The 56,306-nt window shown below is 68.3% G+C and carries 53 protein-coding genes (2 of these 53 only partly in view); 26 read left to right on the forward strand and 27 right to left on the reverse strand.

Annotated elements, in window-relative coordinates:
- The 4 genes from carB to QTI17_RS05955 form a co-directional block, all read left to right on the forward strand.
- On the forward strand, positions 1–2,734 hold the 3' portion of the coding sequence (gene carB / locus QTI17_RS05940; RefSeq protein ID WP_286531724.1) for a carbamoyl-phosphate synthase large subunit. 488 nt of this gene lie to the left of the window's left edge; 2,734 of the gene's 3,222 nt are visible here — the last part of the coding sequence; its start codon lies off the left edge, out of view; it ends in the stop codon at positions 2,732–2,734.
- A gap of 59 nt (positions 2,735–2,793) precedes the next feature.
- A complete protein-coding gene (gene kdoO, locus QTI17_RS05945; RefSeq protein WP_286531725.1) occupies positions 2,794–3,663 on the forward strand; it encodes a Kdo hydroxylase KdoO in 870 nt (289 codons plus the stop codon).
- 64 nt (positions 3,664–3,727) lie between these two features.
- The gene (gene greA / locus QTI17_RS05950) at positions 3,728–4,204 is read left to right on the forward strand and encodes a transcription elongation factor GreA (protein WP_286531726.1); all 477 of its coding nucleotides are present in this window, start codon (positions 3,728–3,730) and stop codon (positions 4,202–4,204) included.
- Positions 4,205–4,224: 20 nt separating this feature from the next.
- Positions 4,225–4,638, forward strand: coding sequence for a DUF4149 domain-containing protein (locus QTI17_RS05955; protein WP_286531727.1), 414 nt, complete (start codon positions 4,225–4,227; stop codon positions 4,636–4,638).
- On the opposite strand, the gene QTI17_RS05960 is transcribed toward QTI17_RS05955, so the two are convergent.
- Positions 4,639–5,409 (reverse strand): glycosyltransferase, encoded by a 771-nt coding sequence (locus tag QTI17_RS05960; protein WP_286531728.1) that lies wholly within the window; start codon positions 5,407–5,409, stop codon positions 4,639–4,641.
- A gap of 2 nt (positions 5,410–5,411) precedes the next feature.
- A complete protein-coding gene (locus QTI17_RS05965; RefSeq protein WP_286531729.1) occupies positions 5,412–5,891 on the reverse strand; it encodes a YhbY family RNA-binding protein in 480 nt (159 codons plus the stop codon).
- 20 nt (positions 5,892–5,911) lie between these two features.
- On the opposite strand from QTI17_RS05965, the gene QTI17_RS05970 reads away from it, so the two are divergent.
- The 5 genes from QTI17_RS05970 (at position 5,912) to QTI17_RS05990 (ending at position 11,407) form a co-directional block, all read left to right on the forward strand.
- Entirely contained in the window at positions 5,912–6,580 is a 669-nt protein-coding gene (locus QTI17_RS05970; RefSeq protein ID WP_286531730.1) for an RlmE family RNA methyltransferase, read from the forward strand.
- A 150-nt stretch (positions 6,581–6,730) separates the two neighbouring features.
- Entirely contained in the window at positions 6,731–8,650 is a 1,920-nt protein-coding gene (gene ftsH / locus QTI17_RS05975; RefSeq protein ID WP_286522341.1) for an ATP-dependent zinc metalloprotease FtsH, read from the forward strand.
- Positions 8,651–8,711: 61 nt separating this feature from the next.
- Positions 8,712–9,572 (forward strand): dihydropteroate synthase, encoded by an 861-nt coding sequence (folP, locus tag QTI17_RS05980; RefSeq protein WP_286531732.1) that lies wholly within the window; start codon positions 8,712–8,714, stop codon positions 9,570–9,572.
- Positions 9,569–10,903 (forward strand): phosphoglucosamine mutase, encoded by a 1,335-nt coding sequence (gene glmM, locus QTI17_RS05985; protein ID WP_286531733.1) that lies wholly within the window; start codon positions 9,569–9,571, stop codon positions 10,901–10,903. The genes folP and glmM overlap by 4 nt, the downstream gene beginning before the upstream one ends.
- A 9-nt stretch (positions 10,904–10,912) precedes the next feature.
- Positions 10,913–11,407 carry a GNAT family N-acetyltransferase gene (locus QTI17_RS05990; protein WP_286531734.1) on the forward strand — a complete coding sequence of 165 codons (495 nt, stop codon included), beginning with the start codon at positions 10,913–10,915 and terminating at the stop codon, positions 11,405–11,407.
- Between the two features lie 52 nt (positions 11,408–11,459).
- Here QTI17_RS05990 and QTI17_RS05995 read toward each other — a convergent pair whose 3' ends face one another.
- From QTI17_RS05995 to QTI17_RS06015, 5 genes are read right to left on the reverse strand one after another with little or no spacing between them, the layout of a single operon-like run.
- Positions 11,460–12,734, reverse strand: a complete 1,275-nt coding sequence (locus QTI17_RS05995) for an acyl-CoA dehydrogenase family protein (protein WP_286531735.1) — start codon at positions 12,732–12,734, stop codon at positions 11,460–11,462.
- Between the two features lie 46 nt (positions 12,735–12,780).
- A complete protein-coding gene (locus tag QTI17_RS06000) occupies positions 12,781–13,869 on the reverse strand; it encodes a phosphotransferase (protein WP_286531736.1) in 1,089 nt (362 codons plus the stop codon).
- A gap of 13 nt (positions 13,870–13,882) precedes the next feature.
- Positions 13,883–14,605: a Crp/Fnr family transcriptional regulator gene (locus tag QTI17_RS06005; RefSeq protein WP_286367633.1), complete on the reverse strand. Its 723-nt coding sequence runs from the start codon at positions 14,603–14,605 to the stop codon at positions 13,883–13,885.
- 55 nt (positions 14,606–14,660) lie between these two features.
- A complete protein-coding gene (locus QTI17_RS06010; RefSeq protein ID WP_286531738.1) occupies positions 14,661–15,440 on the reverse strand; it encodes an oxepin-CoA hydrolase, alternative type in 780 nt (259 codons plus the stop codon).
- A gap of 10 nt (positions 15,441–15,450) precedes the next feature.
- A complete protein-coding gene (locus QTI17_RS06015) occupies positions 15,451–17,028 on the reverse strand; it encodes a 3-hydroxyacyl-CoA dehydrogenase (protein WP_503011023.1) in 1,578 nt (525 codons plus the stop codon).
- An 89-nt stretch (positions 17,029–17,117) separates the two neighbouring features.
- On the opposite strand from QTI17_RS06015, the gene QTI17_RS06020 reads away from it, so the two are divergent.
- Positions 17,118–19,262 (forward strand): hypothetical protein, encoded by a 2,145-nt coding sequence (locus QTI17_RS06020; RefSeq protein ID WP_286531740.1) that lies wholly within the window; start codon positions 17,118–17,120, stop codon positions 19,260–19,262.
- Here QTI17_RS06020 and QTI17_RS06025 read toward each other — a convergent pair.
- From QTI17_RS06025 to lexA, 4 genes are all read right to left on the reverse strand, one after another.
- Positions 19,252–20,424, reverse strand: coding sequence for an MFS transporter (locus QTI17_RS06025; protein WP_286531741.1), 1,173 nt, complete (start codon positions 20,422–20,424; stop codon positions 19,252–19,254). The two genes, QTI17_RS06020 and QTI17_RS06025, sit on opposite strands and share 11 nt — an antisense overlap.
- On the reverse strand, positions 20,421–21,428 hold the full coding sequence (locus QTI17_RS06030; protein WP_286531742.1) for a D-2-hydroxyacid dehydrogenase family protein: 1,008 nt from the start codon (positions 21,426–21,428) through the stop codon (positions 20,421–20,423). Before QTI17_RS06030 ends, QTI17_RS06025 begins: the two co-directional genes overlap by 4 nt.
- 83 nt (positions 21,429–21,511) lie before the next feature.
- On the reverse strand, positions 21,512–21,859 hold the full coding sequence (locus QTI17_RS06035; RefSeq protein ID WP_286531743.1) for a hypothetical protein: 348 nt from the start codon (positions 21,857–21,859) through the stop codon (positions 21,512–21,514).
- 149 nt (positions 21,860–22,008) lie between these two features.
- Positions 22,009–22,683: a transcriptional repressor LexA gene (gene lexA, locus QTI17_RS06040; protein WP_286504326.1), complete on the reverse strand. Its 675-nt coding sequence runs from the start codon at positions 22,681–22,683 to the stop codon at positions 22,009–22,011.
- 74 nt (positions 22,684–22,757) lie between these two features.
- Here lexA and QTI17_RS06045 point away from each other — a divergent pair, with 74 nt between their 5' ends.
- From QTI17_RS06045 to QTI17_RS06055, 3 genes are read left to right on the forward strand one after another with little or no spacing between them, the layout of a single operon-like run.
- The gene (locus QTI17_RS06045) at positions 22,758–23,747 is read left to right on the forward strand and encodes an asparaginase (RefSeq protein WP_286531744.1); all 990 of its coding nucleotides are present in this window, start codon (positions 22,758–22,760) and stop codon (positions 23,745–23,747) included.
- A 4-nt stretch (positions 23,748–23,751) separates the two neighbouring features.
- Entirely contained in the window at positions 23,752–24,168 is a 417-nt protein-coding gene (locus tag QTI17_RS06050; protein WP_286531745.1) for a hypothetical protein, read from the forward strand.
- 31 nt (positions 24,169–24,199) lie between these two features.
- Entirely contained in the window at positions 24,200–24,673 is a 474-nt protein-coding gene (locus QTI17_RS06055) for a DUF6152 family protein (protein WP_286531746.1), read from the forward strand.
- Here the strand turns inward: QTI17_RS06055 and adk are convergent, their stop codons facing one another.
- The 6 genes from adk to QTI17_RS06085 all read right to left on the reverse strand — a co-directional run bounded on the left by adk (position 24,674) and on the right by QTI17_RS06085 (position 28,430).
- Positions 24,674–25,330 (reverse strand): adenylate kinase, encoded by a 657-nt coding sequence (adk, locus tag QTI17_RS06060; protein WP_286522326.1) that lies wholly within the window; start codon positions 25,328–25,330, stop codon positions 24,674–24,676.
- A gap of 126 nt (positions 25,331–25,456) precedes the next feature.
- Positions 25,457–26,224: a 3-deoxy-manno-octulosonate cytidylyltransferase gene (gene kdsB, locus QTI17_RS06065; RefSeq protein WP_286531747.1), complete on the reverse strand. Its 768-nt coding sequence runs from the start codon at positions 26,222–26,224 to the stop codon at positions 25,457–25,459.
- Positions 26,225–26,231: 7 nt separating this feature from the next.
- Entirely contained in the window at positions 26,232–26,414 is a 183-nt protein-coding gene (locus QTI17_RS06070; protein WP_286504333.1) for a Trm112 family protein, read from the reverse strand.
- Positions 26,395–27,369: a tetraacyldisaccharide 4'-kinase gene (gene lpxK / locus QTI17_RS06075; RefSeq protein WP_286531748.1), complete on the reverse strand. Its 975-nt coding sequence runs from the start codon at positions 27,367–27,369 to the stop codon at positions 26,395–26,397. The genes QTI17_RS06070 and lpxK overlap by 20 nt, the downstream gene beginning before the upstream one ends.
- The gene (locus QTI17_RS06080) at positions 27,370–27,795 is read right to left on the reverse strand and encodes an ExbD/TolR family protein (protein WP_286523168.1); all 426 of its coding nucleotides are present in this window, start codon (positions 27,793–27,795) and stop codon (positions 27,370–27,372) included. It lies immediately after the preceding gene.
- A gap of 2 nt (positions 27,796–27,797) precedes the next feature.
- Entirely contained in the window at positions 27,798–28,430 is a 633-nt protein-coding gene (locus QTI17_RS06085; RefSeq protein ID WP_286531749.1) for a MotA/TolQ/ExbB proton channel family protein, read from the reverse strand.
- Positions 28,431–28,742: 312 nt separating this feature from the next.
- Here QTI17_RS06085 and xseA point away from each other — a divergent pair, with 312 nt between their 5' ends.
- Both xseA and QTI17_RS06095 read left to right on the forward strand, forming a co-directional pair.
- Positions 28,743–30,020, forward strand: coding sequence for an exodeoxyribonuclease VII large subunit (gene xseA, locus QTI17_RS06090; RefSeq protein ID WP_286531750.1), 1,278 nt, complete (start codon positions 28,743–28,745; stop codon positions 30,018–30,020).
- A 98-nt stretch (positions 30,021–30,118) separates the two neighbouring features.
- Positions 30,119–30,700: a superoxide dismutase gene (locus tag QTI17_RS06095; protein WP_286522320.1), complete on the forward strand. Its 582-nt coding sequence runs from the start codon at positions 30,119–30,121 to the stop codon at positions 30,698–30,700.
- A 67-nt stretch (positions 30,701–30,767) separates the two neighbouring features.
- On the opposite strand, the gene QTI17_RS06100 is transcribed toward QTI17_RS06095, so the two are convergent.
- Both QTI17_RS06100 and QTI17_RS06105 read right to left on the reverse strand, forming a co-directional pair.
- Entirely contained in the window at positions 30,768–31,220 is a 453-nt protein-coding gene (locus tag QTI17_RS06100; protein ID WP_286532155.1) for a DUF192 domain-containing protein, read from the reverse strand.
- Positions 31,221–31,399: 179 nt separating this feature from the next.
- Positions 31,400–31,816 carry a cell envelope biogenesis protein TolA gene (locus QTI17_RS06105; RefSeq protein WP_286531751.1) on the reverse strand — a complete coding sequence of 139 codons (417 nt, stop codon included), beginning with the start codon at positions 31,814–31,816 and terminating at the stop codon, positions 31,400–31,402.
- A gap of 101 nt (positions 31,817–31,917) precedes the next feature.
- Between QTI17_RS06105 and icd the strand changes: the two genes are divergently transcribed.
- The 11 genes from icd to QTI17_RS06160 all read left to right on the forward strand — a co-directional run bounded on the left by icd (position 31,918) and on the right by QTI17_RS06160 (position 47,603).
- Positions 31,918–33,177 carry an NADP-dependent isocitrate dehydrogenase gene (gene icd / locus QTI17_RS06110; RefSeq protein ID WP_286522317.1) on the forward strand — a complete coding sequence of 420 codons (1,260 nt, stop codon included), beginning with the start codon at positions 31,918–31,920 and terminating at the stop codon, positions 33,175–33,177.
- A 241-nt stretch (positions 33,178–33,418) separates the two neighbouring features.
- Positions 33,419–33,778: an ATP-dependent Clp protease adapter ClpS gene (gene clpS, locus QTI17_RS06115; RefSeq protein ID WP_286504342.1), complete on the forward strand. Its 360-nt coding sequence runs from the start codon at positions 33,419–33,421 to the stop codon at positions 33,776–33,778.
- A gap of 67 nt (positions 33,779–33,845) precedes the next feature.
- Complete coding sequence (gene clpA / locus QTI17_RS06120; RefSeq protein ID WP_286504343.1) at positions 33,846–36,167, forward strand: ATP-dependent Clp protease ATP-binding subunit ClpA; 2,322 nt, start codon at positions 33,846–33,848, stop codon at positions 36,165–36,167.
- Between the two features lie 91 nt (positions 36,168–36,258).
- Positions 36,259–37,716: a cardiolipin synthase gene (gene cls, locus QTI17_RS06125; protein WP_286531752.1), complete on the forward strand. Its 1,458-nt coding sequence runs from the start codon at positions 36,259–36,261 to the stop codon at positions 37,714–37,716.
- 2 nt (positions 37,717–37,718) lie between these two features.
- Entirely contained in the window at positions 37,719–39,161 is a 1,443-nt protein-coding gene (gene sbcB / locus QTI17_RS06130) for an exodeoxyribonuclease I (RefSeq protein ID WP_286531754.1), read from the forward strand.
- A 12-nt stretch (positions 39,162–39,173) separates the two neighbouring features.
- Entirely contained in the window at positions 39,174–39,689 is a 516-nt protein-coding gene (locus QTI17_RS06135; RefSeq protein WP_503011024.1) for a GNAT family N-acetyltransferase, read from the forward strand.
- Between the two features lie 58 nt (positions 39,690–39,747).
- A complete protein-coding gene (locus tag QTI17_RS06140; protein ID WP_286531756.1) occupies positions 39,748–41,199 on the forward strand; it encodes an efflux transporter outer membrane subunit in 1,452 nt (483 codons plus the stop codon).
- Positions 41,200–41,204: 5 nt separating this feature from the next.
- Positions 41,205–42,389, forward strand: a complete 1,185-nt coding sequence (locus QTI17_RS06145) for an efflux RND transporter periplasmic adaptor subunit (protein WP_286531757.1) — start codon at positions 41,205–41,207, stop codon at positions 42,387–42,389.
- Positions 42,386–45,550: an efflux RND transporter permease subunit gene (locus QTI17_RS06150; protein WP_286531759.1), complete on the forward strand. Its 3,165-nt coding sequence runs from the start codon at positions 42,386–42,388 to the stop codon at positions 45,548–45,550. Before QTI17_RS06145 ends, QTI17_RS06150 begins: the two co-directional genes overlap by 4 nt.
- Positions 45,547–46,233: a heavy metal response regulator transcription factor gene (locus QTI17_RS06155; RefSeq protein ID WP_286531760.1), complete on the forward strand. Its 687-nt coding sequence runs from the start codon at positions 45,547–45,549 to the stop codon at positions 46,231–46,233. The genes QTI17_RS06150 and QTI17_RS06155 overlap by 4 nt, the downstream gene beginning before the upstream one ends.
- Positions 46,230–47,603, forward strand: a complete 1,374-nt coding sequence (locus tag QTI17_RS06160) for a heavy metal sensor histidine kinase (protein ID WP_286531761.1) — start codon at positions 46,230–46,232, stop codon at positions 47,601–47,603. The genes QTI17_RS06155 and QTI17_RS06160 overlap by 4 nt, the downstream gene beginning before the upstream one ends.
- Positions 47,604–47,609: 6 nt before the next feature.
- On the opposite strand, the gene QTI17_RS06165 is transcribed toward QTI17_RS06160, so the two are convergent.
- The 8 genes in view from QTI17_RS06165 to QTI17_RS06200 are tightly spaced (at most 56 nt apart) and all read right to left on the reverse strand, a layout consistent with a single transcriptional unit that may run on beyond the window.
- Positions 47,610–48,890 (reverse strand): amidohydrolase family protein, encoded by a 1,281-nt coding sequence (locus tag QTI17_RS06165; protein ID WP_286531762.1) that lies wholly within the window; start codon positions 48,888–48,890, stop codon positions 47,610–47,612.
- Positions 48,890–49,813, reverse strand: a complete 924-nt coding sequence (locus QTI17_RS06170; RefSeq protein WP_286531763.1) for an ABC transporter permease — start codon at positions 49,811–49,813, stop codon at positions 48,890–48,892. Before QTI17_RS06170 ends, QTI17_RS06165 begins: the two co-directional genes overlap by 1 nt.
- The gene (locus QTI17_RS06175) at positions 49,810–50,871 is read right to left on the reverse strand and encodes an ABC transporter permease (protein WP_286531764.1); all 1,062 of its coding nucleotides are present in this window, start codon (positions 50,869–50,871) and stop codon (positions 49,810–49,812) included. The genes QTI17_RS06170 and QTI17_RS06175 overlap by 4 nt, the downstream gene beginning before the upstream one ends.
- A complete protein-coding gene (locus QTI17_RS06180) occupies positions 50,868–52,409 on the reverse strand; it encodes an ABC transporter ATP-binding protein (RefSeq protein WP_286531765.1) in 1,542 nt (513 codons plus the stop codon). Before QTI17_RS06180 ends, QTI17_RS06175 begins: the two co-directional genes overlap by 4 nt.
- Positions 52,406–53,407: a BMP family protein gene (locus QTI17_RS06185; protein ID WP_286531766.1), complete on the reverse strand. Its 1,002-nt coding sequence runs from the start codon at positions 53,405–53,407 to the stop codon at positions 52,406–52,408. Before QTI17_RS06185 ends, QTI17_RS06180 begins: the two co-directional genes overlap by 4 nt.
- A 27-nt stretch (positions 53,408–53,434) precedes the next feature.
- Positions 53,435–54,064 carry a uracil phosphoribosyltransferase gene (upp, locus tag QTI17_RS06190; RefSeq protein WP_286367663.1) on the reverse strand — a complete coding sequence of 210 codons (630 nt, stop codon included), beginning with the start codon at positions 54,062–54,064 and terminating at the stop codon, positions 53,435–53,437.
- Positions 54,065–54,120: 56 nt separating this feature from the next.
- Positions 54,121–55,524, reverse strand: coding sequence for a DUF1688 family protein (locus tag QTI17_RS06195; protein ID WP_286531767.1), 1,404 nt, complete (start codon positions 55,522–55,524; stop codon positions 54,121–54,123).
- Positions 55,521–56,306, reverse strand: partial view of a GTP cyclohydrolase II gene (locus tag QTI17_RS06200; RefSeq protein ID WP_286531768.1) — the 3' portion only. Its footprint extends 573 nt past the window's final position; only the last 786 of its 1,359 coding nucleotides appear in the window; the start codon falls outside the window, past its right edge; its stop codon occupies positions 55,521–55,523. The genes QTI17_RS06195 and QTI17_RS06200 overlap by 4 nt, the downstream gene beginning before the upstream one ends.

Here is a 56,306-nt window from a genome sequence, read left to right on the forward strand (position 1 = left end):
CTTCCCGACCGTGATCCGCCCCAGCTTCACGCTCGGCGGCACCGGCGGCGGCATCGCCTACAACCCGGAAGAGTTCGAGATCATCTGCAAGCGCGGCCTCGAAGCCTCGCCCACCAACGAGCTGCTGATCGAAGAGTCGCTGCTCGGCTGGAAAGAGTACGAGATGGAAGTCGTGCGCGACAAGGCCGACAACTGCATCATCGTCTGCTCGATCGAGAACCTCGACCCGATGGGCGTGCACACCGGCGACTCGATCACCGTGGCGCCGGCCCAGACTCTGTCCGACAAGGAATACCAGATTCTCCGCAACGCCTCGCTGGCGGTGCTGCGCGAGATCGGCGTCGACACCGGCGGCTCGAACGTGCAGTTCTCGATCAACCCGAAGGACGGCCGGATGGTCGTCATCGAGATGAACCCCCGCGTCTCGCGTTCGTCCGCGCTGGCCTCCAAGGCGACCGGCTTCCCGATCGCCAAGGTCGCGGCCAAGCTGGCCGTCGGCTACACGCTCGACGAGCTGCGCAACGAAATCACGGGCGGCGCCACGCCGGCCAGCTTCGAGCCCAGCATCGATTACGTCGTCACCAAGATCCCGCGCTTCGCCTTCGAGAAATTCCCGCAGGCCGATTCGCGCCTGACGACCCAGATGAAGTCGGTCGGCGAGGTGATGGCGATGGGCCGCACCTTCCAGGAATCCTTCCAGAAGGCCCTGCGCGGACTCGAAGTCGGCGTCGACGGCCTGAACGAGAAGACGCAAGACCGCGAAGTGCTCGAGAAGGAACTCGGCGAGCCCGGCCCCGACCGCATCTGGTACGTCGGCGACGCCTTCGCGATGGGCCTGAGCGTCGACGAGGTGTTCGCGCTCACCAAGATCGATCCCTGGTTCCTGGTGCAGATCGAGGAGATCGTGAAGATCGAGCTCGAACTCGAAACCAAGTCGCTGGCCGACATCGACAAGGCGACCCTGCTCGCGCTCAAGAAGAAGGGCTTCTCCGACCGCCGCCTGGCGCGCCAGCTGAAGACCACCGACACCGCGGTCCGCGAGAAACGCCGCGCGCTCGGCGTGCGCCCGGTCTACAAGCGGGTCGACACCTGCGCGGCCGAGTTCGCGACCAACACCGCCTACATGTACTCGACCTACGAGGACGAGTGCGAGGCCGCGCCTACCGACAAGAAGAAGATCATGGTGCTCGGCGGCGGCCCGAACCGCATCGGCCAGGGCATCGAGTTCGACTACTGCTGCGTGCATGCCGCGCTGGCGATGCGCGAGGACGGCTACGAGACCATCATGGTCAACTGCAATCCCGAGACCGTCTCGACCGACTACGACACCAGCGACCGGCTCTACTTCGAGCCGCTGACGCTCGAGGACGTGCTGGAGATCGTCGACAAGGAAAAGCCGACCGGCGTGATCGTGCAGTACGGCGGGCAGACCCCGCTCAAACTCGCGCTCGACTTGGAAGCCAACGGCGTGCCGATCATCGGCACCAGCCCCGACATGATCGACGCCGCCGAAGACCGCGAGCGCTTCCAGAAGCTGCTGCACGAGCTCGGCCTGCGCCAGCCGCCGAACGCCACCGCGCGCACCGAGCCGGAAGCGCTCGAGAAGGCCGCGGCGCTGGGCTACCCGCTGGTGGTGCGCCCGAGCTACGTGCTCGGCGGCCGCGCGATGGAGATCGTCCACGAGCAGCGCGACCTCGAGCGCTACATGCGCGAGGCGGTCAAGGTCAGCAACGATTCGCCGGTGCTGCTCGACCGCTTCCTCAACGACGCGGTCGAATGCGACGTCGACTGCCTGCGCGACGCCGAAGGCACGACCCTGATCGGCGGCGTGATGGAGCACATCGAGCAGGCCGGCGTCCACTCGGGCGATTCCGCCTGTTCGCTGCCGCCCTACAGCCTGAAGGCCGAGACCGTGGCCGAGCTCAAGCGCCAGAGCGCCGCGATGGCCAAGGCGCTGAACGTGGTCGGGCTCATGAACGTCCAGTTCGCGATCCAGGAAAAGGACGGCCAGGACGTGATCTACGTCCTCGAGGTCAATCCGCGCGCTTCGCGCACCGTGCCCTACGTGAGCAAGGCGACCGGCATCCAGCTGGCCAAGGTCGCGGCGCGCTGCATGGCCGGCCAGTCGCTGAAGTCGCAGGGCGTCACCAAGGAAGTCACGCCGCCGTACTTCAGCGTCAAGGAGGCCGTGTTCCCGTTCGTCAAGTTCCCGGGTGTCGACACCATCCTCGGCCCCGAGATGAAGTCCACCGGCGAAGTGATGGGCGTGGGCAAGACCTTCGGCGAGGCCTTCGTGAAGTCGCAGATCGGCGCCGGCACCATCCTGCCCAAGTCGGGCAAGGTGTTCGTGTCGGTCAAGAACAACGACAAGGCACGTGCCGTCGAGGTCGCACGCGGCCTGGCCAAGCTGGGCTTCGAGCTGATCGCGACCAAGGGCACGGCGGCGGCGATCAACGCCGCGGGCATCGCCTGCGCGGTGGTCAACAAGGTGACCGAAGGCCGCCCGCACATCGTCGACATGATCAAGAACAACGAGATTGCGCTGGTCATCAACACGGTCGAAGAGCGCCGCAACGCGATCGCCGATTCGCGCCAGATCCGCACCTCGGCGCTGCTGGCCCGCGTGACCACCTTCACCACGATCTTCGGCGCCGAAGCGGCGGTCGAAGGGATGCAGCACATGGACGAGCTGGGCGTCATTTCGATCCAGGAAATGCACGCGCAGCTGGCCTGATCGAGCGCAAGGTCTTGCCGGTGGGATGGCCGCAGAATAAGGTCGAAGGAGACTTTTGCATGGAGAACCAACTCGTCGAGCTCGCGCTGAGCGACTGGAACGCGGCCACGCCGAACGAGGCGTGGATCGCGGCGCTCGAGGCCGGCAAGGTGCTGTACTTTCCGCAGCTCGGTTTCCGGTTGCAACCCGAAGAGCAGGCGCTGCTGTTGCCCGCCGTGCTGTCGCCCGACGTGCGCAACATCAGCCTGGACGCGAACGGCCGGATCAAGGGCGTGGCCGGCGACGAGGCGCGGCAACAGGCGGTGGCCGCCATGGTCGGGCGCTTCCGGACCCAGGCGCAGACCTTGATCCACGGCCTGCTGCCGCACTACGTGCCGGCCCTGCGCCTGGCGCCGACCAGCTACCGGCCGGCGCAGGTCGAGACGCGCGTGCAGTCGTGGCGCGCCGACGATCGCCGCCTGCACGTGGATTCGTTTCCGTCGCGCCCCAACTACGGCGAGCGCATCCTGCGTGTCTTCACCAACGTCAATCCGCAGGGGGCGCCGCGGGTCTGGCGAGTCGGCGAGCCGTTCGAGGCGGTCGCCGCGCGCTTCCTGCCGCGTGCCAAGCCCTATTCGCGCTGGCAGGCAAAGCTGCTGCGCGCGCTGCGAGTGACCAAGTCGCTGCGCAGCGAGTACGACCACCTGATGCTGCAGCTGCACGACGGCATGAAGTCCGACCTGGACTACCAGGAAAAGTGCGAGCAGCAGACCGTGCCGTTTCCGGCCGGATCGGTGTGGGTCTGTTTTTCGGACCAGACCTCGCATGCCGTGATGTCGGGCCAGTACATGCTCGAGCAGACCCTGCATCTGCCCGCCGCAAGGCAATACAATCCTGATTCCAGCCCGCTCGCGATCCTGAGCCGGCTGACCGGACGCACGCTCGTCTGAACTTTTTTCTCCCATCGACCGCCGAACGGCAGCGTTCGGCGGTTTCGCTTTCTGGAGCAACGAAATGGCCACCATCCCGATCACGAAACGCGGCGCCGAGAAGCTGCGCGAAGAACTGCAACGGCTCAAGACGGTCGACCGTCCGTGGGTCATCAACTCGATCGCCGAGGCCCGGGCCCAGGGCGACCTGAGCGAAAACGCCGAATACGAGGCCGCCAAGGACCGCCAGGGCTTCATCGAGGGCCGGATCCAGGACATCGAGGGCAAGCTGTCGGCGGCCCAGGTCATCGATCCGACCGCGCTCGATGCTGGCGGCAAGGTGGTCTTCGGCTCGACGGTCGAACTCGAGGACGAGAAGACCGGCGAGGCGCTCAAGTACCAGATCGTCGGCGAGGACGAGGCCGACCTCAAGCTCGGGCTGATCAACGTCTCCAGCCCGATCGCGCGGGCGCTGATCGGCAAGGAAGAGGGCGACACCGCCGAGGTGCAGGCCCCTGGCGGCATCAAGCGCTACGAGATCGTCGCCGTCAGCTACCTCTGAGCGGCGTCGGCCGCCCGCGCATGAAAGACCGCATCGCCCTGCTGGTCGCCGCCTTCTGGTGGGGCAGCCTGTCGACCATCGGCTTCCTGGTGGTGCCGATGCTGTTCGCCCGCCTCGGCAGTCCGGCCGTGGCCGGCAACATGGCGGGCCAGCTGTTCGCGGCCCAGACCTGGGTCGCCCTGGCCTGCGGCCTGGTGCTGCTGGTGCATTTCCGGGCCCAGGCCGGCGAACGGATGGATGCCGCCGCGCGGACCATCACCGGCTGGGTGATCACCGGCTTGCTGCTGGCCTTGCTGCAGCAGTACGCGGTCGCCCCGCGGATCCTGGCGCGCGAGAACCTCAAACTCTGGCACACGCTGGGCAGCGCCATGTACCTGGGTCAATGGCTCTGCGCAGCTGTCGTGCTCTGGCGCATGGGGCGCAGGGCGGCCTGATCAGGCCTTCCAGAAGCTGGTGATCCAGCGCGCCGGCCGGATGAACCGGAAGCGACGGTTGCGCCGTCCGGCCAGCGCGTCGGGCGGATTGCATTCGCCGTGAAACACCATGATCCGGGCGCCTTCGGGCACGAAGGGTTCGCGCCAGTAGTTGGTCGGCCAGGTCGGGATCCCGTGGTACTTGAAGCTCGGGCACCACGCTTCGGGCCAGTAGGCGAGCTTGCCTTGGCGGTGCATGAAGTCCGACAGGTAGGCCTGCTCGTTGCGATATTCGGTCTGCACCGCATCCATGTTCTGGCGGAAGTTCGCCAGCACGTCGGGATGTGCACCCAGCTCGAAGCGGTACACCGAGGAGTTCCCGGTGATGCGCCGGCGCCGCCAGGGGCGCTCGTAGTCGTGGATGATCAGGAACTCGCCGGGCTGCTCGAAGAAGGCATCCAGGCTGCCGACCACGACGACGTCGAGGTCGACGAACAGGGCGGTGCCGCGCAGCCCGTACAGGTCGGCCTCGAAGGTGGTCAGCTTCTTCCAGGCCCGGTCGGGCTGGCCCGGTGCCAGTTCGAGGTCGAGCGGCGGGATCGGAAAGCACTGCACCTCGCTGCGGATGCCCTTGGCATCGTCGGTCAGGCAGACGAAGCTGAAGTCGCCCGTCAGGTGGCGCCGCACCATCGCATAGAGGCGGTTGACGTAGTCGGGCCCGTACTTGGTGCCCCATTTCATGCACAGGACGTGCCGTTGGCGCGGGGGCTTGCCCGCAGTCTCGCTCGGCATCCTCAGTCTGCCTGGTTCCGCTTCTTGGCCGACAGCGGCCGCTTGGCCTTGGCGCGCTTGATCGTGCCGCCGGGGGTCAGGCGCTGGTTGCCGAGCACCCGCAGGGTCTTGATCTCGGGCCGCTGGCCGGCGCGCTTGCTGTATTTGATGATCTTGACGTCGCGCGGGCCGGGCATCCGGTCTTCGTCGATCGTGCGTTCCTTTTCGGGGATCGGCCGCCACAGCACCAGCAGCTTGCCGATGTGCTGGATCGGCGCGGCGTCCAGCTGGTCGGACAGGGTCTGGAGCATGGCTTCGCGCGCCGCGCGGTCGTCGGAGAAGACGCGCACCTTGATCAGGCCATGGGCCTTGAGCGCGGCGTCGGCTTCCTTCAGGACGGCGGGGGTGAGCCCGTCGCCGCCGATCATGACGATCGGGTCCAGATGGTGCGCTTCGGAGCGGTGCACCTTGCGCTGCGCAGGGGTAAGTTGAATGGCGGGCATCCCCGTATTATCGAGTGTCAATGAATCCCAAACCGAAAACGAAGAAGCTGAACAAGGCCTGGCTGCACGATCACCTCAACGATCCCTACGTGAAACTGGCCAACCGGGAGGGCTACCGGGCCCGCGCCGCGTACAAGCTCAAGGAGATCGACGAGACGCTGGGCCTGATCAAACCCGGCCAGCTGGTGGTCGATCTGGGCTCGACGCCGGGCGCCTGGAGCCAGTACGTCCGGCGCCGGATGTCCCCTGCGGGCGCGGCCTCGGGCGAGCTGGCCGGCACCATCATCGCGCTCGACATCCTGCCCATGGAGCCGATCGAGGGCGTGACCTTCCTGCAGGGCGACTTCCGGGAGGACGAGGTGCTGGCCCGGCTGGCGATCGCCATGGACGGCCGGCTGGCCGACGTGGTGGTGTCCGACATGGCGCCCAACCTGTCGGGCATCGCCTCGGCCGACACTGCCCGCATCGCCCACCTGATCGAGCTCGCCATCGAGTTCGCCCGCGAGCACATGAAGCCCGAGGGCGCGCTGGTCGCCAAGCTGTTCCACGGCAGCGGCTACGCCGAGCTGACCCGCCTGTTCAAGGACAACTTCCGGACCGTGAAACCCATGAAACCCAAGGCTTCGCGGGACAAATCCTCGGAAACCTTCATGGTCGGCATCGGACTCAAGCGGCCGGATACCAATTGATACGTGCCAAAAACCGCTTGTGCCCTATGGCTGCTCTAGGGAATTTACGGGTTTTCGCAGGTTGAAAAGCCTAAAATGGGCACCAATTGCCGCAGACAGTGCGCTTTTTCTGTTCCCTAATTTTTTGCGCGCCCCCGACTGGAGTTTCGTTTGAACAATCAGTGGTTTTCCAAAGTTGCCGTTTGGCTCGTCATCGCGATGGTGCTGTTCACTGTGTTCAAGCAGTTCGACACCCGCGGCGCAGCCGGCGCAGGCAACATCGGCTACAGCGACTTCCTCGAGGAAGTTCGCGGCAACCGCATCAAGAGCGCCACCATCCAGGAAGGCCAGGGAGGCAGCGAGATCGTCGCCATCACCAATGACGACCGGAAGATCCGCACCACCGCCACCTACCTCGACCGCGGCCTGGTCGGCGACCTGATCGCCAACAACGTCAAGTTCGACGTCAAGCCGCGCGAAGAGGGCTCGCTGCTCATGACCCTGCTGGTCAGCTGGGGCCCGATGCTGCTGCTGATCGGCGTCTGGGTCTACTTCATGCGACAGATGCAGGGCGGCGGCAAGGGCGGCGCCTTCAGCTTCGGCAAGAGCAAGGCCCGCATGCTCGACGAGAACACCAACCAGGTCACCTTCGCCGACGTCGCGGGCTGCGACGAGGCCAAGGAAGAAGTCAAGGAAGTGGTCGACTTCCTGAAGGACCCGGCCCGCTTCCAGAAGCTCGGCGGCCGCATTCCGCGCGGCCTGCTGCTGGTCGGCCCTCCGGGCACCGGCAAGACCCTGCTGGCCAAGAGCATCGCCGGCGAGGCCAAGGTTCCGTTCTTCTCGATCTCGGGTTCCGACTTCGTCGAGATGTTCGTCGGCGTGGGCGCGGCCCGCGTGCGCGACATGTTCGAGAACGCCAAGAAGAACGCGCCCTGCATCATCTTCATCGACGAAATCGACGCCGTCGGCCGCCAGCGCGGTGCCGGCCTGGGTGGCGGCAACGACGAGCGCGAACAGACCCTGAACCAGATGCTGGTCGAGATGGACGGCTTCGAGACCAACCTCGGCGTGATCGTGGTGGCGGCGACCAACCGTCCCGACATCCTCGATGCCGCCTTGCTGCGTCCGGGCCGTTTCGACCGCCAGGTCTATGTCACGCTGCCGGACATCCGCGGCCGCGAACAGATCCTCAACGTCCACATGCGCAAGGTGCCGCTGGGCCAGGACGTCAACCCGAGCATCATCGCCCGCGGCACGCCCGGCATGTCGGGCGCCGACCTGGCCAACCTGTGCAACGAGGCCGCATTGATGGCCGCTCGCCGCAATGCGCGCGTGGTCGAGATGCAGGACTTCGAGAAGGCCAAGGACAAGATCTTCATGGGCCCCGAGCGCAAGAGCATGGTGATGCCCGAGGAAGAGCGCCGCAACACGGCCTACCACGAGTCCGGCCACGCGCTGATCGGCAAGCTGCTGCCCAAGTGCGACCCGGTCCACAAGGTCACGATCATTCCGCGCGGCCGCGCGCTCGGCGTGACCATGAGCCTGCCGGCGCAAGACCGCTACAGCTACGACCGCGAGTACATGCTGAACCAGATCAGCATGCTGTTCGGCGGCCGTATCGCCGAAGAAGTGTTCATGCACCAGATGACCACCGGCGCCAGCAACGACTTCGAGCGTGCGACCCAGATCGCCCGCGACATGGTGATGCGCTACGGCATGACCGAATCGCTGGGACCGATGGTCTACGCCGAGAACGAGGGCGAGGTGTTCCTGGGCCGTTCGGTCACCAAGACCACCAACATGAGCGAGTCGACCATGCAGAAGGTCGACGCCGAGGTTCGCCGCATCATCGACGAGCAGTACGCCCTGGCGCGCCGCCTGATCGAGGAGAACAGCGACAAGATGCATGCCATGGCCAAGGCCCTGCTCGAATGGGAAACCATCGACACCGAGCAGCTCGACGACATCATGGCCGGCCGCGCGCCGCGCCCGCCCAAGGACTGGACGCCGCGCATCCCGCCGTCGAACAGCGGCGGCGGCAGCGGCGGCACCCCGGCGGTCAATCCCGACCCGGCACCGACCGCCGCCTGAGCATGACGCTTTCGCAGATCACGGGGCCTCGGGCCCCGTTTTTCTTTGGGTCCTTGCGCGCATGACGACGGTCTGGCGCACGACGCGCTTCGCCATCGACCTGGCGCGTCCCCAGGTCATGGGCATCGTCAACGTCACGCCCGACTCGTTTTCCGATGGCGGCGCGCACGCATCGAGCGAAGCCGCGCTGCGGCATTGCGTCCAGCTGATCGAGGAGGGCGCCGACATTCTCGACATCGGCGGCGAATCCACTCGCCCCGGCAGCCCGGCGGTGCCGCTGGAGGTCGAACTCGCGCGGGTGCTTCCGGTGGTGCGGGAGGCCGTGACACTGCAGGTGCCGGTGTCCGTCGACACCTACAAGCCCGAGGTGATGCGCGCCGTGCTGGACCTGGGCGCCGACATCGTGAACGACATCTGGGCGCTGCGACAGCCTGGGGCGATGCAGGCGGTGGCGGCGCATCCGTCTTGCGGGATTTGCCTGATGCACATGCACCGCGATCCCCAGACGATGCAGGCGGCGCCGATGGACGGCGACGTGGTGCCCGTGGTGCGCGGCTTTCTCGAGCGGCAGGCGCGGGCGCTGGCCGGGCTGGGGGTCGAGGCGTCGCGCATCGTGCTCGACCCGGGCATCGGCTTCGGCAAGACCGTGGCGCAGAACTTCTCGCTGCTGGCGCGTCAGCGCGAACTGCTCGCGGCGGGCTGGCCGCTGCTTGCCGGCTGGTCGCGCAAGTCCTCGATCGGCAGCGTCACCGGCATCGCGGAGGCCGGCGAGCGCACGGTCCCGAGCGTGGCCGCGGCCGTGCTGGCGGTCGATCGCGGCGCGGCGATCGTGCGCGTGCATGATGTGCGCGAGACCGTGGCCGCACTCGCCGTGTGGCGGGCGATGGCCGAGCAAGAACAAGAACAGGAAACGAACCCATGACAAGACAATACTTCGGCACCGACGGCATTCGCGGCACGGTCGGCCAGCCCCCGATCACCCCCGACTTCGTGTTGCGGCTCGCCCATGCGGTCGGCCGGGTGCTCAAGAAGACCGAGTCGCGGCCGACCGTGCTGATCGGCAAGGACACCCGCATCTCGGGCTACATGCTCGAATCCGCGCTCGAATCCGGCTTCAATTCGGCCGGTGTCGACGTTGTCCTGCTCGGCCCGCTGCCGACGCCCGGCGTGGCCTACCTGACGCGTGCCCAGCGCGCCAGCCTGGGCGTGGTTATCAGCGCCAGCCACAACGCCTTTCCCGACAACGGCATCAAGTTCTTCAGCGCCCAGGGGACCAAGCTCAGCGACGAATGGGAGCTGGCGGTCGAAGCGGCGCTCGAAGAAGCGCCGGTGTGGGCGGATTCGGCACAGCTCGGCAAGGCGCGCCGCCTCAACGATGCACCGGGCCGCTACACCGAATTCTGCAAGAGCACCTTCGCCAACGACCTGACCTTGCGCGGCATGAAGCTGGTGGTCGATGCCGCGCACGGGGCCGCCTACCAGGTGGCGCCGCAGGTCTTCCACGAACTCGGTGCGGACGTCATCAGCATTGGCTGCGCGCCCGACGGCCTCAACATCAACAAGGGTTTCGGCGCCACCCATCCGCAGGCCCTGATCGATGCCGTTCGGGCGCAGGGCGCGCACTACGGCATCGCGCTCGACGGCGATGCCGACCGGCTGCAGCTGGTGGATGCCGACGGGCGCCTCTTCAACGGCGACGAACTGCTCTACCTGATGGTCATGGAGCGCATCGCGCGCGGCGACAAGCCGGCCGGCGTGGTCGGGACGTTGATGACCAACAAGGCGGTCGAGGTGGCGCTGAAGCGGCAGGGCATCGAATTCGTGCGGGCCAAGGTCGGCGACCGCTATGTGCTCGAAGAGCTCGAAAAGCGCCGCTGGCTGCTCGGCGGCGAGGGCTCGGGCCACTTGCTGGCGCTCGACCGCCACACCACCGGCGACGGCATCGTGAGCGCGCTCCAGGTGCTGCAGGCCTGCGTGCGCAGCGGCCGTAGCGTGGGCGAATTGCTGGCCGGCGTGAGCTTGTTCCCGCAGACCCTCGTCAATGTGCGGCTGGCGGAAGGGCAGGACTGGAAGTCGAATGCGGCGCTGGCGGCCGAGAGCGAACGTGTCGAGCGGGAGCTCGGCGACAGCGGGCGGGTGCTGATCCGTGCCAGCGGCACCGAGCCGCTGCTGCGCGTGATGGTCGAAGCGCGCGATGCGGCGCAGGCCGAGCGCTGCGCGCGCAGCATCGCCGAGACGCTGAGCCTCGCCTGACGCAGTGCCATGAGTGCCACCGCTGTGATCGAAGTTGCCATGGCCGACTATCGGGATCCTGCACATGCGCAGGCACTCGTGTCGCTGCTGGACGCCTACGCGCGCGATCCCGCGGGTGGAGGCACGCCGCTGGCCGCGGAGGTGCTCGCCGGGCTGCCGGCGGCGCTGGCGGCGAGGCCGCAGGCCTTCAGCGTGCTCGCCTGGGCCGGTGAGCAGCCGGTCGGCCTGATCAATTGCATCGAAGGCTTCTCGACCTTCGCCTGCCGGCCGCTGGTCAATGTGCACGACGTGGTCGTGCTGGCCAGCCATCGCGGCCAACGGCTGGCGCAGCGCATGCTGGCGCTGGTCGAGGCCGAGGCGGTGGCGCGCGGCGCCTGCAAGCTCACGCTCGAGGTGCTGTCGGGCAACCGCAGCGCGCTGCGCGCCTACGAGCGCGAGGGCTTCGGCAGCTACCAGCTCGATCCCGCCTACGGGAGCGCGCTCTTCCTCCAGAAGAAACTGTAAAAAAGCCGCCGGCACCCCAGGGCGCGCGGCGGCTCGATTCGGCTAGAAGCGATCAGAAGCGGGTCACGGGCATCGCATCGTCGCCCGGCTTGGCCGGCGCGTACTTGCCCAGTTCCCACTTGGCGATCGCGTTGCGGTGCACTTCGTCCGGGCCGTCGGCGAAGCGCAGGGTGCGGGCGCCTGCGTAGGCGTAGGCCAGCGGGAAGTCGTCGCACATGCCGCCGCCGCCGTGCACCTGCATGGCCCAGTCGATCACCTGGCAGGCCATGTTCGGCGCCACCACCTTGATCATCGCGATCTCGGTCTTCGCGACCTTGTTGCCGGCGACGTCCATCAGCCAGGCGGCCTTGAGCGTCAGCAGGCGCGCCATGTCGATCTTGCAGCGCGCCTCGGCGATTCGTTCCTGCGTCACGGTCTGCGAGGCGACGGTCTTGCCGAAGGCCACGCGCGAGGTGGCGCGCCTGCACATCAGCTCGAGCGCGCGCTCGGCCAGGCCGATCAGGCGCATGCAGTGGTGGATGCGTCCTGGGCCGAGGCGGCCCTGGGCGATCTCGAAGCCGCGGCCTTCGCCGAGCAGGATGTTGCCGACCGGCACGCGGACGTTCTCGAACACCATCTCGACGTGGCCGTGCGGTGCGTCGTCATAGCCCATCACGTTGAGCGGGCGGATGATCTTGATGCCCTTGGCGTCGGCCGGCACGATCACCATGCTCTGCTGCGAATGCCTGGGCGCATCGGGTTCCGACTTGCCCATGGTGATGAAGACCTTGCAGCGCGGGTCGGCGGCGCCGGAGATCCACCACTTGCGGCCGTTGATGACGTACTCGTCGCCCTGGCGCTCGATGCGGGTCGAGATGTTGGTGGCGTCGCTGGACGCCACGTCGGGTTCGGTCATCGCGAAGGCCGAGCGGATCTCGCCCTCGAGCAGCGGCTTGAGCCAGCGCGCCTTGATCTCTTCGGAGCCGTAGCGGGCGATGGTTTCCATGTTGCCGGTGTCGGGTGCCGAGCAGTTGAAGGCTTCGCTGGCCCATGGCACCCGCCCCATGATCTCGGCCAGCGGCGCGTATTCCTGGTTGGTCAGGCCGGCGCCGGAGTAGCCCGAGGCAGCGGCGCTGTCGACCGGCAGGAACAGATTCCAGAGACCCTGGGCCTTGGCCTTGGCCTTGACCTTCTCGACGGTTTCGAGCGCGCTCCAGCGCTTGCCGGCCGCGGTGTTGGCGGCCAACTCGGCCGAGTACGCGGCCTCGGCGGGATAGATGTGCGCATCCATGAAAGCGCTCACGCGCTCTTGCAGCTCTTTGGTCTTGGCCGAGTATTCGAAGTCCATGTCGTCTCCAGGTGGGTAATCGTTCAGGCGGCCGCTGCCGCGCCGGTCATGCTTTCTTGGCGAACTGCCAGGCCATCTCGGCCATCGGCCGGGCGCCGCGGCCCGAGGCCACTGCTTGTTCGCTCGATGCGGTGCCGGCCTCGACCCGCTTGGCGATCCCTTGCAGGATCGCGGCGATGCGGAACATGTTGTAGGCGAGGTAGAAGTTCCAGTCCGGCGCCAGTGCCTCGGGCGTCGTGACCCCGGTGCGGTCGCAGTAGCGGCGGATGTATTCGCTTTCGGTCGGGATGCCGAGGCTTTGCAGGTCGAGGCCGCCGACCCCGCGCGACATCGCGTGCGGGATGTGCCAGGCCATGCAGTGGTAGCTGAAGTCGGCGAGCGGATGGCCCAGCGTCGACAGTTCCCAGTCGAGCACGGCGATAGCGCGCGGCTCGGTGGCATGAAACATCAGGTTGTCGAGGCGGAAGTCGCCGTGCACGATCGACGTCATCGATTCGTCGCGGGCGCTGGCCGGAATGTGGGCCGGCAGCCATTCCATCAGGCGGTCCATCTCGGGGATCGGCTGCGTCACCGAGGCCACGTACTGCTTGCTCCAGCGGCCGATCTGGCGCTCGAAATAGTTGCCGGGCTTGCCATAGTCGGCCAGTCCGCGATCGGCGAACCTGACCGTGTGCAGGGCCGCGATGACCCGGTTCATTTCGTCGTAGATGGCAGAACGGGTCGCGTTGTCCATGCCGGGCAGCGACTGGTCCCAGAGCACCCGGCCGGCCATGAACTCCATCACGTAGAAGGCGCGCCCGATGATGGACTCGTCCTCGCACAGGCAGTACATCCGCGGCACCGGCACGTCGGTACCGGCCAGCCCGCTCATGACCTTGAACTCGCGCTCGACCGCGTGGGCCGAAGGCAGCAGCTTCGCCACCGGGCCGGGCTTGGCGCGCATCACGTAGCTTTGCGACGGCGTGACCAGCTTGTAGGTCGGGTTCGATTGCCCGCCCTTGAACATCTCGACCGTCAGCGGGCCCTTGAAGCCGTCGAGGTTCTTTTCGAGCCAGGCGGTCAGGGCGCCGATGTCGACCTGATGCTGTTGCGAGACGGCACGCGTGCCGACGAAATTGTCGAAGTCCTGGGTCATGTCTCTTCTTTGTTCACTGGTCGTCGGCTTCGGAGATCCGCATGAGTGCGGCGCGGTCGAGCACCACCAGGCCGCCCGATTCGATGCGGATCGCTTCCTCGCGCTCCATCGCCTTCAGTTCCTGGTTGACGCGCTGGCGCGAGGCGCCGAGCAGCTGGGCGAGTTCTTCCTGTGCCAGGTGCAGGCCGATGCGCATCTGGCTGCCGTCCGCCAGGTTGGGCACCCCGTAGCTGCGCACCAGGTGAATCAGCTGCTTGGCCAGCCGCGCCCGCAGGGGCAGGGTGTTGAGATCCTCGACCAGTCCGAACAGCTGCCGGATGCGCCTCGCCTGCAGCCGCATCAGCGCTTCGTAGAGTTCGACGTGGTTCGACAGGATCTTCTGGAAGTCGGCTCGCGCCACGCACAGGATGGTCGAGTCGCCGTGCGCATAGGCATCGTGGGTGCGCCGGTCGCCGTCGAAGATCGCCACGTCGCCGAACCAGATGCCCGGCTCGACATAGGTCAGCGTGACCTGTTTGCCGGACACCGCCGTCGAGCTCACGCGCACCGCGCCCTTCGCGCAGGCGATCCACTGTTCGGGCGGATCGCCGCGAGCGGCGATCAGCTCGCCGTCCTTGTAGCGTTTGACGAAAGCACATCGGAGGATGTCGTGGCGAAGAGAAGGTGAGAGGGATGAGAACCAGCGACCACTGTTGATCGCCTCGCGTTCTTCGATGGTAAGAATGGGGTCGTCCATGGACTGTCCTGTCGGTGACTGAAAGGCAAGGGGTTGTCGCGCGAGCGACCGGCGCTCATTGGTAGCGCGGCGTTTCCTTGGCGAGGAAGGCGGCGATGCCGATGCCGGCGTTGGCATGGTGCAGGTTGCGCACGAAGTGATCGCGTTCCTGGGCCAGCTGCGACACCAAGGTCGCGCCGCGCGCGTCGCTGAGCAGTTCCTTGATGCTGGCGAGCACGTTCGGCGCCCGCGCATTGAGCTTGGCGGCCAGCGCCAACGCGGCAGCGAGCGCCTGGCCGTTCTCGGTCAGCTGGTTGACCAGCCCGAGTTCATGCAGGCGCGCCGGTTCCAGCCGCTCGCCCTGCATCAGCCATTCGCTCGCCAGCTGGCGCGGCAGCGCCCGGGCCAGGTGCCAGCTCAGGCCGCCGTCCGGTGACAGGCCGACGTTGCTGTACGACGCGGCGAACACCGCATCGCGCGCCGACACCACGAAGTCGCAGGCCATTGCCAGCGAAAAGCCGGCGCCGGCCGCCGCGCCCTCGACCGCCGCGATGACCGGCTTCGGGAAGGTGCGGATCGTGTCGATCCAGGCATGCAGGGCCTCGATGCTCTCGGCCTGCACCGAGGGCTCGCGCTCGCGGTTGGCCGACAGACGCTGCAGCGAGCCGCCGGCGCAGAACCACTTGCCTTCGCCGACGATCACGACGCTCTTGATCTCCTGGCTGCTTTCGGCGCCGTTCAGCGCCTCGACGCCGGCGGCGTACATCTCGGGGCCCAGTGCGTTGCGCATCGAGGGGTTGGAGAGGGTCAGCACCATGGTGCCCCCTTCGCTGGTGCTCTTCAGTTCTGCGGTCATGGCGGTGTGTTTACTCTTCGGGATGGGTGAGGCTCAGGCCGAGGGCGCCGCGGCGGCGCAGCCAGGGGCTCGGGCGGTAGCGCGGATCGCCGTAGACGGTCTGCAGGTTGAACAGGACTTCGAGCATGTTGGTCGGGCCGTACAGGTCGCCCATCGCCAGCGGGCCCTGCGGATAGCCGAGGCCGAGGCGCACCGCCAGGTCGAGATCGGCCGGCGAGCAGACGCCCTGCTGGCACATGTCGGAGGCGATGTTGACGATGGTCGCCACCACGCGCTGGGTGACGAAGCCGCCGCTGTCGCGGATCACGCTGACGGCCTTGCCGTCGCTCGCGAACAGCGCATGGGCGGCGTCGCGCATGTCGCGCCGGGTCGCCGGATTGGTGGCCAGCACGCGGCGCTTGGTGGCGGCATCGTCCACCATGAGGTCGATGCCGACGGTGCGGGTGGCGTCGAGCCGTTCGACCGCCGCCACCGTGGTGACGTCGAAGCCGAGCGGCGCGACCAGGATCAGCGCCGCGGAGGAGGGTGCGGCGCCGCTCTCGAGCTGCGCGCCCAACGCATGCACCAGGCGCAGCAGTTCGGGACGGCGGGCCGCGCGCGGCGACACCCAGACCGGCGGCAGGGCGTCGACCTTCGGCACCGGCGGTTCGGGCACCGGCTCCTGATTGCCTTCCGGATAGCGGTAGAAGCCTGCGCCGGTCTTGCGTCCCAGGGCGCCCGCGGCCACCCGCTGCGCGGCGATCGGGCTCGGCCGGTAGCGCGGCTCCTCGTAGTACTGGCGGTAGATCGATTCCATCACCGGGTGCGAGACGTCGAGCCCGGTCAGGTCGAGCAGCTCGAAGGGGCCGAGCCTGAAGCCGGCCTGGTCCTTGAGGATGCGGTCGATGGTCGCGAAGTCGGCCACGCCCTCGCTGGCGATGCGCAGCGCCTCGGTGCCGTAGCCGCGACCGGCATGGTTGACGATGAAGCCGGGCGTGTCATTGGCCTGGACCGCGCTGTGGCCCATCTGCGCCGCATAGCCGGCCAACCGGGTGCAGACCTCGGGCTCGGTCTTGAAGCCGGCCACGACTTCGACCACCTTCATCAGCGGGACCGGGTTGAAGAAGTGGAAGCCGGCCATCCGTCCCGGCTGCTTCAGCACGGTGGCGATCGCGGTCACCGACAGCGACGAGGTATTGGTGGCGAGCGTCGCCGATGCGGAGACCGCCGCCTCGAGTTCGCGGAACAGCTGGCGCTTGACTTCCAGGTCCTCGACGATGGCTTCGATCACCAGGTCGCAGCCCGCCAGCGCCTGGACCGAATCGACCGCCTGCACGCGGGCGCCCAGGGCGTCGCGCTCGGCCGCGTCGAGCTTGCCTTTTTCGTGTAGCTTCTGCCACTGGGCGAGGAGGGCCTCCCGGCCGCGCGCCGCCGCGCCTTCGAAACTGTCGAGCAGAAGCACCTGGCTTCCGGCTTGCGCCGCGATCTGGGCGATGCCTCGGCCCATGGCGCCGGCGCCGATGACGCCGACGTTGGAAAAGTTCACGGTCATTTGATAATTGTCTCTCTCTGGTTCATCGGTCCTGACCCTCGTGTCAGAATGTGTCAACTTTCGATTGCTATTTGCTGCCCATTTTGCAATTCCCACGCCTCGCGGCGAGCCTGCTCATTGTCGGCTTTGCCCTTGATTCTTACGCCTTGACGATCGGTCGGCCCCAAGGAGCCGTCTGGATCGGCAAGCCGATGGACGTGGCGATCCCGCTGTCACTCGATGGCGCCGAGGCGGGCGGGTCGCTCTGCCTCGAGGCCGAAGTGCTGCAGGGCGACAGCCCGATGCCCGACCGGCGAGTGACAGTATCGTTCGAGCAAGGCGCCGGGGGCACCCGCATGCGCGTGCGCTCCACCGTGCCGATCGAGGAGCCGGTGGTGACGCTGAACGTGCGTGCCGGCTGCGATCTGAAGTCCACGCGCAACTACGTGCTGCTGGCCGATGTGCCGGTCGATGCCGCCTTGCCTGCGGTGGCGGCGGCGCCGATGCGCCAGTTCCCCGAGTCCGCGCCGCTGCCGCGGCCCGTGGCGCGGGCTGTGCCCCGCAGCACCGCCGGCGATGGCGGCGTGTCCGGGCCGGAGGGCATCAGCCCGCCGCCCGCCCCGCGTCGCAGCAGCCCGCCGCCGCCACGGGCTCCGGTCGCGGCCGAGGATGTGCCGCCGCGGCCGCGGCGCACGCCCGCCGCCGAAGCCGCGGCCGCGGCAAGGCGCACGGCAGCCGCGGTGCCTGCGCCCGCCACGCGCGTCACGCCGCCGCCTTCGCCTCCCGCAGCGTCTGAAGCAGCGCCGCGCGAGGCCGGCGCGGGACGGCCGCGACTGCAGGTGGAGGCGCTGGAGCCGGCACCGGCGCGGGCCGGCAACCTGAGGGCGACGCCCGAACTGACCCTGCCCGACGCGCCGGACCCGGTCCGCCGTGCCGCCGCCGCGGCGCTCTGGAATGCGCTCGATCCCGCCGCCGAAGAAGCGCAGCGCGAGGCCAAGCGCGCCAAGGACACGGAAGCCGCGCTGGCCGCGCTGCGCGAGCAGGCCGCCCAGAACCAGCGGACCCTGCTCGAGATGCGCAGCGAACTGGCCGAGGCGCGCGAAAGCCGCTACGCCAATCCGCTGGTCTATGCCCTCGTGGCGCTCCTGTTGCTGGCATTGATCGGCATGTTCATGCTGTGGCGCCTGGCGCGCCGAGCGAGTGCACCGGCGTGGTGGGGCGAAGCGCCGCCTGGTGTCGACGACCCGCGCCGTCCGCGCCCGCACGGCGGTCTGCTCGACGACGAGATGGACCTGGACTCGGAGCCGCCCGGCAAGCGGCGCAACGTCGGCCCCAGGACCTTCGGGCCGACGCCGTTCGCGCCGCTCGAGCCCGACGACGACCTCGACAGCGGCCCGCACGCACCGCTGCCGCACCCGGCCCAGCTGGCCGAAGGTACCCCTGTGCGGCCGGTCAACACAGAAGAGCTGTTCGACGTCCAGCAGCAATCCGATTTCTTTCTGTCGCTGGGCCAGCACGACCAGGCGATCGCAGTCCTGCGCGAGCACATCGCCGCCAATCCCGGCACCAGCGCGCTGGCCTATCTCGATCTGCTGAGGATCTTCCATTCGCTCGAACGCGAAGACGACTACACACGGCTGGCCGAGGACTTCGAACGCGTCTTCAATGCCGATGTGCCGTCTTTCGCCCACTTCACCGACACCGGCAAAGGCCTCGAGCACTACCGCAGCGCGTTGGCGCGCATCGAGGCGCTGTGGCCCGCGCCGGGGACCCTGGCGCTGATCGAGGAGCTGGTGTTCCGCAGGCCCGGCCACAACGACGAAGCCTTCGACCTGGCCGCCTACCAGGAACTGCTGCTGCTCTATTCGGTGGCCAAGGAAGTCATCGATCCCGCCAGCGCGCCCGCTGCCGCCTTCGAGCCCCATGCCTTCGCCGACACGCAGGTGCGCGAAGGGCCACCGACCGTGACCGCCCCGCCGGACACCGAACTGGCGCCGCCGGCGATCGCTGGCGGCCCGGTGCTGCCGCCCTCTATTTATGGCTCGATCGACCAGGGCATGCAGCACGAGACGGTGATCGACCCGGATGCGCAGCTGTCGCCGGCCGCCCCGGCCCCGACCGTCCGTCCGGCCGTGCTGCCCGACCTGGAGATGGACCTCGGCGCCTTCGACAAGACGGCCTACGAGACGATGCCGACACCGCTCGAGCCGGCCAAGGCGCCGACGCCCTCGAACGATCCGCATGTGATCGACTTCGAGCTGTTCGATCCGAGCACCGAAGCGGAAATCGCCCCGCGGCCGATCAAGCGCTGAATGCGGGCGCGCGGCGCTGCGCGCGGTCGACCGCCATGCTCAGTGCCAGCGCCAGCAGCATGGTGACCAGCCCGGCCCAGTTCATCCACGGGGCGGCGTCGTGGGCCAGCAGCCAGCCCCCGGCCGCCGCGCCCACTGCCTGGCCGACATAGATGCCGGAACTGTTCAGCGCCACCGAGCCCGGCGCCAGTGCCGGCGAGAGCGAGACCAGTCGCGCCTGCTGGGCCGAGTTGGTGGCGAAGCAACCCAGGCCCCAAGGCACCAGGATCAGCGCCAGCGTCGCGAAGCTGACCGCCAGCGGCCACAGCAGCAGGCTCGTTGCGATCAGCACCGTGGTGACCAGCACCATGCGCGCTGCCCCGATGCGGTCGATGTAGCGGCTCACGGCCATGTTGCCCAGCAGGCCGCAGAGGCCGAACCAGCCCCACAGCAGGCCCATCTGCGTCGCGTCGGCGCCCAGGCTCTCTCGCACGATCGGTGCGAAGTAGCTGAACAGCACGAACTGGCCGGCGCCCTGCAGGGCCGTGACGCAGACCACGCCCATCAGCAGCGGGCTCCTGAAGACGCGGCCCCAGGCCTCGCGGGACAGCGCCGCGGGGCGGATGCCGGTGGGCAACTGGCGCCAGATCCAGGCCGCGCTCACCACCGACAGTCCGGCGATCACGCCGAAGGCCGCCCGCCAGCCGAAGTGCCCGCCGACCAGCGCACCGATCGGCAGGCCCAGCACCGAGGCCATCGACCAGCCGAGGAAGACGAAGGTGACGGCGCGGCCGCGCTGCTCGGCCGGCACCAGCAGCCCGGCGCAGGCCGCGGCCTGCGCGGTGAAAACCGCCGGCGCGACGACGGTCAGCATGCGCACCAGCAGCAGGCTGCCGAAATTCGGCATCTGCGTCGCCAGCAGGTGGCCGGCGGCATACCAGAGCATGGTGAAGGCCAGCAGCCGGCGGCGATCCCAGCCGGCGACCAGCGCGGCCAGCAGCGGCGCACCGAGGCACATGACGATCGCGCCGGCGGTGATCAGCTGGCCGGCGGTGGCCGCGCCGACCTGGAGCGACTGGCTCAGCTCGTTGAGCGTGCCCGGCACCACCATCACCCCGGTGCCGATCACGAAATTGCCTGCCAGCAAGGCCCACAAGGTGGCCGGCAGAGCAGGCCGGCTCAACGACGGACCTGCAGCGCGCCGGGATTGACGATGTTGGTCGGGTTGCCCTTGATGAAGCTCACGACGTTGTCGAAGGCCTGGCCGAAGTACATCTCGTAGCTGTCTTGCTCGACGTAGCCGATGTGCGGCGTGCAGATGCAGTTCTCGAGCCGCAGCAGCGCGTGGCCCTGCAGCGGCGGCTCGCTCTCGAAGACGTCGATGGCCGCCAGCCCGGGGCGCCCGCGGTTGAGGGCGGCCAGCAAGGCATCCTGCTCGACCAGCTCGGCACGCGAGGTATTGACGAACAGCGCGGTCGGCTTCATGCGCGACAGGTCTTCGAGCGTCACCAGGCCGCGGGTCTCGTCGCTGAGCCGCAGGTGCACCGACAGAACGTCGGCCGCGGCAAAGAAGGCTTCGCGGTTGGGTGCCACCTGGAAGCCGTCGGAGCGCGCCTTGGTGCAACTCTGCTCACGCCCCCAGATCACGACCTGCATGCCGAAGGCCTGGCCGTAGCGCGCCACCAGCTGGCCAATGCGCCCGTAGCCCCAGATGCACAGGGTCTTGCCCTTCAACACCGAGCCGAGGCCGAAGTTCGGCGGCATCGATGCCGACTTGAGGCCGGCCTGCTGCCAGGCGCCGTGCTTCAGGTTGCTGATGTACTGCGGCAGGCGCCGCATCGCGGCCATGATCAGCGCCCAGGTGAGTTCGGCGGGCGCCAGCGGGGAGCCCGACCCCTCGGCGACGGCGACGCCCTGCTCGGTGCAGGCGTTGATGTCGATGTGCCCGCCGGCCCGGCCGGTCTGCGAGATCAGCTTGAGCTTGGGCAGCTTCTCGATCAGTTGCCGGGTGATCTGGGTGCGCTCGCGGATCAGCACGATCACGTCGGCGTCCTTGAGCCGGACCGACAGCTGGCCGATGCCCTTGACCGTGTTCGTGTACACCTTGGCTGCATAGGCGTCGAGCTTGGCAGCGCAATTCAGCTTGCGCACGGCGTCCTGATAGTCGTCGAGGATCACAATGTTCATGGCATGCCATTGTGCCTTGCACGAACGGCATGCTGTGCCAGCGCGGCGACTTTGTGTCGCGCTTCGGTGCTTCAGTGCAGCTATCAGTGCAGGTGGGCGGCCTGCGGCAGCGCCTGGGCGGCCTCCAGCGCGACCAGGCGGTCGAGCTCGGCGCAGACATCGGCCATGCGTCCGGAGATCACCATGCGGCCGGCCGCGCGGCCCGGCTGCTGTGCGTCGACCATGCGGACCACGCGCAGCGGGCGTGCCGTGGCCCCAGCGGCGGCCGCCGGACCGGCCGTGCCCTGGCGCAGCGGGCAGCTCGGGCGAATCCCGACGTAGCGCAGGCCCGAGGACATCGCCCGGGTCGAGCGGCGCCGGGGCATCCAGCGGTCGGCCAGCGATTGCAACGGCGTCAGAAAGTCAGCGATGCTGAGTAGAGCGATTCCCATGTGAACTCCAGAAAAGTCAGAGGTTGAACACAGGCAGGATTGCTTTCATCGGCCAGGACAGGGTGATGGCTCTTGGCCATACGCCCGCCACCTGTCGCGGCCGGACCGGGTGCGCACGCAGGACCGCGTGCGTGAACGAAAAGGCGGGCTTACATCAGCATCGTGTTGCGGATCAGGCCGACCGCCAGGCCCTCGATCTCGAAGGGCTCGCCGGGCTGGACCACGATGGTGGGGTAGTCGGGGTTCTCGGCGTGCAGCTCGATGACCTGCTTGTTGCGCTTGAGGCGCTTGACCGTGACCTCGTCGCCGAGGCGGGCCACCACGATCTGCCCGTTGCGGGCTTCCTTGGTGGACTGGACCGCCAGCAGGTCGCCGTCCATGATGCCGGCATCGCGCATGGACATGCCGCGCACCTTGAGCAGGTAGTCGGGCTGGCGCTGGAAGAGGGTGTTCTCGACGTAGTAGGTCTGGTCGACGTGCTCCTGGGCCAGGATCGGCGAACCGGCCGCCACGCGGCCGATCAGCGGCAGCGCCAGCTGCGCCATGCCGGGCAGCGACAGCGAGAACTGGTTGTTGCGGGATTCGTTGAGCGAGCGCAGGGCGTCGCCCTTGAGGCGGATGCCGCGGGAAGTGCCGCTGACCAGCTCGATGACGCCCTTGCGGGCCAGCGCCTGCAGGTGTTCTTCGGCCGCGTTGGCCGACTTGAAGCCGAGCTCGGCGGCGATCTCGGCCCGCGTGGGAGGCGCGCCGGTGCGCGCGATGGCACTCTGGATCAAGTCGAGGATCTGCTGCTGGCGGGCTGTAAGCTTGACGGCGAACTGCATGTAGGCTCCTGTGGGGGCACTGGCTAAACGTCCAGTACCTGTATTTTTAACCAGTTTCGAGAAGTTGGCAAGCCATGGATCACATCTCCGAGAAATCCGCTCGTCGCGTCGTGGTGCTGGGCACCGGCGGCACCATCTCGGGCCGCGCCGGTGCGGCGAACGACAACATCGGCTACACGGCCGGGGAAGTCGGCGTCGCCGATCTGCTGCACGGCATCGACGCGCCGGCGGGCATCGCGCTCGCGGCCGAGCAGGTGGCGCAGGTGGACAGCAAGGACATGAGTTTCGCGATCTGGCGCACCCTGGCACAGCGCTGTGCCCACTGGCTCGCCGAGCCGGACGTCGCCGGCCTGGTCATCACCCACGGCACCGATACGCTGGAAGAGACCGCGTTCTTCCTGCAGGCCGTCCTCGCGCCTTCGAAGCCGGTGGTCCTGACCTGTGCGATGCGGCCGGCGAGCGCACTGGCGCCCGACGGGCCGCAGAACCTGCGCGATGCGATCGCGGTCGCCGCAGCACCGGACGCCCGGGGCGTGGTCGTGGTGTGCGCCGGTACGGTTCACAGCGCCGTCGAGGTGCAGAAGGTCCACACCTACCGTCTCGACGCCTTCGATTCCGGCGATGCCGGGCCGCTGGCCTATGTCGAGGAAGGGGCCGTCAGGCAACTCAGGGACTGGCCGCAGGCGGACCCGGCCGCGCGTTCGTCGTTCGATCGGATCGCCGCGGCCACCGCCTGGCCGCGGGTCGAGATCCTGCTGAGCCACGCCGAGGCACGCGGCTCCCTGGTCGAGATGCTGCTCGAGGAGCGCCGCCGTGGCGGTGCCGAGCCGGTGCAGGGGATCGTGCTCGCGGCAACCGGCAACGGCACCGTGCACCAGGCGCTGGAGGCGGCGGCGCTGCGGGCCCAGGCCGAGGGCGTCTCGGTGCTGCGTGCGACGCGCTGCGCCGAGGGGCGGATCCTCCCGAAGCCCGGCCAGCGCCTGCGCGACGCCGGCGCGCTGACGCCGGTCAAGGCGCGCATCTCACTCATGCTGGAACTGCTGGCGGACGCCTCCGCCGGCTGATCCCGTGCTCGAGGCGTTGCGCTCGACCCCCTGGGCCTACCCGGCCCTGGAGGTCGTGCACATCGTCGGCATCGCCTTGCTGCTGGGCAACCTGGTGGCCCTCGAGGCCCGCGTCCTCGGCCGCGCTGCCGTGCTGCCGGTGCAGGGGTTGGCCAGGCTGTCGCTGACCCTCGCGCTGTCCGGCTTCGCGCTGGCGGCCGCCAGCGGATCGTTGATGTTCGCCACCCAGCCGGCCGAGTTGCTCGCGAACCCGGTGTTTCTGGTCAAGATGGGCCTGCTAGGGGTGGCCGGCGCCAACGCGCTGTGGTTCCATGCCCGCCGCTCACTGGCCAAACTCGACCTGCTGGCGCGGGTACAGATGTTGTCGTCCACTGCGATCTGGCTGGCGGTCGTGTTTTGCGGCCGCTGGATCGCCTATTGATGACCTCGCGCAGCCCGAAAGGAGTTCCCGCATGAAACGTCGCAGCCTCATGTTCGCCGCCGTCACCTTGCCGGGCGCCATGCCCTTCGCCTGGGCCCACCACGGGTGGAGCGGTTTCGACCAGGACCGCCCGCTCTACCTGGAAGGGAAGGTGGTGAGTTCGCGCTGGCAGAACCCGCATGCCGAACTGATGATCGAGGTGCCCGCCGATCTGCGCTTGCCTGCCGACCTGCCGAAGCGTGCGCTGCCGGCGCAGAGCGCGCCGGTCGATGGACCCGGCCTGCTTGCCAAGGCGGCGCTGCCGCGGCGCAAGGACCGCCAATGGGAGCTCGAACTGGCGCCGCTCACGCGCATGGAGGCCTGGCAGGTGCGCGAAATCAAGCCCGGGACCCTGGTCTCGGCCATCGGCTTCGGCACCAAGGAAGAGAAAGGCGATGCCGTGATGCGGGTCGAGTACCTGTTCGTCGACGGCAAGGCCTACGGGCTGCGTTCCAGCCCGGCCTGATCAGCTGGACAGGGCGGCCAGGGCGCGCTGCGTGATGTCGTCGACGCTGCCGACGCCGCTGATCGCGCGGTACTTCGGCGCTGCGGCCGGCTCGGCCTTGGCCCAGTTCGAGTAGTAGTCGACCAGCGGACGCGTCTGCTGGCTGTAGACCTCGAGCCGCTTGCGCACGGTTTCTTCCTTGTCGTCCTCGCGCTGGATCAGGTCTTCGCCGGTGAGGTCGTCCTTGCCTTCGGTCTTCGGCGGATTGAACTTCAGGTGGTAGATGCGTCCCGAGGCAGGGTGCGAACGTCGTCCGCTCATGCGTTCGATGATGTCGCTGAAGGGCACGTCGATTTCGAGCACGTAGTCGAGCCGGACGCCGGCCGCGCGCATCGCTTCGGCCTGCGGAATGGTGCGCGGGAAGCCGTCGAACAGGAAGCCCTGGGCGCAATCCGGCAGCGCGATCCGTTCCTTGACCAGGTTGATGATCAGGTCGTCGCTGACCAGCGCGCCGGATGCCATCACGGCCTGGGCCTGCAGCCCGAGCGGCGTGCCGGCCTTGACGGCGGCGCGCAGCATGTCGCCGGTGGAGATCTGGGGGATGCCGTATTTCTGGCAAATGAAGGCCGCTTGCGTGCCTTTTCCTGCCCCGGGGGCGCCCAACAAAATCAGTCTCATGGTGTCCTCGGAAGGTTCTTCGATTTCTGTCGCGCCAGGTCGCGCGCACGAGGCGCAACGAAAAGGCGGAGTTGCTTCGAGGATAGCATGGGGTTCGGGCCGTTTCGGAGCCCCGCACGGGCGAGGTCAGGCGGCGAAGAGGGCGCGGACCCGGGCCAGATCCTCGGGCGTGTCGATGCCGGGGCCGGGGGCGTGGGCGCTGACATGGACCGCGATCCGGTGACCGTGCCAGAGGGCCCGCATCTGCTCGAGCGCTTCGGTGGTTTCGACCGGCGCCGGCGGCAGGCCGGGAAAGCCGCGCACGAAGCCGGCCCGGTAGCCGTAGATGCCGATATGGCGCAACGGCGCCGGCGCGCTCGGCAGCGAGGTCGGGCCGCTGGCCGCGAAGCCGTCGCGCCACCAGGGGATCGGCGCGCGGCTGAAATAGAGCGCATGGCCACGGGCGTCGAGCACGGTCTTGACCACGTTCGGATTGACGAAGTCCTCGAGCGAGTCGATGGCGTGCGCCGCGGTGCTCATCGCAGCGTCGGGGTGGGCGGCCAGCGTGTCGGCCACCGCATCGATCAGATCGGGCGCGATCAGCGGCTCGTCGCCCTGGACGTTGACGACGATCGCGTCGTCGGCCAGCCCGAGCTGGGTGCAGGCTTCGGCCAGCCGGTCGCTGCCGCTCGCATGGTCGGTGCGGGTCAGCAGCACCCGCACGCCATGGGCACGGCAGGCATCGACGATGCGCGCGTCGTCGGCGGCCACCACCACGCTGGCGGCGCTTGAAAGCGCGGCCTGCTGGGCGACCCGCACCACCATCGGCACGCCGGCGATGTCGGCCAAGGGCTTGTCGGGCAGCCGTGTCGAGGCCAGCCGGGCCGGGATCAGGACCGTGAATGCGGTGCGCATGAACAGCTCAAAGTCCGAGTTCTTCGTCGGACAGGGTGCGGGCCTCGGTCTCGAGCAGCACCGGGATGCCGTCGCGCACCGGGTAGGCCAGGCGGGCGCTGCGCGAAGCCAGTTCCTGCTTTTCGGGGTTCCAGGTCAGCGGCCCCTTGGTGACGGGGCAGACGAGCAATTCAAGCAGCTTGGTGTCCATCGTTCGATGATAGCTTTGCGTCGAGGGCGGCGAAGAAGCCCGGCTCGGGTTCGAACACCAGTGGCACGGCCAGCGCCGCCGGGGCCCGGCGCCACAGCTTGACGGCGTCCTTCTCGGTGCACAGCAGGACCTGGCCGGTGTCCGCCGGCGGCTGCCAGCGGCTGAAATCGTCGTGGTCGGGCAGGGCGATGCTCTGCGCCAGCGCCAGTCCGCGCGCGCGCAGCATCTGGAAGAAGGCCTCGGGCTTGGCGATCGCTGCGACCGCGATCAACGGCCGTCCGGCCAGGGAGGCCAGCGGCACCCGGGACCCGTCCTGCCGGAGCGCATGGTCGGCGAGCGAGCGGCGGGCCCGGAAGCCGGCAAAGGCCGGCCGGTCGCCGGTATGGAGGACCAGGTCGCAGCGCCGCGGCCAGGGCTCGCGCAGCAGGCCGGCCGGCAGCAGCCAGCCGTTGCCGACGCCGCGGTCGTCGAACACGCAGATCTCCAGGTCGCGGCCCAGCGCGAGATGCTGCAGGCCGTCATCGCTCACGATGACCTGGGTGGCCGGGTGCCGGGCGAGCAGGGTGCGGGCCGCCTCGATGCGGCGCCGGGCCACGAACACCGGCACGCCGGTGGCGCGGCGGATCAGCGCCGGCTCGTCGCCGACCTCCGCCGGGTCGCTGTCTTCTTGCACCTCCCGGCAATCCCGGGTGCTGCGGCCATAGCCGCGCGACACCACGCCGGTGCGCAGGCCGCGCGCCTCCAGGTGCCGGACCACCGCCATCACCACGGGCGTCTTGCCCGAGCCGCCGGCGATCACGTTGCCGACGATGACCACCGGTACGCCGACGCGCTCGGTGCGCAGCAGGCCCTGGCGGTAGAAGCCTCGGCGCAGCGCGGCCAGGGCGCCGTACAACAGCGACAGCGGCCACAACAAGCGCGCCAGCGCGCCGCGTTGCAGCCAGGCTTGCGGCAACTAGCGCCCCGCCTGCGCGGCCGACTGGGTGGCGAAGGTGATCTGCATCAGGCCGGCCCGGCGCGCTGCTTCCATCACGGTGATGACCGATTGATGGGCGGCGCTGGCGTCGGCGCTGATGATCACGACATTGTCCTTGGCGCCGCCGGCCGCCGCCGCCAGCGCGGCGGTCACGGTCTCGACGCTGCGGTCCGGCAGCACGGTCCTGTTGATCGAATAGCGGCCATCGGCCGACACCGCGACGATGACTTCCTTCGGGTAGTCGCGCTGGGCCTCGACGTCGGCCACCGGCAGCCGCAGCTGCATTTCGGTGAACTTGCTGTAGGTGGTCGACAGCATCAGGAAGATCAGCACGACCAGCAGCACGTCGATGAACGGGATCAGGTTGATCTCGGGCTCTTCGCGCGAGCCGTGGCGGAAATGCATCCTCATCGGCGCAGCGTGTCCAGGTGGCGGGCGAAGCGCTCGCCGGCCAGTTCGAGGTTCAGCAGGTACTCGTCGACCCGGCTGCGGAAGTAGCGCCAGAAGATCAGCGCCGGAATGGCGATGATCAGGCCGAAGGCCGTGTTGTAGAGCGCGATCGAGATCCCGTGCGCCAGCTGCGCCGGATTGCCCGAGCCGACCGCGCCGTTGGCCGGCGACTGGGAGCCGAAGATCTCGATCATCCCGATCACGGTGCCGAGCAGGCCGAGCAGGGGCGCCGCCGAGGCGATGGTCGCCAGCGCCGGCAGGTAGCGTTCGAGCCGGTGCGCCACCACGCGGCCGGCGGATTCCATCGAGACGCGCAGGTCGTCCTCGGTGGCCATCGGGTTGGTGTTGAGGGCCCGAAAGCCGGCCGCGAGCACCTCGCCGAGGCCGGAGTTCTTTTCGAGCTTGGTGACGACGTCGGGACCGGGAATGGATGTGCGCGAGACCGTGATGGCTTCGTCGAGCAGCTTGGGCGGCAGCACCTTGGAGGTCTTGAGACTGGTGAAGCGTTCGATGACGAGCGCCATCCCGATCACCGAACAAGCGAGCAGCGGCCAGATCGGCCAACCCGCAGCAACTATGATGGAAAACAAAAAAATCCTCCGGCCCGTGGACTGCAAATGCGCGGCGATTATCCACCGAGGCGGCACCGGGTCACGACATGACTTTCATGTAGGTCCAGACGCACAGAAACTGTGGATAACTTTGTGACTAACACGCAGGGCAACTCGCCCGGAGCCGCACGGGCCGGGCATCTCGTTGGATCGACTGAATTTTGAGCAGCACTTTCTTCAATCAAATCAAAGGCTTGCACGACAACATGTGCCCGTGGTGCCGGCTCCGCCCCTCGGGCAGGGTCATCGGGCCTCTTGTGGACGAATCGTTAGCCGAAAGTGAGATGAGCCATGGCGGAACGTGAGCAACCGCCCTCGTCCGGCGCGAGAGTCTGGGCCGTCGGCGCCTTGTGCCGGGCGATCGCCGACGCGCTCGATGCGCGCTTCAACCCGGTCAGCGTGCGCGGTGAGATCTCCGGCTTTTCCCGGGCGGCCAGCGGCCATTGCTACTTCTCGCTGAAGGACGAATCCGGGCAGTTGCGCTGCGCCATGTTCCGCCGGGCGGCGAGCCTGCTCGATTTCTCGCCGCGCGACGGCGACCAGGTCGAAGTGCGCGGCCGGCTCGCGGTCTATGAGCCGCGCGGCGACCTGCAACTGGTGGTCGAGAGCCTGCGCCGAGCGGGACAGGGCGCGCTGTTCGAGCAGTTCATGCAGCGCAAGGCCCGGCTGGAGGCCGAAGGCCTGTTCGATCCGGCCCGCAAGCGGGCGCTGCCGACGCTGCCGCGTGCGATCGGGCTCGTGACCTCGCTCGGTGCCGCGGCGTTGCACGATGTCGTCACCGCGCTGCGCCGGCGCGCGCCGCACATCCCGGTCGTGCTGGCGCCGGCGGCGGTGCAGGGCGCCGCCGCGCCGGCCGAACTGGTGCGGTCGCTGCAGGGCCTCTACGCGCTCGAACCCAAGGTCGATGTGATCCTGCTGGTGCGCGGCGGCGGCTCGATCGAGGACCTGTGGGCCTTCAACGACGAGACCCTGGCCCGCACCATCGTGCAGAGCCCGGTGCCCGTGATCAGCGGCGTCGGCCACGAGACCGACTTCACGATCGCCGATTTCTGCGCCGACCTGCGCGCGCCCACCCCGACCGCCGCCGCCGAACTGGTCGCCGCGCCGCGCGAGGTGTGGCTCGGCGCACTGGACCTGATCGAAGAGCGCCTGCGCGACGCCGTAGCGGCGCGCGTCGACCTGCTGGGCCAGCGCCTGGACCAGGCCACCGGCCGGCTCGGGCGCCCGTCGGCGCTGGTGGCCCGCCAGCGTCTGGGGCTGGCGCACCAGGCCCAGCGGCTGCACTTCGCGGTGCTGGCGCGGACCGGCCGCTTCGCGCAGGCCCAGCAGGCCCTGGCAGCGAGGGGGCCGCTCGGCCTGCGCGCCACGCTGGCGCGCCACCACGAGCGGCTCGATCGCGCGGCTCTGCGCCTGCGGCTGCTCGACCCGGCGCTGGTGCTGCAGCGCGGCTACGCCTGGCTGACCGATGCCGATGGTCGGCCGGTCATGCACGCCGCCGAGCTGGCGCCCGATGACCATGTGACGGCGCGGCTTTCCGACGGCACGGTGGCCCTGAAAGTGCTGCAATAGCGGGTGCACCGGGGACAAACGCGACCGCGTCCGACGCCCCTTGCCCGAATCCTTCCTAGAATCTTCGATTCCTTCAACCAACCCGCGAGAAAAACACCATGGAACACGTTCTTCCTCCCCTGCCGTATCCGCTCGACGCCCTGGCGCCCGAGTATTCGAAGGAAACGATGGAGTACCACTACGGCAAGCACCACAACGCTTACGTCGTGAACCTGAACAACCTGCAGAAGGGCACCGAATTCGAGAGCATGACGCTCGAGGAAATCGTCAAGAAGTCCAGCGGCGGGATCTACAACAACGCGGCCCAGATCTGGAACCACACCTTCTTCTGGAACTGCATGAAGCCCGCCGGCGGCGGCGAACCCAGCGGCGCCCTGGCCAAGGCGATCGATGCCAAGTGGGGCAGCTACGCGGCCTTCAAGGAAGCCTTCGTGAAGTCGGCCGTGGGCAATTTCGGCTCCGGCTGGACCTGGCTCGTCAAGAAGGCCGACGGTTCGGTCGACATCGTCAACACCGGCGCCGCCGGCACGCCGTTGACCACCGCCGACAAGGCGCTGCTGACGGTCGACGTCTGGGAACACGCCTACTACATCGACTACCGCAACCTGCGCCCCAAGTTCGTCGAGACCTTCCTTGCGAAGCTCGTCAACTGGGACTTCGTGGCCAAGAACTTCGGCTGATCCGGGTTCTGCGCCGACGCGAAAAAGCCGACCCGCGGGTCGGCTTTTTCGTTGGGGCGGCCGCGCCTCAGCGCCGGCCGGCGAACAACTCTCCGCCGAGCTTGCTGCCGGCCTTGATGTTCTTGCGCGCGAACCAGCCCTGGTTCATTTCCAGGACGAAGCGCACCGGCTCCTTCGAGCAGTGCGAATTCTCGGTCATCGGCTGCATGTCGACCAGGTTGACGATGCGGCCATCGTCGGCGACGAAGGCGGCGGTCAGGGGCAGCAGCGTGTTCCTCATCCAGAAGCACTGGGTGGCGGGCTGTTCGAAGACGAACACCATGCCTTCGGTCGGCGGCATTTCCTTGCGGTACATCAGGCCGATTTCGCGTTCCTTTGGCGACTGCGCCACCTGGGCGTCGATCTGGTACATGCCGGCCGATATGCGGGTCCGCGGCAATTGGCTTTGCGGTTCCTGGGCATGGGAAATAGCCGTCAATGAAACAGACAGCGCGAGAAGACTGAAAAATCGCAAGAACATGGGTCGACTTTCGGGGACGGCAACGCAAACAAGAATGCCCGCGCAGGCGGGCATGATCGATTGAACGCAAAGCTTACCTTCTATTGGCCAGGATTGCCTGACCCAAAAGGACAGGATCGCTTCGCCAGGACGAAAAAAAGCGCTCCGTGGAGCGCTCTTTCAATACGGAACGAATCCGATCAGTTCGGCGTGCCGCCTTGCGGGTTCATCTTGCGAACGCTGCCGTCCTTGTTGCGGCGACGGTCGCTGCGGGTTTCGGCGCGTGCCTGGCCGGCGGTTGCGGCACGGCTCGGGGCCAGGCCGCCGCTGCCTTCAGCGGTCTTGGGGGCGTCGCCACCTTGAGGACGCACTTCGCCTTGCGGCTTCGATGCACGGCGCTCGACAGCGCGCTGCTGCGGCTTGGAGTTCGTGATCGGTTGTTGTTCCGACGAGGTGCCAGCCGGATTTTGCGCATAGGCACCAACTGCGAACAGGCCGGCCATCATGACTGCGAGAACTTTGCTCATTACGGATTCCTCAATGGAAATGGTTTGAAAACGCCTCCCGGCCAGCAGAAGGTCTGCCAACAACGGAGCCGGGCCGGCGGTGGTTGACACATCCTTCGGGCTCCTCCGGTTGCGTCTAAAATTCTAAGGGTATTCAGACGATTGCAAACTCATTGTCTTCCCGTCTTTCCTCACCCGGAGTCCTCGTCCCCATGTCCAGGTACCAGCACATCAAAGTCCCGACCGAAGGCCAGAAGGTCACGGTCAACGCCGACAACTCGCTCCAGGTGCCGGACCAGCCGATCATTCCTTTCATCGAGGGCGACGGCACCGGACTGGACATCACGCCGGTCATGTTGAAGGTGGTCGACGCGGCGGTCGCCAAGGCCTACGGCGGCAAGCGGAAGATCCAGTGGATGGAGGTCTACGCCGGCGAAAAAGCGACCCGGATCTACGGTCCCGACGTCTGGCTCCCCGAAGAAACGCTGCACGCCGTGCGCGACTACGTGGTCTCGATCAAGGGCCCCCTGACGACCCCGGTGGGCGGCGGCATCCGCTCGCTCAACGTGGCGCTGCGCCAGGAGCTCGATCTGTACGTTTGCCTGCGGCCGATCCAGTATTTCGAGGGTGTCCCCAGCCCCGTGAAGGAGCCCCAGAAGACCAACATGGTGATCTTCCGGGAGAACTCCGAGGACATCTATGCCGGCATCGAATTCGAGGCCGAAAGCGACAAGGCCAAGCGGCTGATCAAGTTCCTGCAGGAGGAGTTCGGGGTCAAGAAGATCCGCTTCCCGAACACCTCCGGCATCGGCATCAAGCCGGTGTCCCGCGAAGGTACCGAGCGGCTGGTCCGCAAGGCGATCCAGTACGCGATCGACAACGACAAACCGAGCGTCACGATCGTCCACAAGGGCAACATCATGAAGTTCACCGAGGGCAGTTTCCGCGACTGGGCCTACGGTCTGGCGGCCAAGGAATTCGGCGCCGAACTGATCGACGGCGGTCCCTGGATGCGGTTCAAGAGCCCGAAAACGGGCAAAGAAATAACCGTGAAAGATTCGATCGCTGATGCTTTCCTGCAACAGATTTTGCTGCGACCGGCCGAATACAGCGTCATCGCGACCCTCAACCTGAACGGCGACTACATTTCCGACGCCCTGGCGGCCCAGGTCGGCGGCATCGGGATCGCCCCCGGCGCCAATCTCAGCGACACGGTCGCGATGTTCGAGGCGACGCACGGCACGGCGCCGAAATACGCCGGCAAGGACTACGTGAACCCGGGTTCCGAGATCCTCTCGGCCGAAATGATGCTGCGCCACATGGGCTGGACCGAGGCCGCCGACCTGGTCATCAGCTCGATGGAAAAATCGATCGCCAGCAAAAGGGTCACCTACGACTTCGCGCGCCTCATGGAGGGCGCCACGCAGGTCAGCTGCTCGGGCTTCGGGCAGGTGATGATCGACAACATGTAAAGATGACGGCGGCGGCGTCCGGCCCGACGCCTTGCCCACGCAGCCCCGGGACCCCAGGTGCCGGGGCTTTTTCATGGGCCGGAAAAACCCCTGAGCCAGCAGCCTCCGCGCCTTCGGGGCATGCTGCTTGCATGGGCGTGAACTGCTGATCCGGCCGCATTCGCCTTGAATGTCACAAAGCCGCCACCAGTTGTGTCACATCGTCGAGTGCAACCCGCGGCGGCTCTATAAAATGAATTCCATGGCTACCAGAATCCCTTCGACCCCCAAGACGCCGCCGGCTGCCAAGCCGAGGCGGGACGATGGTGACGCGGTCGTGCTCGAGCGGCGACCGCAGAAGACCGCGCCGCCCCAGATGTTCCAGGTCGTGATGCTGAACGACGACTACACGCCGATGGAATTCGTGATCGTCGTGATCCAGGAGTTCTTCAGCAAGGACCGCGAAACCGCGACCCAGATCATGCTCAAGATCCACCTCGATGGCCGCGGCGTCTGCGGCGTCTACTCGCGCGACATGGCGGCCACCAAGGTCAATCAGGTGATGGAAGCGGCGCATCAGGCGGGGCATCCGCTGCAGTGCGTCAGCGAACCGGTCGAATGAACCAGTTGAATTGGGCGCGCTCCAACCCATCTGAGAAATTATTTACAGCAAGGCAAAAGGAAATCACATGATTGCCCAGGAACTGGAAGTCAGCCTGCACATGGCTTTTGTAGAAGCCAGGCAGCAGCGCCACGAGTTCATCACGGTGGAGCACCTGCTGCTCGCTTTGCTGGACAACCCGAGTGCCGCGGAGGTGCTGCGCGCCTGCTCGGCCAATGTCGACGACCTGCGGGCGTCGCTCACCAACTTCATCAAGGACAACACGCCCCAGGTGGCGGGTACCGACGATGTCGACACCCAGCCGACGCTGGGTTTCCAGCGCGTGATCCAGCGCGCCATCATGCATGTGCAGTCCACCGGCAACGGCAAGAAGGAAGTGACCGGCGCCAACGTGCTGGTCGCGATCTTCGGCGAGAAGGATTCGCATGCCGTGTACTACCTGCACCAGCAGGGCGTGACGCGCCTCGACGTCGTGAACTTCATCGCCCACGGCATCAAGAAGAGCGATCCGCCTGAAGCCGCCAAGGGCAGCAGCGACGCCTCCTCGGGCGAAAGCGAAGAGGGCGGCGGCGAGAAGAACGAGAAGTCGTCTCCGCTCGAGCAGTTCACGCAGAACCTGAACCAGCTCGCCAAGGACGGCAAGATCGATCCGCTGATCGGCCGCGAGTACGAGGTCGAGCGCGTGATCCAGATCCTGTGCCGCCGGCGCAAGAACAATCCGCTGCTGGTGGGCGAAGCCGGCGTCGGCAAGACCGCGATCGCCGAGGGCCTGGCCTGGCGCATCACGCAGAACGACGTGCCGGAGATCCTGGCCGAGTCGAACGTGTACTCGCTCGACATGGGCGCGCTCCTGGCCGGCACCAAGTACCGCGGCGATTTCGAGCAGCGCCTGAAGGGCGTGCTCAAGTCGCTCAAGGACAAGCCGAACGCGATCCTTTTCATCGACGAGATCCACACGCTGATCGGCGCCGGCGCGGCATCGGGCGGCACGCTCGACGCCTCGAACCTGCTCAAGCCGGCGCTCTCCAGCGGCCAGCTCAAGTGCATCGGCGCCACCACCTTCACCGAGTACCGCGGCATCTTCGAGAAGGATGCGGCCCTGTCGCGTCGCTTCCAGAAGGTCGACGTGGTCGAGCCGACGGTGCAGGAAACCGTCGACATCCTGAAGGGCCTGAAGTCGCGCTTCGAGGAGCACCATGGCGTGAAGTACGGCGTGGCCGCACTGCAGGCCGCGGCCGAGCTGAGCGCCAAGTACATCAACGACCGTCACCTGCCCGACAAGGCGATCGACGTCATCGATGAAGCCGGCGCTGCCCAGCGCATCCTGCCCGCCAACAAGCGCAAGAAGACCATCAGCAAGACCGAGGTCGAGGAAATCGTCGCCAAGATCGCGCGCATTCCCCCGGCCAACGTCTCGAACGACGACCGCGGCAAGCTGCAGACCATCGAGCGCGACCTGAAGAGCGTGGTGTTCGGCCAGGACAAGGCGCTCGAAGTGCTGGCTTCTGCCGTCAAGATGGCGCGTTCGGGCCTGGGCCGCGAAGACAAGCCGATCGGCTCCTTCCTGTTCAGCGGCCCGACCGGCGTCGGCAAGACCGAAGCAGCCAAGCAGCTGGCCTACATCATGGGCATCGAGCTGATCCGCTTCGACATGTCGGAGTACATGGAGCGCCATGCGGTGAGCCGTCTCATCGGCGCGCCTCCGGGCTATGTCGGATTCGACCAGGGCGGCCTGCTGACCGAGGCCATCACGAAGAAGCCGCACGCGGTGCTGCTGCTCGACGAAATCGAGAAGGCGCATCCGGATATCTTCAACGTGCTGCTGCAGGTCATGGACCACGGCACCCTGACGGACAACAACGGACGCAAGGCCGACTTCCGCAACGTGATCATCGTGATGACCACCAATGCGGGTGCCGAGACCATGAACAAGGCGACCATCGGCTTCACCAACCCGCGCCAGGCGGGCGACGAGATGGCCGACATCAAGCGCCTGTTCACGCCGGAGTTCCGCAACCGCCTGGATGCGACCGTGAGCTTCAAGGCGCTCGACGAGCAGATCATCCTGCGCGTGGTGGACAAGTTCCTGCTGCAGCTGGAGACGCAGCTGGCCGAGAAGAAGGTCGACGTGACCTTCACCGACGCGCTGCGCAAGCACCTGGCGAAGAAGGGCTTCGATCCGCTGATGGGTGCGCGGCCGATGCAGCGCCTGATCCAGGACACGATCCGTCGCGCCCTGGCCGACGAACTGCTCTTCGGTCGCCTGCAGGAGGGCGGACGCCTGACCGTCGACCTCGACGACAAGGAAGAAGTGCAGCTGGACATCCAGCCGCTGCCGAAGAAGGAAGGCCGGGCCAAGCCCGAGGCCGAAGAAGCGGCGACGGGTTGAGCGCCTTCCGCCCACTGCGGCGGAAGCATCCGATCGGAAGGCCGGTAGCATTGCTACCGGCCTTTTTCGTTTCACCTCGAGATTTCTCCCCTTGATCGTCCCCGAGCTCAGCCAGGAATGGAAGACCGGCCTCTCCCTCGCATGGAGCGGCTACATCGCAGTGCTTTCGGTCTGGATCGTGATGCAGAAGCGCGCACCGGTCTCGACCATGAGCTGGATCCTGTCGCTGGCGCTGCTGCCTTTCGCGGGCTTTCTCATCTACTACTTCCTGGGGCCGCAGCGGCTCAAGAAGCAGCGCCTCAAGCGGCTTCGCAGCCGGGCCAGCGCACTGGCGCCCGCCGACGTCGTGATGCTGCGCGAGGCGAGGGCGCATGCGCCGCCTGCCTTGCGCCAGATGGCCGCGCTCGGGATGGCGGCCTGCGGGCTGCCGGTGTCGAGCGCGACCTCGGCCGTGCTGCTGTCCGGCGGCGCGACCACCTTCGATGCGATCTTCGATGCGATCCGCGCGGCGCGCGACCACGTCCATCTCGAGTACTACATCTTCGAGCCCGACCGGATCGGCACGGCACTGCGCGACCTGCTCATCGAGCGCGCCCGGGCCGGCGTCAAGGTGCGGCTGCTGCTCGATGCGCTCGGCTCCAAGCGGGTCGGGCGCAAGTTCATGGCGCCGATGCAGGCGGCCGGTGTCCATGTGGCCCTGTTCCACGAGACCCGCATCGGCCGGCGGCTGCGGCCGGTGACCAACTACCGGACCCACCGCAAGATCGTGGTCTGCGACGGGCTGGTGGGCTTCACCGGGGGCGTCAACATCACCGACGAGGAAGACGCCCGCACCCGGCCCGACGCCTACCACGACGTCCATCTGCGGATCGAAGGCAGCGCGGTGCGCTGGCTGCAGACCACATTTCTCGAAGACTGGACCTACGCGACCGGCGAGGACCCGCGCCAGATCGACAACGCGCTGCCCCTGCTGCTGCCGGACCTGCCGCTGGGCGAGGCAACCGGCGAGATCCCGGTCCAGATCATCACCAGCGGGCCCGACAGCCCGCTCGAGGCGATCCACCGCATGCATCTCGCGGCGATCCAATCCTCGGAGCGGCGCGCCTGGCTCACCACCCCTTACTTCGTGCCCGGCGAGCCGGCCCTGATGGCATTGACCAGTGCCGCCCTGCGCGGCGTCGACGTCCGGCTGCTGGTGCCGCGGCGCAGCGATTCGCTGGTCGTGAGCGCGGCGGCGCGCTCCTACTACGACGAGCTGATCGCCGCCGGCGTCAAGGTCTGGGAGTACAAGGCCCGCATGCTGCACTCCAAGACGCTGGTGGTGGACGATCACTGCGCGATGATCGGCACAGCCAACTTCGACAATCGCAGCTTCAGGCTCAATTTCGAGGTGATGGCCGTGATCTACGGGACGACCTTGGCCGAACCCCTGGCGGCGCAGTTCGAGACCGACCTCCGAAGCGCCTCGCCGATCCGGGCCAACCGGCGCCAGAAGTTCCTGCGCCGCCTGGCCGACGCCACCGCCCGCCTGTTTTCTCCTTTGCTTTGAACATGCCTCCACACACCTTCCTCTGGCACGACTACGAAACCTTCGGCGCGGTGCCGCGCCGCGACCGGCCTTCGCAGTTCGCCGCGATCCGCACCGACGCCGAGCTCAACGAGGTCGGCGAGCCGTTGATGGTCTATTGCCAGCCCGCGCCCGACTACCTGCCGAGCCCGGAGGCCTGTCTTATCACCGGCATCACGCCGCAGCAGTGCCTGGAGCTCGGCATTCCCGAGCATGAATTCGCGGCCCGCATCGAGCAGGCCTTCTCGCAGCCCGGCACCATCGGCGTCGGCTACAACACGATCCGCTTCGACGACGAAGTGACCCGCTTTCTGTTCTGGCGCAACCTGATCGATCCCTACGCGCGCGAGTGGCAGAACGACTGCGGCCGCTGGGACCTGCTCGACGTGGTGCGGCTGACTTATGCGCTGCGCCCCGACGGCATCGTCTGGCCGACCAAGGCGGACGGCAGCCAGAGCTTCAAGCTCGAGGACCTGGCGCGGGCCAACGGACTGCTGCACGAGGCGGCGCACGATGCGCTGTCGGACGTGCGCGCCACGATCGCGCTGGCCCGGCTGATCCGCGACAAGCAGCCCCGGCTGTTCGACTTCGCGTTCGGGCTGCACCGCAAGGACCGGGTGGCGGCCGAGCTCGGCCTGCCGGCGACGCGCGAGAGCGCTCGGCCCTTCCTCCACGTGTCGGGCATGTTCCCGGCCGAGCGGGGCTGCCTGGCTGTGATGTGGCCGCTGGCCAGTCATCCGACCAACAAGAACGAACTGCTGGCCTGGGACCTGGCCCACGACCCGGGCGAGCTGCGCGACCTCGACGTCGAGACCCTGCGGCTGCGCCTGTTCACGCGCAGCGCCGACCTGCCCGAGGGCGTGCGCCGGCTGCCGCTCAAGGGCATCCACCTGAACAAATCACCGATGGTGGTCGGCAACCTCAAGACGCTGGCGCCGGCGATGGCGGCGCGCTGGGGCATCGACATCGAGGCGGCATTGAAGAACGCCGCGCTCGCGGCCGCCTTGCCCGACATGAGCGCGATCTGGCCGCAGGTCTACGAGCGGCCCCGCGAAGGCGCGCCGGACGTCGACGAGGATCTCTACGGCGGCTTCGTCGGCAACGGCGACCGGCGCCGCCTGAACCAGTTGCGTGGCCTGTCGCCGGGCGAGCTCGGGCGTGCCCGCACCGGCTTCGACGACCCGCGGCTGGAAGAGCTGGTGTTCCGCTACCGGGCGCGCAATTTCCTCGATACGCTGAACGAAGACGAGGCCGGGCGCTGGGAGGCGCACCGGGCCGCGCGGCTGCTCGAAGGCGAGGGCGGTGCGCGCAATGTCGATGCCCTGTTCGCCGAGATCGATGCGCTGGCCGAGACCGCGGACGAGCGCGCCGAAGCCATCCTGGGCGCGCTGTACGAATACGCCGAGGCGATCGCCCCGGAGGTCTGAACGATCATGACCGTGCGCCGACTGCTCCCCGCCGATGCCGCCGTCTACCGGGCCTTGATGCTCGAAGCCTACGTGCGCCATCCGGACGCCTTCACCTCCAGCGCCGAGGAGCGCGCGGCGCTGCCGCTGGCCTGGTGGGAAGCGCGGCTCGACGAATCGCCGCGGGCCGGCCAGGTCGTGCTCGGTGCCTTCGACGGCGACCGGCTGGCCGGTGCCGCCGGGCTCGAATTCGAGTCGCGCGCCAAGGCCCGTCACAAGGCGCATCTCTTCGGGATGTACGTGGCGCCCGATGCCCGGACGGGCGGCCACGGCCGGCAGCTGGTGCAGGGCCTGCTGGACGTGGCGGCCGCCAGGGAGGGCGTCAAGCTCGTCCAGCTGACCGTGACCGAAGGCAATGCCGCGGCGCAGTCGCTCTACGAACGCTGCGGGTTCGCGGTGTTCGGCGTCGAGCCCTTCGCGGTTGCGCTCGATGGCCGCTACCTGTCGAAGTGCCACATGTGGCGGCTGCTCGGGGGCGAGCACAGCTGACAGGAATGTCATCCTTGCGTCAGCTTGCCGTCCCGGGCGGGTGCCTACAGTGGGCGGCATGCGAATACTGTGTCTGGCCCTGGCGGCATCCCTGGCAGGCTGCGCCGTCGGGCCCGACTACCGGCGACCCTCGTTGCCCGAAGGCGTGTCGGCGCCGGCCTTCAAGGAAAGCGGCGCCTGGAAGACCGCGGCGCCCGCCACCGTCGATGCGGCCCATCCCTGGTGGACCGGGTTTGACGACCCGCGCCTCGACGCGCTGATCGAGGAAGCGAACGGCGCGAACCAGAGCCTTCGGCTGGCCGAGGCCCAGTACCGGGAGGCCCAGGCGCTGGTGCAGAACGCGCAGGCGGGCTGGGCGCCGACGCTCGGGCTGGACCTCTCGGGCCAGCGCGCGCGCAGCCAGAATTCGACCGGCGCGACGGTGGAGGGCAACACGCACGCCTGGTCGCTGCAGGCGGCCTGGGAACCCGACCTCTGGGGCCGGGTGCGGCGTGCCGTCGAAGGCGCCGCGGACAGCGCGCAGGCCAGCGACGCCGACCTGGCCGCGGCACGGCTCGCGGTGCAGGCCGCGGTGGCCAACGACTACATCCAGCTGCGCATGACCGATGCCCAGCAGCGGCTCTACGACCGGACCATCGAGGCCTACCGCAAGTCGCTGCAGATCACCCGGAGCCAGTACCGCGCGGGCGTGGTGACGCGGGCCGATGTCGACCTGGCCGACACCACCCTGCAATCGACCCAGGCGCTGGCCCTCGACACCCAGCTGACGCGCCGGCAGCTCGAGCACGCGATCGCGGTGCTGCTGGGCAAGACGCCCTCGCAGTTTTCCATCGCGGCGGACGACAGCCTGCCCAGCCTGCCCGCGGTGCCGATGGCCGTGCCGTCGGAACTGCTCGAGCGCCGGCCGGACATCGCGGGCGCTGAACGCCGGGCGGCGTCGGCCAACGCGGGCATCGGCTATGCGCAGGCCGCCTACTACCCGAGCCTGTCGCTGAGCGCCGCGGGCGGCTTCGCCGGTGCCGGCTTCGGCAACTGGTTCGCCGCGCCGGGCAAGGTCTGGGCGCTGGGCGCGGCGGTGGCGCAAAACCTGTTCGACGGCGGCCAGCGCAACGCCCAGGTGGCACAGGCGCGGGCGACCTTCGATGCCTCGTCGGCCAGCTACCGCCAGACCGTGCTGGCCGGCTTTCAGGAAGTCGAGGACAACCTGGCCGCGCTCGACCTGCTGGCGCAGGAGCGCCAGGTACAGGACGGCGCGGTCGCCTCGGCGCGCAACGCCGAGCGCGTGTCGTTGAGCCAGTTCCGCGCCGGCGCGACCACCTACCTGGCGGTCATCGCATCGCAAACGCTGGCGCTCAACAACGAGCGCACCGCGCTGCAGCTGCAGAGCCGGCAGTTCGCCGCCCAGGTGGCCCTGTTCAAGGCGCTCGGCGGCGGCTGGGACGCCAGCCAGCTGCAGGCCAGCGCCGACGCCAGCCCGGCGGCCGCCTACGCATCTTCGAATTCCAAGTGAACCTCATGGACAGTCCTTCTTCAACATCCCGCCAGCGTCCGCGCTGGCTGCTTCATGCCGGCTGGCTGCTGCTCGCCGTGCTGCTCGCCGCGGGCGCCTGGCGCCTGATGCGGCATCCGGCCCCGCCGGTGGCCGCGGGGCCTGCGGGCGTCCCCGCGACCACCGTCCAGGTCGCCAGCGAGACGGTGCCGATCGCACGCAGCGGCGTCGGCACCGTGCTGCCGGTGGCCTCGGTGACGGTGCGCACGCGGGTCGACGGGCAGCTCGACAGCGTCGAGTTCAAGGAAGGGCAGGACGTCAAGGCCGGCCAGGTGCTGGTGCGCATCGATCCGCGCACCTTCCAGGCGCAGCTCGAGCAGCTGGTGGCGCAGAAGGCAAAGGACGAGGCCACGCTGGCCAATGCGCGCGCCGACCTGCAGCGCTACGGCGAGCTGATCAAGGAGGACGCCACCACCCAGCAGACGCTGGACACCCAGCGCGCGCTGGTCAACCAGCTGCAGGCTTCCCTGAAGAGCGACGAGGCGCAGATCCACCTGGCCCAGGTGCAGCTCGGCTTCACCACGATCGCCGCGCCGATCAGCGGGCGGATCGGCGCCCGGCTGGTCGACCCGGGCAACATCGTGCATGCGGCGGACGTGAACGGCCTGCTGGTGATCAACCAGATCGATCCGATCGCGGTCCAGTTCACCCTGCCTGAAAGCAGCTTCCAGGCGGTCAACAAGGCGCTGAACGGCAGCCATGAGCCGCTGGCGGTCGAGGCCATCGACCGCGACACCCGCGACGTGCTGGCGACCGGCAAGCTGGTGCTGCTGAACAACCAGATCGACACCGCCACCGGCACCATCTCGCTGAAGGCGCAGTTCGCCAATGCCGGCCATGCGCTGTGGCCGGGCCAGTCGGTCGACGCCCGGGTGGTGCTCGGCGAGCGGGCCGACGCGCTGACAGTGCCTTCGGCGGTGGTGCAGCGCAACCAGGAAGGCTTCTTCGCCTATGTGGTCGGGCCCGACGACAAGGTCCGGGCGCAGCCGCTGACGGTGGCCGACACGGTGAAGGGCAAGTCGGTGATCGAGACCGGCCTGGCGGCCGGCGACCGGGTGGTGCTGGACGGCCAGTACCGCCTGACACCTGGCGCACGGATCGTCGAGAAGGCCGCCGTCGTGCCGGTCGCGTCCTCGGGAGCCAAGCCTTGAACATCTCGGCCGCCTTCATCAAGCGCCCGATCGGCACCTCGCTGCTGGCCGCGGCCGTGCTGCTGATCGGGCTGGTCGCCTGGCCGATGCTGCCGGTGGCGCCGCTGCCGCAGGTCGACTTCCCGACCTTGCAGGTGACGGGCCGGCTGCCCGGCGCCAGCCCCGAGACGATGGCGTCCAATGTGGCCCAGCCGCTGGAACGCCAGTTCTCGCTGATCGCCGGGCTGTCGCAGATGACCTCGAGCAGCTCGCTCGGGCTGACCCAGATCACCTTGCAGTTCGACCTCGACCGCAACATCGACGGCGCCGCCCTCGACGTCCAGACCGCCATCAACGCGGCGCAGGGCCAGCTGCCCAGCAACCTGCCGAGCCCGCCGAGCTTCCGCAAGATCAACCCGGCCGATTCGCCGGTGCTGATCCTCGGCGTGCAGTCCAAGGTGCTGCCGCTGGTGCAGGTCAACGACTACGCCGACAACGTGCTGGCGCAGCAGATCTCGCGCATCTCGGGGGTCGGGCTGGTCAACATCTTCGGCGTCCAGAAGCCGTCGGTGCGGATCCAGGTCGATCCGGCCAAGATCAAGGCGGTCGGCTTGAGCCTGGAGGACGTGCGCGGCGTGATCGCCGCCACCACCGTCAGCGCGCCGACCGGCACGATCGACGGCGAACGCCAGGCTTTCAACGTCTACACCAACGACCAGCTGCTCAAGGCCGCGCCCTGGAACGACATGGTGCTGGCCTGGCGCAACGGGGCGCCGATCCGGGTCCGCGACATCGGCGTCGCGGTCGACGGGCCGGAGAACAGCAAGGTCGCGGCCTGGGGCTTTGCCGGGCCGGCGGCCGCCGTTGGCAGCGACATCGCCAACGGCCGCGCGATCATGCTGGCGATCACCAAATCGCCGGGTGCCAACGTGATCGAGACGGTCGACCGCATCCAGGCGGCGATGCCGAAGCTGAAGGCGGCGATTCCGCCCAGCATCAGCGTCAACACGCTGGTCGACCGCACGCAGACCATCCGGGCCTCGGTCAAGGACGTCGAGTTCACGCTGCTGCTGTCGATCGCTCTGGTGGTGGCGGTGATCTTCGTCTTCCTGCGCAACGTCACGGTGACGCTGATCCCGAGCGTGACCGTGCCGCTGGCGCTGCTCGGCACGGCGGCCGTGATGTACGTGGTCGGCTACAGCCTGGACAACCTCTCGCTGATGGCGCTGACGATCGCGGTCGGCTTCGTGGTCGACGACGCGATCGTGATGCTGGAGAACATCTACCGCCACATCGAGGACGGCATGGCGCCGATGGAGGCGGCGCTGAAAGGGGCCGGCGAAATCGGCTTCACGATCATCTCGATCTCGGTCTCGCTGGTGGCGGTGTTCATCCCGCTGCTGCTGATGGGCGGCATCGTCGGGCGGCTGTTCCGCGAGTTCGCGGTCACGGTGACGCTGACCATCGTGGTGTCGGTGCTGATCTCGCTCACCTTGACGCCGATGCTCTGCGCGCGCTTCCTGAAGCCGCACGTGCCGAACGAGCGGCACGGCCGGCTCTACCTGCTGCTGGAGCGCGGCTTCGACGCCATGCTCGATGGCTACAAGCGCGGGCTCGGCGTGGTGCTGCGCCATCCCTTCATCACCTTGATGAGTTTCATCGCGACGGTGGCGGCGACGGTGGCGCTGTTCATCGTGATCCCCAAGGGCTTCTTCCCGCAGCAGGACACCGGCTTTCTCTTCGGCACGGCCGACGCGGCACAGGACTCGTCGTCCAACGCGATGCGCGACCGGATGCTCAAGATCGCCGACATCATCCGCCAGGACCCGGATGTCACGAGCTTCGGCATGCAGGCCGGCGCGAGCACCTTCAACTCGGGCAATTTCTTCATCGGCCTCCGACCGAAGGACGAGGGCCGCACCGCCAACGCCGACGAGGTCATCGCCCGGCTGCGGCCGAAGCTGGCGCCGGTGCAGGGCATCACGCTGTTCATGCAGGCCGGGCAGGACATCAGCGTCGGCGGCCGGCCCTCGCGCACGCAATACCAGTACACGCTGACCGACACCGACCTGAACCAGCTCAACACCTGGGCGCCGAAGGTGCTGGCGCAACTGCGCGAGCTGCCGCAGCTGACCGACGTGACCTCCGACCAGCAGAACGCCGCGCCGACGGCCCAGGTGACGATCGACCGCCAGCGGGCATCGAGCTACGGCATCACGCCGGCGATGATCGACGCCGTGATCTACGACGCCATCGGCCAGCGCCAGGTGGCGCAGTACTTCACGCAGCTCAACAGCTACAACGTGGTGCTGGAGGTCACGCCGGAGCTGCAGCGCGATCCCTCGCTGTTCGATCGCCTGTACCTGACCTCGCCGATCAACGGCCAGCAGGTGCCGCTGTCGACCTTCGTCAAGCTCGACACCAGCAAGACCGGCTACCTGTCGATCAGCCACCAGGGGCAGTTCCCGGCGGTGACGGTGTCCTTCAACCTCAAGCCGGGCACCTCGCTGGGCCCGGCGGTCGATGCGATCAACGCGGCCCAGGCCCGGATGGGCGTGCCGGCCACCTTGAGCGGCACATTCCAGGGCACGGCGCAGGCCTTCGGCGATTCGCTGCGGACCCAGCCCTACCTGATCCTGGCAGCGCTGATCTCGGTCTACATCGTGCTGGGGCTGCTCTACGAGAGCTACATCCATCCGCTGACCATCCTGTCGACCCTGCCGTCGGCCGGCGTGGGCGCATTGCTGATCCTGATGGCCGGCGGTTACGATCTCAGCGTGATCGCACTGATCGGGATCATCCTGTTGATCGGGATCGTGAAAAAGAACGGCATCATGATCGTGGATTTCGCCCTGCACGCCGAGCGCGACCGCGGCATGTCGCCGCGCGATGCGATCTTCGAAGCCTGCATCCTGCGTTTCCGCCCGATCATGATGACCACCATGTGCGCACTGCTGAGCGGGCTGCCGCTGATGCTCGGCCACGGCGCCGGCTCCGAGCTGCGCCGGCCGCTGGGCTACGCGATGGTCGGCGGCCTGATCCTGTCGCAGATGCTGACCCTCTTCACGACGCCGGTGATCTATCTCTATCTCGACCGTGCCCATCACTGGTACGTGCGGCGCAAGGCGGCGCGCCAGCAGCGCCGGCTGCCGCCGGTGGCGGGCGGAGCGCTGATCGAATGAAGGTCCTGATCGTCGAGGACGAGCGCAAGACGGCCGACTACCTGTATCAGGGCCTGACCGAGCAGGGCTGCACCGTCGACCTCGCCTTCGACGGCATCGACGGCCAGCACCTGGCCTTGCACTACGACTTCGACGTGATCGTGCTCGACGTGATGCTGCCCGGACTGGACGGATTCAGCGTGCTCAAGTCGTTGCGCAGCGTGAAGAACACGCCCGTGATCATGCTGACGGCCAGGGACGGCGTGGCCGACCGGGTGCGCGGGCTGCAGGACGGCGCCGACGACTATCTGGTCAAGCCCTTTTCTTTCCTCGAACTGCTGGCCCGGCTGCAGGCGCTCACGCGGCGCGGCCGCAGCCAGGAAACGACCCTGCTGCGGGTCGGCGACCTGCGGGTCGACCTGCTGAGTCGCAAGGCGATCCGGCAGGAGCAACGGATCGACCTGACGGCCAAGGAGTTCGCGCTGCTGGCGGTGCTGGCACGGCGCCAGGGCGAGATCCTGTCGAAGACGGTGATCGCGGAGCTGGTCTGGGACATGAATTTCGACAGCAACACCAACGTGGTCGAAGTCGCGATCAAGCGCCTGCGCGCCAAGATCGATGCACCCTTCGGCAAGAACCTGCTGCACACCATCCGTGGCATGGGCTACGTGCTGGAGAACCGCATCGGTCCGGAGCCGGAATGAGGAACTCGATCGCGATCAGGCTGGCCGCGATGTTCGCGGCCGCGGCGCTGGTGGCCTTCGCGCTGCTGGGCGGCGCGCTGCACCGGGTGCTGTCGGGCGAGCTGGCGCGCCACCAGCAGGCACAGATCGATGGCCGGCTGGAGGACATGGCCTACATGCTCGAGCATGGGCGTGCCGTCGGCCTCGGCGAGCGCATCCGCGACAAGCTCGACACTCTGGGGGCCGCCGATCCGCGCACCCGTTCGTGGCTGGCCAGCGACGACCCGGCCTTCCGCTACGGCGAGGACCTGCCGCTGGTCGAAGCTGCGATCACGGCCGGGCGCGACAGCGTCGAGCTGCCGGTCGGCACGCCGCCCCGGCTGACCCGGATGCGGATCCGCGGCGGAGAGCTGGCGGCCAACGGGGCCCGGCCCGCGGTGCGCTATATCGCCGGCGTGGATGCCGAGCCCTTCGGCGACACCCTGCGCACTTTCGAGACGGCGGTGGTGCTGCTGACCTTGGCCGGCACGGCGCTGGCGGCGGCGCTCGGCTACTGGATCGCCCGCATCGGGCTCGGCCCGGTCCAGCGGCTGTCGGCCGATGCCCAGCGCATCGGGCCGGACGACCGTGCGCGGCGCCTGCAGCTGCCGGCGCTGCCGCGGGAACTGTCCGATCTCGGCAGCTCCTTCAATGCCGCGCTGGACCGGCTCGATGCCGCCTACCGGCAGCTCGCGACCTTCAGCGACGACGTCGCGCACGAACTGCGCACGCCGCTGGCCAACCTGATCGGCCAGACCCAGGTGGCGCTGGCCCGCGAGCGCAATGCGGACGCGCTGCGCGAGGTGCTGCAGTCGAATCTCGAGGAGCTCGAACGGCTGCGCGCGATCGTCGCCGACATGCTGTTCCTGGCGCGGGCCGAGCAGGGCGTTCGCGCGCGCGACCTGGTGGCGTCGTCCCTCGCGCAGGAGGTCGGCAAGACGGTGGAATTCCTCGACCTGCTGCTCGACGAGGCCGGCATGTCGGTGCAGGTGGAGGGCGATGCGGTGGCGCCGATCGAGACCTCGCTGTTCCGGCGCGCGCTGACCAACCTGCTGCAGAATGCGATCCAGCATTCGCGGCCCGGCAGCCGCGTCGTGGTCCGGATCGGTGGCGACGAGCGTTCGGCGGCGGTCAGCTTCTCGAACCCGAGCGCGCCGATCGCACCCGAACAGCTGCCGCGGCTGTTCGACCGCTTCTATCGCGTCGACTCTTCGCGCCGCAACAGCGGCGAGAACCACGGGCTCGGGCTGTCGATCGTCAAGGCGGTGGCGGTGATGCACAACGGCACCGTGTTCGCGCGCTCGGACAACGGCATCACGACGGTGGGCTTCAGCGTGGCGCTGAAAGCCTGAGCCGGATCAGGCCCGCGGGTTCATCCAGCTGGTCGTCGACGCCCGGCCGGCCAGGTGCAGTGCGGCCGTGGCGGCCGGCGTTTCGGCGATCAGCCTGCCTTTGCGATAGACCTTGAGCCGCGTCGCCCGCAGCCGGATCGCCTCGACCGCATCGCGCGCCTGCAGCAGGACGAAGCTGGCGTCGCAGCCGGCCGCGAGGCCGTAGTCTTCGAGGTGCATCACGCGGGCGGCGTTGACGGTCACGGCGTCGAAGCACTGCCGGATGCCGGCCTGGCTGGTCATCTGGGCCACGTGCAGGCCCATGTGCGCGACCTCCAGCATGTCGCCCGAGCCCATGCCGTACCAGGGGTCCATCACGCAGTCGTGGCCGAAGGCGACGTTGACGCCGGCGGCCATCAGCTCGGGCACCCGGGTCATGCCGCGGCGCTTGGGGTAGCTGTCGTGGCGGCCCTGCAGCGTGATGTTGATCAGCGGGTTCGAGACCACGGCGACGCCGCTCTCGGCGATCAGCGGCAGCAGCTTGCTGACGTAGTAGTTGTCCATCGAGTGCATCGAGGTGCAGTGCGAGCCCGTGACCCGGCCTTGCAGTCCGAGCCGCTGGGCCTCGAAGGCCAGGGTCTCGATGTGGCGCGACAGCGGGTCGTCGGATTCGTCGCAGTGCATGTCGACCAGCGTGCCGCGCTCGGCGGCGATCTCGCACAGCAGCTTCACGCTGGCGGCGCCGTCGGCCATCGTGCGTTCGAAATGCGGAATGCCGCCGACCACGTCGACGCCCTTGTCGAGCGCGCGCTTCAGGTTGTCGACGCCGCCGTGCGAACGCAGCACGCCGTCCTGCGGAAAGGCCACCAGCTGCAGGTCGAGGTACGGCGCCACCAGCCGCTTGACCTCCAGCAGCGCGTCGACCGCCAGCAGGCTGGCATCGCTGGTGTCGACATGGCTGCGGATCGCGAGCAGCCCCTTGGCCACGGCCCAGTCGCAATAGGCCAGCGCACGCTCGATCAGGGCCTCGGCCTTGAGCAGCGGCTTGAGCTCGCCCCACAGCGCGATGCCTTCGAGCAGCGTGCCGCTCTGGTTGATGCGCGGCAGGCCGTAGCTCAGCGTGGCGTCCATGTGGAAGTGCGGGTCGACGAAATGGGGGGCGACGAGCAGGCCTTGGGCATCGAGCTTCTGCGTCGCCGGTGCATCGAGGCCCGCCGTCACTTCGGCGATGCGGCCGTCCTGCACTGCGATCGACATGCCGGTGCGGCCGTCGGGGAGGGTGGCGTTCTGGACGAGGAGGTCGAGCATCAGCGCTCTCCTTTTCGGTAGGGTTTCATCAGTGCCTGCGGGTAGCTCGCCTTGCGCGCGACCAGCACCAGCGCCAGGATCGACAGCAGGTAGGGCAGCATCAGGTAGAGCTGGTAGGGCAGCACGGCATCGCCCGACTGCTGCAGCCGCAGCTGCAGCGCATCGAAGAAGGCGAACAGCAGCGCGCCCAGCAGCGCCTTGCCCGGCCGCCAGGATGCGAACACCACCAGTGCCACGCAGATCCAGCCGCGGCCGTTGACCATGTTGAAGAAAAAGGCGTTGAAGGCCGACAGCGTGAGGAAGGAGCCCGCGACGCCCATCAGCGCCGAGCCGGCGACGATGGCGCCGGTGCGCGTGGCCGCGACCGACACGCCCTGGCCTTCGGCCGCCTGCGGATTCTCGCCGACCATGCGCACCGCCAGCCCGACCGGCGTGCGGTACAGCACCCAGGCGAGCAGCGGCACCAACAGCAGCGCCAGCAAGGTGAGTGGCGTCTGCGCCGAGAGCACCGGCACCTGAAGCCAGTCCATCGGCGCGAACGGCGTCACGGTCGGCGGCGTGTTGACCTTCGGGAAGCTCACGCGGTAGCCGTAGTAGCTCAGCGCGGTCGCCAGCAGCGTGATGCCCAGCCCCGACACATGCTGCGACAGCGCCAGGCCGACCGTCAGGAACGCATGCAGCAGGCCGAACAGCGCACCCGCCAGCGCCGCGACGCCGACCCCGGCCCACAGCGGCGCGCCGGCGTAGACCGCGAGCCAGCCGGCGAAGGCACCGGCGACCATGATGCCCTCGATGCCGAGGTTCAGCACGCCAGCCCGCTCGCAGAGCAGCACGCCCAGGGTGCCGAAGATCAGCGGCGTGGCGATGCGCAGCACCGCGACCCAGAACGAGGCGTTCGACAGGATGTCGGCGATGTCGGTCATTTCAGGCGCACCCGGTACTGCGTCAGCAGCGTGGCGACCAGCACCGCGATCAGCGAGGCGGCGACGATCACGTCGGCGATGTAGGTCGGCACGCCGATCGCGCGGCTCATGGTGTCGGCCCCGACCAGCACCCCGGCGACGAACACGCCCGCCGCCAGCACGCCGAGCGGATGGAGCCCGGCCAGCATCGCGATCACGATGCCGCTGTAGCCATAGCCGGGCGACATGTCCAGGGTGACGTAGCTGGTGCGCCCGGCGACCTCGATCGCGCCTGCGAGGCCGGCCAGGGCACCCGACAGCAGCGCCACCCACACCACGGTGCGCGTCACCGGAACGCCCGCGAAGGCCGCGGCGCGGGCGTTGGCGCCGACCGCGCGGATGTCGAAGCCGATCACGGTGTACTTGAACAGCAGCCAGACCAGCACCGCCAGCCCGGCGGCCCACAGCAGCCCGGTGTGGATCCGGGTCTGGACGACCAGCTTGGCCAACTCCAGCTCCGACTGCAGCGAGACGCTCTGCGGCCAGCCCATCGCGCTCGGGTCCTTCATCGGGCCGTCGAGCATCGCCGAGACCCCGAGCAGCACGATGAAGTTGATCAGCAGCGTGGTCACCACCTCGTCGACGCCGAGCCGGCTCTTCATGAGCGCCGGCCCCAGCAGCAGCAGCGCGCCGGCGAGCGCCGCCGCCGCCATCATGAGCGGGAACAGCAGCCAGGTCGGCAGCTCGAAGCCGGTGCCGCCATGCAGGCCGCCGACCGCCACCGCGGCCAGCGCCCCGGCATAGAGCTGGCCTTCGGCGCCGATGTTGAAAAGCCGGGCCTTGAAGGCCACGGTGGCCGCCAGGCCGGTGAGGATCAGCGGCACGGCGCGGGTCAGGGTCTCGCTCCAGGCGAAGACCGAGCCGAAGCCGCCCTGCAGCAGCAGCGCATAGGTGCGTCCGACCGGCGCGCCGGCCCAGAGCACGAGCAGGGCGCTCACCAGCAGGGTGAACGCGACCGCGCCGACCGGCGCCAGCAGCAGCGCGGCGCGCGAGCTTCGATGCCGGCGCTCGAGCCTCATGAGCCCGCCATCGCCAGGCCGATGGCCTCGCGCGTCCAGGCGGCGGCGGGCCGCGGCTCGCCGAGTTCGCCGCCATGCATCACGGCGACCCGGTCGCCCAGGGTCAGCACCTCGTCGAGGTCATCGGAGATCAGCAGCACCGCCGCGCCGGCATCGCGTGCCGCGATCAGCTGCTGCTGCACGTAGGCGACGGCACCGATGTCCAGGCCCCAGGTCGGCTGGTGCGCGACGATCAGCCGCGGCGTGCGCTGCTTCGCGCTGGCCGAGGCCGGCGCCATCAGCGCCCGGCCGAGGATCAGCTTCTGCATGTTGCCGCCCGACAGGGCCCGGGCCGGTGCGTCGAGGCCGGCGCCGCGCACGTCGTAGGCCTTCTCGACGCTGCGCGCATGGGCCTTCGCGGCGCCGCGCCGGACCCACAGCCAGCGCGAGAAAGCCCGGCTGCGCAGGCGCTCCGAGACCGCGTTCTCCCACACGGGCAGGTCGCCCACCACACCGACCGCATGGCGGTCCTCCGGAATCCGGGCCACGCCGCGCTGCACCAGCCGGGCCGGCGTGGGCGGCAGTTCGCGGCTCATCAGCCGGACCGTGCCGGCGATGGCGCGCCGGGTGCCGCTCAGCAGCTCGGCCAGCGCCACCTGGCCATTGCCGGAGACACCTGCCACCGCGACGATCTCGCCCGCCCGCAGCGAGAGGCTGACGTCCAACAGTCGATCGTGGCCGCTGCCCCCGGTGCGCACGTGGTCGAGCACGCAGACCGCGTCGCCGACCCGGCCGGCCGGCCGGCGTACCGTGTTCTCGATCGCATGGCCGACCATCCACAGCGCAAGCTGCGCCTGCGTGGTGTCGCCGGCGCGGGCCTCGGCCACCAGCCGGCCGCCGCGCAGCACCGCGATCCGGTGCGACACCCGCAGCACCTCGGGCAGCTTGTGGCTGATGAAGATGATCGACAGGCCCTGGGCCACCATCTGGGCCAGGGTGGCGAACAGCGCCTCGCTTTCCTGCGGCGTCAGCACCGCGGTCGGCTCGTCGAGGATCAGGATGCGGGCGTCGCGGTACAGCGCCTTGAGGATCTCGACCCGCTGCCGTTCCCCGACCGACAGGCTGCCGACCCGGGCCTCCGGCTGCACCGGCAGTCCGAAGCGCTTCGCCACCGCCAGCAGCCGGGTGCGTGCCGCATGGCGGCGCGAGAAGGGCTGCCAGAGCGGCTCGGTCCCGATCAGCACGTTGTCGAGGACGCTGAGGTTGTCGGCCAGCGTGAAATGCTGGTGCACCATGCCGATGCCGGCGGCCAGCGCCGCCTTCGGATTGCCGGGCGCGAGTGGCCGCCCGAAGACCTCGATCTCGCCCGCGTCGGCCACGTAGTGCCCGAACAGGATCGACATCAGGGTCGACTTGCCGGCGCCGTTCTCGCCGAGCAGCGCCAGCACCTCGCCGCCCTGCAGCGTGAGCGAGACGCCGTCGTTGGCCACCAGTGTGCCGAAGCGCTTGGTGATGCCGCGCAGTGACAGCACCGCGGCGGGCGGCGTCCCGCCGCTCACTTGGCGGTCGACTTGGGCTGGCTGTCGTCCACCTTGATGGTGGTCTTGCCCGAGAGGATGTCGGCCTGCTTGGCCTTCACCTTGGCGACGATGTCGGCCGGCACCTTGGTCTCGAAGGTGCCGAGCGGGGCGAGCTCCGAGCCCTTGTGCTTCATCATCGAATAGGGGCCGTAGTCCTCGGCCGTGAACTTGCCTTCTTTCACGAGCTTGATCGCGCGGTCGGCCGAGGGCTCGAAGTTCCAGAGCGCGGAGGCGACCACGGTGTCGGGGTACTTGTCCTGCGTGTTGATCACGTTGCCGATCGCGAGCTTGCCCTTTTCCTTGGCCGCATCGCTGACGCCGAAGCGCTCGGCGTACATCACGTCGGCGCCCTTGTCGATCATCGCGAAGGCGGCTTCCTTGGCCTTCGGCGGATCGAACCAGCTGTTGATGAAGCTGACGCTGAACTCGACCTTCGGATTGGTCTCCTTGGCGCCGGCCATGAAGGCGTTCATGAGGCGGTTCACCTCGGGGATCGGGAAGCCGCCGACCATGCCGATCTTGTTGCTCTTGGTCATGCCGCCGGCGACCATGCCCGACAGGTAGGCCGGCTCCTGGATGTAGTTGTCGAAGACCGAGAAGTTGGGCGCCTGCGGCTTCAGCGAGGAGCCCATCAGGAAGGCGGTCTTGGGGAAGTCCTTGGCGACCTTGCGCGCCGCGGCCTCGACGCCGAAGACCTCGCCGAGGATCAGCTGGTTGCCGGCGGTCGCGTACTCGCGCATCACGCGTTCGTAGTCGGCGTTGGCGACGTTTTCGGTGGCCGTGTACTCGATCTCGCCGCGCGCCTCGGCCGCCTTGAGCGCCTTGTGGATGCGCCCCACCCATTGCTGTTCGAAGGGCACGGTGTACACCGCCGCGACCTTGAGCTTGGCCTGCGCCAGCGCGAGGCCCGGCGCCCCCGCGGCGAGCGCGGCTGCGATGGCGACCGAACGGATGATCAGATGGCGGCGTAGGGACACAGTGGACTCCTCGTTCTTGAGTTGAAGTTATTTGGTGCCGAAGATTCTGTCGCCGGCGTCGCCGAGGCCGGGCAGGATGTAGCCGTGGCTGTTGAGTTCGCGGTCGATCGCGGCGGTGTAGATCGGAACGTCCGGGTGCGCGTCCTGCATGGTCTTGACGCCCTCGGGGCAGGTCAGCAGGCAGACGAACTTGATCGACTTGGGGTTCAGCTCCTTGAGCCGTTCGACCGCCGCCACGGCCGAGTTGCCGGTCGCCAGCATCGGGTCGACCACGATCGCATCGCGTTCCTCCATGCCGCCGGGCATCTTGAAGTAGTACTCGACCGCGGTGAGCGTCTTGGGGTCGCGGTACAGGCCGATGTGGCCGACGCGGGCGCCCGGGATGACGCTCAGCATGCCGTCCAGGATGCCCGTGCCCGCGCGCAGGATCGACACCAGCACCACCTTCTTGCCGTCGATCACCTTGGCATGCATGGTCTCCAGCGGCGTCTCGATCTCGATGTCCTGCATGGCCATGTCGCGCGTGACCTCGTAGGCCATGAGCATGCTGATCTCGTTGAGAAGCCGGCGGAAGCTGTTGGTGCTGGCCTCCTTGCGGCGCATCAGCGTGAGCTTGTGCTGGACGAGTGGGTGGTCGACGAGGTGGACGTTGCTCATGGATTTGGAGGAAGGCGCGAGGGCGTTCTTGTCGTTGTGAAAAAAGGATGTGAAGTCTAGAAGACGGTGCCGTCGCTCTCGATGCGCAGGGGTGGTGCGCCCTCACGCAAGCGCTGTGCCATGACACGGCCGGCGGCCCAGGTGCCGCCTTCGAGCACGCGGGCCAGGGGCAGGTCTTCTTCGCTGAGTTCCATCACCCGGCGCACCCGCGCCGCGACCTCGTCGAGCAGGGCCACGGTCAGCGCCCGCCACTCGACGATGAACTCGTCGCCGACCTTCCACGAGCGCTGCAGAAACGCGGGGCTGCGCGGCACGATCAGGCCGCTGTCGATCAGCAGGCCGCCGTTGCGGTATTCGGGCAGCGCGGTCAGGGCCTCGACGTGGCGCACCTTGACGCCGGCCCACTCGAAGGGCTCGAGCATCGAGTAGGTGAGCCACTGCGACAGCTTGTGGAAAGGCATCCAGCCGTTCGTGAGGCCGGGCCCGCGCACGGCACGGTGGCGCCAGCAGTCGCCCAGTGCCAGCGCCGGATCGCCCGAGCCGATCGCAGCATCGCTGCCGTCGGCCGCGACGCTGTCGATCGCGTTGGCCGCCGGCCAGATGCCCGACAGCGATTCGAGCAGCAGGGACAGGATGTCGTGGGCCGCGATCTCGGCGGTGGGCGGCGCCGCCGGCCCGTACGGCCCGATCAGCGCATCGAACAGGCCCCCAGGCCGGCCGTCGTCGCCGAACACCTCGGGCCGCTCCTGCATCGCTTCGCCGAGCCGGCGCAGCAGCGTGGCCCTGCCCGCCAGCCCGACCAGCGGATTGACCGAGCTGACCTGGAAGGCGTCGCCCAGACGGTCGGTGACCAGGGCGCGCAGGCCGGCGGCATCGGCCTGCAGCGGATGGGCGGGGTCGGACGAGAACAGTCCGATGGTGAAGGCATGGAAGCTGGCGATGCCCAGGCCCTCGGAGCGCGTGAAGCGCTGGCCGCTGGTGGCCTCGAAGTAGTGCCAGTCGGGGCCGGCACCGGCGTCGAGGAGCACGCTGACCAGCACCAGGTCGAGGTGGGCGCGGGCGCGCTGGCGCGCCGTGACATCGCCGAGCAGCTGGTCGAGGGCCGCCACACGGTTGACGCCGCCGGCCTCGAAATGACGCCAGCGGCTGTGGTAGGGGATCGGGCCCCAGGCATAGCGGTCGCGCGTGACCTCGGCCACCGTGCGGGCCGTGTCCTCGAGGGCATCGTCGTTGCCGATCGTGAACCATTCGGATTCGCCCGCGCGGGCCCGTGCCAGCAGCGCGGCGGCGCGGCTGCGCACCGCCTGCGTGGTGCGCAGGAAGGCAGCGGCACCGGCCGGGTGCGCGGTGTCGCCGACGAATTCGACCGCCGGGTCGACATGGCCTTCGGCGTCGGCGCTCAGCACGCCGGGATTGGCGGTCGGCCGTTCGGGGTCGACCCCGTAGTTGCTGCCGCTCATTGGTCGAGCCCCCGGCCCTTGGCCTTCTTGAGTTCCTCGGCGTCGGGCACCGCACCGGGCGTGAAGTAGCCGGCCGCCATCTTGGCGTCCATCTCGACCCGGGCGTCGGCCGGGATCAGTTCGTCGGGGATGTTGACCCGGGTGCCGATCTCGATGCCCGAGCCCGTGATGGCGTCGAACTTCATGTTGCTCATCGACACCAGGCGGTGGATCTTGCGGATGCCGAGCCAATGGAAGACATCGGGCATCAGCTCCTGGAAGCGCATGTCCTGGACGCCGGCCACGCACTCCGTGCGGGCGAAGTACTGGTCGGCGGTGTCGCCGCCGACCTGGCGCTTGCGCGCGTTGTAGACCAGGAACTTGGTGACTTCGCCGAGCGCCCGGCCCTCCTTGCGCGAGTAGGCGATCAGGCCGACGCCGCCGCGCTGGGCACCCTGGATGCACTCCTCGATGGCATGTGTCAGGTAGGGGCGGCAGGTGCAGATGTCGGAGCCGAACACGTCCGAGCCGTTGCATTCGTCGTGGATGCGGGCGGTGAGCTCGACTTCAGGGTTGGCGAGGTCGCGCGCGTTGCCGAAGATGTAGAGGGTCTGGCCGCCGATGGGCGGCAGGAACACCTCGAGGTCGGAGCGGGTGACGAGTTCGGGGTACATGCCGCCGGTCTCCTCGAACAGCACGCGGCGCAGGTCGGTCTCTGAGCAGCCGAAGCGCTGGGCCACCGCGGGCAGGTACCAGACCGGCTCGATGGCGGCCTTGGTGACCATCGCCGCGCCGCCGGCGGT

The organism is Variovorax sp. J31P179, assembly GCF_030316985.1.
GTDB lineage: Bacteria > Pseudomonadota > Gammaproteobacteria > Burkholderiales > Burkholderiaceae_C > Variovorax > Variovorax ginsengisoli_B.

What these genes read in the sequence shown, in the direction of transcription:
- QTI17_RS06145 (WP_286531757.1), top strand. Translation starts at nt 41,205, where the DNA reads ATGGACAGTCCTTCTTCAACATCCCGCCAGCGTCCGCGCTGGCTGCTT.
- QTI17_RS06045 (WP_286531744.1), top strand. Translation starts at nt 22,758, where the DNA reads ATGGATCACATCTCCGAGAAATCCGCTCGTCGCGTCGTGGTGCTGGGC.
- QTI17_RS05960 (WP_286531728.1), bottom strand. Translation starts at nt 5,409, where the DNA reads ATGCCGAGCGAGACTGCGGGCAAGCCCCCGCGCCAACGGCACGTCCTG.
- lexA (WP_286504326.1), bottom strand. Translation starts at nt 22,683, where the DNA reads ATGCAGTTCGCCGTCAAGCTTACAGCCCGCCAGCAGCAGATCCTCGAC.
- QTI17_RS06005 (WP_286367633.1), bottom strand. Translation starts at nt 14,605, where the DNA reads ATGGACGACCCCATTCTTACCATCGAAGAACGCGAGGCGATCAACAGT.
- kdsB (WP_286531747.1), bottom strand. Translation starts at nt 26,224, where the DNA reads ATGCGCACCGCATTCACGGTCCTGATCCCGGCCCGGCTGGCCTCGACA.
- QTI17_RS06000 (WP_286531736.1), bottom strand. Translation starts at nt 13,869, where the DNA reads ATGACCCAGGACTTCGACAATTTCGTCGGCACGCGTGCCGTCTCGCAA.
- upp (WP_286367663.1), bottom strand. Translation starts at nt 54,064, where the DNA reads ATGAGCAACGTCCACCTCGTCGACCACCCACTCGTCCAGCACAAGCTC.
- folP (WP_286531732.1), top strand. Translation starts at nt 8,712, where the DNA reads ATGACGACGGTCTGGCGCACGACGCGCTTCGCCATCGACCTGGCGCGT.
- QTI17_RS05965 (WP_286531729.1), bottom strand. Translation starts at nt 5,891, where the DNA reads ATGCCCGCCATTCAACTTACCCCTGCGCAGCGCAAGGTGCACCGCTCC.
- QTI17_RS05990 (WP_286531734.1), top strand. Translation starts at nt 10,913, where the DNA reads ATGAGTGCCACCGCTGTGATCGAAGTTGCCATGGCCGACTATCGGGAT.
- QTI17_RS06175 (WP_286531764.1), bottom strand. Translation starts at nt 50,871, where the DNA reads ATGAGGCTCGAGCGCCGGCATCGAAGCTCGCGCGCCGCGCTGCTGCTG.
- QTI17_RS06155 (WP_286531760.1), top strand. Translation starts at nt 45,547, where the DNA reads ATGAAGGTCCTGATCGTCGAGGACGAGCGCAAGACGGCCGACTACCTG.
- QTI17_RS06010 (WP_286531738.1), bottom strand. Translation starts at nt 15,440, where the DNA reads ATGACCGCAGAACTGAAGAGCACCAGCGAAGGGGGCACCATGGTGCTG.
- QTI17_RS05995 (WP_286531735.1), bottom strand. Translation starts at nt 12,734, where the DNA reads ATGGACTTCGAATACTCGGCCAAGACCAAAGAGCTGCAAGAGCGCGTG.
- QTI17_RS06055 (WP_286531746.1), top strand. Translation starts at nt 24,200, where the DNA reads ATGAAACGTCGCAGCCTCATGTTCGCCGCCGTCACCTTGCCGGGCGCC.
- QTI17_RS06140 (WP_286531756.1), top strand. Translation starts at nt 39,748, where the DNA reads ATGCGAATACTGTGTCTGGCCCTGGCGGCATCCCTGGCAGGCTGCGCC.
- QTI17_RS05970 (WP_286531730.1), top strand. Translation starts at nt 5,912, where the DNA reads ATGAATCCCAAACCGAAAACGAAGAAGCTGAACAAGGCCTGGCTGCAC.
- QTI17_RS06070 (WP_286504333.1), bottom strand. Translation starts at nt 26,414, where the DNA reads ATGGACACCAAGCTGCTTGAATTGCTCGTCTGCCCCGTCACCAAGGGG.
- clpA (WP_286504343.1), top strand. Translation starts at nt 33,846, where the DNA reads ATGATTGCCCAGGAACTGGAAGTCAGCCTGCACATGGCTTTTGTAGAA.
- sbcB (WP_286531754.1), top strand. Translation starts at nt 37,719, where the DNA reads ATGCCTCCACACACCTTCCTCTGGCACGACTACGAAACCTTCGGCGCG.
- QTI17_RS06195 (WP_286531767.1), bottom strand. Translation starts at nt 55,524, where the DNA reads ATGAGCGGCAGCAACTACGGGGTCGACCCCGAACGGCCGACCGCCAAT.
- xseA (WP_286531750.1), top strand. Translation starts at nt 28,743, where the DNA reads ATGGCGGAACGTGAGCAACCGCCCTCGTCCGGCGCGAGAGTCTGGGCC.
- QTI17_RS06095 (WP_286522320.1), top strand. Translation starts at nt 30,119, where the DNA reads ATGGAACACGTTCTTCCTCCCCTGCCGTATCCGCTCGACGCCCTGGCG.
- QTI17_RS06080 (WP_286523168.1), bottom strand. Translation starts at nt 27,795, where the DNA reads ATGCATTTCCGCCACGGCTCGCGCGAAGAGCCCGAGATCAACCTGATC.
- QTI17_RS06030 (WP_286531742.1), bottom strand. Translation starts at nt 21,428, where the DNA reads ATGAACATTGTGATCCTCGACGACTATCAGGACGCCGTGCGCAAGCTG.
- QTI17_RS06170 (WP_286531763.1), bottom strand. Translation starts at nt 49,813, where the DNA reads ATGACCGACATCGCCGACATCCTGTCGAACGCCTCGTTCTGGGTCGCG.
- kdoO (WP_286531725.1), top strand. Translation starts at nt 2,794, where the DNA reads ATGGAGAACCAACTCGTCGAGCTCGCGCTGAGCGACTGGAACGCGGCC.
- QTI17_RS06100 (WP_286532155.1), bottom strand. Translation starts at nt 31,220, where the DNA reads ATGTTCTTGCGATTTTTCAGTCTTCTCGCGCTGTCTGTTTCATTGACG.
- adk (WP_286522326.1), bottom strand. Translation starts at nt 25,330, where the DNA reads ATGAGACTGATTTTGTTGGGCGCCCCCGGGGCAGGAAAAGGCACGCAA.
- icd (WP_286522317.1), top strand. Translation starts at nt 31,918, where the DNA reads ATGTCCAGGTACCAGCACATCAAAGTCCCGACCGAAGGCCAGAAGGTC.
- QTI17_RS06160 (WP_286531761.1), top strand. Translation starts at nt 46,230, where the DNA reads ATGAGGAACTCGATCGCGATCAGGCTGGCCGCGATGTTCGCGGCCGCG.
- glmM (WP_286531733.1), top strand. Translation starts at nt 9,569, where the DNA reads ATGACAAGACAATACTTCGGCACCGACGGCATTCGCGGCACGGTCGGC.
- clpS (WP_286504342.1), top strand. Translation starts at nt 33,419, where the DNA reads ATGGCTACCAGAATCCCTTCGACCCCCAAGACGCCGCCGGCTGCCAAG.
- QTI17_RS05955 (WP_286531727.1), top strand. Translation starts at nt 4,225, where the DNA reads ATGAAAGACCGCATCGCCCTGCTGGTCGCCGCCTTCTGGTGGGGCAGC.
- greA (WP_286531726.1), top strand. Translation starts at nt 3,728, where the DNA reads ATGGCCACCATCCCGATCACGAAACGCGGCGCCGAGAAGCTGCGCGAA.
- QTI17_RS06035 (WP_286531743.1), bottom strand. Translation starts at nt 21,859, where the DNA reads ATGGGAATCGCTCTACTCAGCATCGCTGACTTTCTGACGCCGTTGCAA.
- QTI17_RS06165 (WP_286531762.1), bottom strand. Translation starts at nt 48,890, where the DNA reads ATGCTCGACCTCCTCGTCCAGAACGCCACCCTCCCCGACGGCCGCACC.